This window comes from Corynebacterium haematomassiliense, from assembly GCF_013978595.1.
In the GTDB taxonomy this organism is placed as follows: Bacteria; Actinomycetota; Actinomycetes; order Mycobacteriales; family Mycobacteriaceae; genus Corynebacterium; species Corynebacterium lehmanniae.
On sequence record NZ_JACDTZ010000001.1, the window covers coordinates 1 to 54,419 of the forward strand.

Here is a 54,419-nt window from a genome sequence, read left to right on the forward strand (position 1 = left end):
GCGCGGCGACCTGCCCACGTCGCGTTGTTAGGGGGTTGCCATGAATAACCAAGGCTCCAGCCAATGGAATCCGGACCAGACGTACTCCACGGATCCGGATATCGGACAAACCCAGCAGTTCGGTGCGGTGCCGCAGCAGCAGTACGGTCGGCCCGACGAGTACCCAACCAGCTACCAGCCTGAACAGCCGGAAAAGCGGGGCGGTCCGAGCCCGTGGCTCTACGTTCTGGGTGCGCTGCTGCTCGCCGCAGTTGTCGGTGTGTTGGCGTTCATGGGCGGCTCGGGTGCGTTTAACCGCTCTAGCGAGCCGGTGACCAGCACGGTGGTTGAGACTCGCACGCTGCCGAGGTCGGAGGCGCCCGAACAGCCCAGCAAGGAGCCGACGAAGCGCACGTACTCGCACTACGCCCCGGCTACGGACGTGACCACCGACGGGTTTGCCGCCAACGTCTTTGAGGCGTTCCAGCAGGCGTACGAGCGCACCGGCACGGCCGATATGACTGTGAACGCGTACAGCCCGGCCACCGGCATCACCTACCGCATGACCTGCTCTGGCGGGGAGACGGTGTACTGCACCGGCGGCAAGAACGCCCGGGTCAAGATTTGGTAGCTCGCCGGCGTCTCGGACTCGCCGCAGCCGGCGCACTGTTCTTGTCCGCCTGTTCCGGCGGCCAAGAAACCGTGGTCGTCACCTCAACCGTTACGGAGGCGCCACCGCCGGCCCCCGATGAGCAATTGCCTCTCGACGCCACCGTCGCCCACGTCGAATCCTCCTACGGCGGCCAGCTGGGCATAGCAACGATAGGGGAGCGAGGGCCGGAAACTGCCGGATTCACCGCCCCGAGCCCGGCCTGGTCCACCATCAAGGTGCCGATCGCCGTGGCGGCGATGCGCGCAAACCCCGGTCTCGAGGCAGATGCCCGAGCCGCAGTGAGCGCGTCTGACAACGCGGCGGCGCAGCGACTCTATGATGCCGTCGGGCCGGGCGCGGTCGATGCGGTGCTGGACGATGCCGGGTTGGCTGCGCACGTGAACACTGAACCGCTTCGCCCTGAGTTCTCTGCCTTCGGGCAGACGCAGCTCGGCGTGGCCGACGAGGCCGCTCTGGCGAACACCGTCGCCTGCGTGGAGGGCGCCGACCCGGTGCTGCAGTTCATGGGGCAAATCGACCCCTCGCAGGCGTACGGCCTGGGTGTAGCAGGGGCGCTGTTCAAGGGCGGTTGGGGCCCGGACCCCGCGGGCGCCTACCAGGTTCGGCAGTTCGGGCTTGTGCCGCGCGGCGACGGCACGTGGGCGCCGGTGGCGCTCACCGCGCTGCCCGCGGACGGAACATACGAGACGGGGCAGGAGATGCTCACCGCCGCTGCGGAAACGCTCGCCGCCGATCCGGCGCAGCTCCCAGCGGCTGCCTGCCAGCCCTAGTCCTGCTCGTCCTTGCGGGAGACCAGGTCCACCAGCTCGAGCATGCGCTCGGTGCGGCGTTCCGGCAGATCCGTGTGGAGCACGTCCAGTACGGCGTCGGCGATGGTGACGGCGGGGGCGGGCAGGGCATCGTCGACAAGCGGGTAGGGCGCGGTGCCTGTGTTGTCGCGCATCTCGATGGCCGCGAGCGTCATGTGGAACGGCAGGTCGATGCGCGGGTCATCCTCGCCGACGATCTGCCCCGACAGCTTGCGGAAGATCCCCTCCAGCTCCTGGCGCGCCTCGTGGTACTCCGCGAACTCCTCGGACAAAAGCACAGGCAGTTGGTAGAGCCTGCCGATGTTCCAATTCGAGGACAACAGGATGCGCGACTCGGCGGCCACGAGAGCCCAAAGCTTCACCGCCGCCGACTCGTCGGTCTTGGCCAGATCCGACGCGAGCGCCAGCGCTGGCTGGATCGTGCCCATCAGGAGCGTGAGAAAGATGTCGCGCTTGGAGGGGAAGTGGTAGTACAGCGAGGCCTGGCGCATGCCCACCGCGTCCGCGATGTCGTGGGTGGAGGTGGTGGCGAAACCTTTGCGGGTGAACAGCTCGGAGGCGGCGTCGAGGATCTCCTCGCGCGCGGTGGCGCCTCTGCGGCGGGGGCTTTGCTTGCGTGGCCGTCCGACCGGTTTCGCCATGCCTTCCGTCCTTCCGTCATAGCTCGCTATTTACGGTTGCGCGGGATAACTATAGACGAAAAGCACCCGCTCTCGACCCTCCGGGGAGGGGAGTGCGGGTGCTTGAAAGAGCCGAAGACTCTACGCTGTCATCGTCAACCGGCTAATTAGCGGGTGGTGAACGGCAGAAGAGCCATCTCGCGCGCGTTCTTCACAGCGGTAGCGACCTGGCGCTGCTGCTGCGGGGTCAGACCCGTGACGCGGCGGGAACGGATCTTGTGGCGGTCGGAGATGAACAGACGCAGGGTCTCAACGTCCTTGTAGTCGACCGACTCGATGCCCTTCGCCTTCAGCGGGTTCTTCTTCGGGCGGCGGGACTGCTCAATGCGCGGCTTACGCGAATTGTTGCGCTTCATAATGTGAGTCCTCCTTACCACGAAGACTTACGGACGCCAGGCAGCTCACCGCGGTGAGCCATCTCGCGCATACGGACACGGGAAACACCGAACTTGCGGAGGTAGCCACGGGGGCGACCGTCACGCGAGTCACGGTTGCGCACGCGGGCCGGGGAGGCGTCGCGCGGCTGACGGTTGAGCTCGAACTGTGCCTCAAGACGGTCCTCGTCAGAGGTCTCCGGGTTCTTGATGATGGCCTTGAGCTCCTGACGACGCTCCGCGTAGCGGGCGACGATCTCTTTACGCTGCTCGTTCTTAGCGATCTTGGACTTCTTCGCCATGGATTATCGCTCCTCGCGGAATTCGACGTGCTTGCGAACAACCGGGTCGTACTTCTTCAGCGTGATGCGATCCGGGTTGTTGCGCTTGTTCTTGCGGGTCACATAGGTGAAACCGGTGCCCGCAGTGGACTTGAGCTTGATGATCGGGCGGATATCGTTACGTGCCATTAGATCTTCTCACCTCGTGCGCGGATCTGGGCGACGACGGACTCGATGCCGTCGCGGTCGATGATCTTCAGACCCTTGGTGGAGACGTTCAGGGTGATGGTACGGCCCTCGGAGGGCAGGTAGAACCGGCGCTTCTGCACGTTGGGGTTCCAACGGCGCGAGTGGCGGCGGTGCGAGTGCGAGACGGTCTTGCCGAACGACGGCTTACGTCCCGTGACCTGGCAATGTGCCGACATGGGTTAGCTTCCTTACTCTTCTTGCCGCCCACGACACGATCGCTATGTGAGGTAAAGCGCCAGGTGAGAAGCGGAGTGAGGGTCCGCGACCAGCGCAAGTGCAATCGGTTGACGCAGGCGTAAACGTGTACTTCGACAACAGCGAGAGACAACCATACCGTCTTAGGCCTCTATCTCATAATCGCGTCTGGCTGGCTTTTCTCTAGCCTGCCGCCAGCAATGCAGCGGTGGCGGCAGTGACGGCTACCGGGGCGAGCACTAGGCCCCACAGGATGAAGTGGCGCCAGGGCACCGCGGCCCCTGCCCGCTTCAGCTGGTCCGCCCAGAGCAAGGTGGCTAGCGACGCCCAAGGTGTCACCAGCGGGCCGGCATTGACGCCGATAAGAAGAGCCATCACGCCGTCTTGGCCGCCGGCCGCGGGCTCAAGCGCGAGAAATGCCGGCAGGTTGTTGATGCCGTTGGCCGCAAGAGCGCCCGCCGCTGCGATGGCGCCGGGGTGCGCGCCGTCGAGAAGGCCCACCGCAGCGGCAACGGCATCGACGTGGAGGGCCAACACCGCTGCGGCTGAGAGTGTGGCCGCGAGGAGCAGCGCGTGCCACGGGATCAGCGAAGCGGCACCTGCCTTGCGGCCGGCCGGCCCAACCGCGAACCACATCGCGACAGCGGCGACGACGCCGGTGAGCCAATAGGGAACCGGGCTCAGCAGCGCGGCGACGGTTGCGCCGAGGACAATCAGCGCCGGCGTCGGTCGCGCAACCGCCGTCGGCGCATGGTTGGGCGCGGGGGTGGCGGCACGGTAAATAAGGCGGGCGCTGTACGCGGCGGCGACGGCAACCGCGATCGCCGCGGCGGCGGGCGCGGCGGCCGTCCGGATGTACTCGTGGTTGGTGTTGAACGCCGCGCCGCCGAGCGCCAGCAGGTTGGTCAGGTTCGACACCGGCAGCGGCATGGAGGCGAGGTTGGCGATCCAGACCACCGACAACGCCACCGCGGGCTGTGGAAGCCGGAAGTGGGACGCCAGCTGCACGGCGAGCGGGGTGAGCATGATGGCCGTGGTGTCGAGGGAGAAGAACACCGTAGAGGCCACCGCGAGTGCCAGAAATCCAGCGAACACCGCCTCGCGGCTGCTCGTGCCGCGCTCGAGCGCTGACACGAGCCACTCGAAGATGCGGACGCGCGAGGCCAGGTTCACCACGGCAGACATGCCGGCGGCGAACGTCAGTACAGGTATCAGTCGTGCAGCGAGTGCGACAGCGTCGGCTGGGCTGGCGGCAGTGAGGCCGGCAAACGCCGCAATCGCGGCGGCGGGTAAAAGGAATCGTTGGTGTGGCATGGGGAGGTGGACCGGAGGGGCGTCGATAGGCAAAGTGCGCAATTAGGTAAACGCGCACGTGAACTGTAAGATACTGCGGGTTATCCGGCGACCGTCGGATGAAAAGACCATTTCGCACCCAACTCGGGCACGATCCGCGGGACTTCGCGGAACCGACCCGTAGTTCAATCCTGAGGGAGACGAATCTAATGAAGAAGGATATTCACCCGGATTACCACCCGGTGATTTTCCAGGACGCAAACACGGGCCACAAGTTCCTGACGCGCTCCACCCTGACCTCCGCACGCACTGAGCAGTGGGAAGACGGCAACGAGTACCCGCTCGTGGTCGTGGACGTCACCGCCGAGTCCCACCCGTTCTGGACCGGCGCGCAGCGTCTCATGGACACCGCCGGCCGCGTGGAGAAGTTCAACCAGCGTTTCGGCGGCATGGCCCGCCGCAAGAAGAAGGCCAACTAGAGGGGATAAAGGAGACTCGTCATGGCAACACCGAAGTTCAAGAAGTCCCGCGCGAACACGCGCATGCGTCGTTCCCAGTGGAAGGCCGACAACGCCGACCTGCAGACCGTCAAGGTCGACGGCCAGGAGGTGCGCATCCCGCGCCGCCTGATCAAGGCCGCTCAGGCTGGTCTGATCGACGTCGAGCAGTTCTAAGCTTTTAAGGGTCGAATTGGACCCGTTGAACTAACCGGGATCCCCAGGTGGGACCCGGTTTTTTCAGCTCAATTCAACTCTGAGTAGAAAATAAGTCATAATAATCCTATGAAGATTCTCGTAGCCGACGACGAGCAGGCTGTCCGCGAGTCGCTCCGACGCTCGCTCCGCTTCAACGGATACGACGTGGTGCTCGCCGTAGACGGCGAAGACGCGCTCGACCAGATCCGCATTGAGCAGCCAGACCTGACCATCCTCGACCTCATGATGCCCAAGCTCGACGGCCTGGGTGTCTGCCGTACCCTGCGCTCCTCCGGGTACGACGGGCCGATCCTCATGCTCACGGCTCGCGACGGTGTGTCCGACCGCGTGGCCGGCCTGGATGCGGGCGCGGACGACTACCTGCCCAAGCCCTTCGCCCTGGAGGAGCTGCTGGCGCGCGTGGGGTCGCTGCTGCGCCGCACCCGCTCCGAAGCACGCAAGGCGGCGGAGAAGGACCAGACTCGCCTGCAGTTCGAGGACCTGGTCATGGACACCTCCACCCGCGACGTCACCCGTGCAGGCCGCGCCATCTCGCTGACCCGCACCGAGTTTGCGCTGCTGCACCTGCTGCTGCAGAACCCGCGCCATGTGCTTGCCCGCCAGACCATCCTGGAAGAAGTGTGGGGCTATGACTTTCCGACGTCTGGCAACGCGCTCGAGGTCTACATCGGCTACCTGCGCCGCAAGACTGAAGCAGGCGGCGAATCGCGCCTGATCCACACCGTCCGCGGCGTCGGCTACGTCCTGCGGGAGACCGCTCCGTGATCTTGCGGCGCTTCACAGGCGAAGCTGAGCCGCAGGGGCAGGCTGGCACAGGCCGGTCCCTGCGCAACAGCTTGGCCGTACTCGCCGGCGGCATCGTCGCCGTGGTCATTCTGCTGACCGCGCTGTTTACCTACCGGCTTTCAGAAACGACTCGTCTGACCGTCATGGACGACGACCTGCGCACCCGCAGCTACGGCGTGTCGCTGCAGCTGAAGGACCTGGATTCGGACGACCGGGAGGGCTTTGAAAAGGCCCTCGCCGAGTTTCGCCGCGCAACCCCGTGGGCGAAAGTCTCGGCCGCGCCCGCTGGTTCCAACGTGTTCTACGGCGACCCAGTGCCGGTGGCGGGGCCGTACGCGGCGACGTCGTCAGGCGACATGCTCTCCCAGCACACCGTGGCAGGGGAGCGCGTGGTGGTGCGCCGCAGCACCTCCGGTGTCACCGTGGCCATGTCGCAGCCGCTGGACGTGTTCAGCATTGTCTCCGGCAGCTGGGGTGCAGCCGCGCTGGTGATTGCGGGTACCGGGGGTTTGCTCGCCTGGATCGCGGGCACGGCGATTTCCGCCGTCGGCCTCCGCCCCGTGCGCAGACTGCACAGGGCTATCGACGCCGCGAACGAGTCCGACCAGCTCACCGAGCTCCCCGTCGACGGCAACGACGAGTTCGCTGAAATCACCACCTCCGTGAACAAGATGATCTCCACGCTGGAGGACTCCAAGACGCGCCAGGCGCAGCTTGTGGCGGACGCGGGCCACGAGCTGAAAACCCCGCTGACCTCGATGCGCACCAACATCGAGCTGTTGATGATGCTGTACAACTCCGGCCGGCAGGACCAGATCTCCGAGCAGGACCGCAAGGACCTAGAGCGCGACGTGATGGCGCAGATGGAGGAAATGTCTATCCTGATCGGCGACCTGGTCAACCTGGCGCGCGACGAAGCACAGCAAGGTGCCGAGCCTGAGGACTTCCGCCTGGACGAAGTGCTGGAGGAAGCCCTCGACCGTGTGCGCCGCCGCCGCCCGGACCTGGCGTTCCAATTCGAGGCGGACCCGTGGGTCATTACCGGCGACCGTTTCGCCATGGGCCGCGCACCTATCAACCTCATCGACAACGCCGCGAAGTGGTCGCCGCAGGGCGGCACCGTGCGTGTGTCGCTGAAGGCGGCGAAGCGCAACGCGGTGCTCATCGTGGACGATTCCGGCCCCGGCATTCCGGCGGACCAGCGCGAGAAGGTGTTCGAGCGCTTCTACCGCGCGCCCGAGTCCCGGTCGATGCCGGGCTCCGGCCTGGGCCTGGCCATTGTGAAGCAGGTCTTCGACCGCCACAACGCGACCATCGTGGCGGAAGAATCCGATGACGGCGGCGCGCGCTTCCGCGTGGTGTTTCCGGGACGCCCGCCCGAGGTGGACGGCGCGGATGTGCAGGAGGCTCCCGCGGAGACCACCGCGCGCGTGATCCCGCGCAAAAGCTACAGCTAGACTCGCAGGCCAGCGCACACAGCAATCGTCCAGCAAACATTGCGAATTACAGTGCATGCCCTCAAGATCTGCCACAGGACGGCGGTGCATAATAACCCCTCATGAGTGAACTGAACTATCCGGGAGACACCGCAAGTTTCCCGGCAAACAACGGTGTCTACCAGGTGCAACCGCAGCCCCAGGGGCAGCAGGAGCGTCGCGGTAAAGGCATCGGCGCGGCGTTCGCCGTCGCGCTGACAACTGCGCTGGTCGCCGGCGGTGGCGCCGGGTACCTCGCCGGGTCGTCACAGTCCGACAACGCGGCGGAAACTGCGGCGTCGAATTCGCCGTCCAGCAGCGTGTCGTCCGAAAGCGATTCGCAGGGCGAACTGCGCAACCCGACCGTCGCGGACCCGGCCGAGGCCCCCGAGGGCTCCGTGGAGCAAGTGGCGGCCGCGGTGCTGCCTGCGGTGGTCTCCATTGAGGTGGACACGCCCCGCGGCAGTGCGGAAGGCTCCGGCTCCATCATCTCCGCGGATGGCTATGTGCTGACCAACCACCACGTCATCGCTGGCGCGGAAACGCCAGGTTCGGAGGTGCAGGTCACGCTTAACGACGGCTCACGCCACAGCGCACAGTTTGTCGCCTCCGACGTCAACACCGATGTCGGCGTGCTGAAGATCGACGACGTGCACGACCTGCCAGTCATGCAGTTCGGCAACTCCGACGAGCTGCGCGTGGGCCAGGAGGTCGTCGCGGTGGGCTCCCCGCTGGGCCTGTCCGCGACGGTGACAAGCGGCATCGTCTCCGCGCTGAACCGGCCGGTGCGCGCTTCCCAGGGCGGCGGCGAAAGCTCGCTCATGGACGGAATCCAGACCGACGCGGCGATCAACCCCGGCAACTCCGGCGGGCCCCTGGTGGACCGCAACGGCAAACTCATCGGCATGAACTCCGCTATCGCTTCGCTGTCCTCGGGCGGCATGAGCCAAGGTGGCCAGGGCGGCTCCATCGGCCTCGGCTTCGCCATCCCGTCGAACTTTGCCAAGCGCGTCGCTGACCAGCTCATTGAAAAGGGCGAGGCCACGCAGCCGATGCTTGGCGTGCGCGTGAGCGTCATGCAGAGCCTCAGCGGCGGTGCCGTGGTGGCGGGGGTGGAGCCGGACAGCCCCGGCGAGAAGGCCGGCCTGAAGCCGGGCGATGTGATCACCCGCCTCAACGACCGGCCCATCGACTCTGCTGACGCCCTCATCGCCGCGACGCGCTCCAAAGCGTTTGGAGAGACGGTGACGCTGCAGGTGCAGCGGGAGGGGGAGTCTGAGTCGGTTCCGGTAGAGGTGACCTTGAGTTCCGAGTAACTTCTTATCTGTCCAATTCGCCCCGTTTTGTGCCAAGGGAGTCTGACCACGATGCCGGAACTGTTTGACGCGCTCGACATCACCGAGCCGGACGATGCGACGCTGCGCGCCTCAGAGCTGGAGAGCGACTCTCCGACGTCGCCGTGCGCGATCGTCGTGCTGGTGGGCGACCGCCGCTACGACGCGCCGGGCGACAACACCGACGAGATGGTGGTGGAGCTGCTCCGCGAGGTTGGCTACCAGGTCGACGGCGTGGTGCGCGTGAAGTCGAAGAAGTCCGAGATCCGCAAGGCCATTGAGACGGGCGTTGTCGGCGGCGTGGACCTCGTGCTCACCCTCGGCGGCACCGGCGTGGGCCCGCGCGACAAGACGCCGGAGGCGACGCGCGCGGTCATCGACAAGGTGGTGCCGGGTGTCAGCCAGGCCCTCCGCGCGTCCGGCCAGGCGTGCGGTGCCGTGGACGCGTGCACCTCGCGCGGCATCTGCGGCGTGTCCGGCTCCACTGTCGTGGTGAACCTCGCGTCGTCGCGCCAGGCGATTCGCGATGGCGTATCGACGGCAGCTCCGCTCGTGCGCCACCTCATCGACGAGCTGAACCAGCACTCGGTCTAGGCCAGGGCAGAGGGTTTCATGGAGCGCAAGCGCAGGCGCGCTGTACGCAAGGCGGACGTGGACTACGACCGCTCCGCGGACGCCGCGCCGAATACGCAGGCAAACGAAAACCCGGCTCTGGACGCTGAGCGCGAGGTGCTGCTCGGCGACGAAGAGCCGGGTTTGACGGGCCGCGATTTTTATGAGGCGGAGCGGCCGCCGCACTACGGGGACTAGCTTTCAGCCAGCCCCGCTCAAGGACGAACTAGTTCAGCGGCTTCTGCACATTGTTCGGGTTCTGGCCTGCGAGCAGGTCGCGGATTTCCGCGAGCAGCTCGGTGTCGGTCGGCTCCGGCTCGTCCGGGTCGATGCCCTTGCGGCGCTTCTGCGCCTCGTCGAGCTTGTTCATCGGAGCAACGAGCAGGAAGTAGATCACTGCCGCGATGAGCAGGAAGTTGATGATGGCGGTCAGGACAGCGCCGAAGTCGACGAAGGTCGCCTCGTTGCCCTCGCGGACGAAGAAGCCCAGGCCGGAGTAGTCCACGCCACCCAGGGCAGCGAGGAGCGGGTTGATGATCGCGTCAGAGAACGCGGTGACAACTGCGGTGAATGCCGCACCAATGACAACGCCGACGGCAAGCTCGATGACGTTGCCGCGCATGATGAAATCTTTAAATCCTTGAAGCATGGTTGGGGATATTAAACTGACGTTGACGGTTGCTCAACACGAGAGTCAGCGGCTCAGACAGGGACGCAGCCGCAACGGCAGCTGCCTCACCCTGCCTGAGCAGCACCAACACTGCGTCGCCTTCCCCAGATGTGACGACAATCCCATTTTCAGCAACCACACGAGGCCCTTGGCCCACAACGTCAACAACAGTCCCGTGGTGGAGCATAGGCAAGATGTCCGGTTCCGCCAGGGGGACCGGCACCATGGAGAACTCCTCGCCGTCCGGCATGTCCTGGGTGAGCAGCCCCGCCAGATCCGGCCCGACCAGGCGCGTGGCCGTGACCACCTCGCCGCGGGAGGCGGCCGCCGCGAGCAGTTGCCCCTCGGCAAGCGCCGCATCGTCCAACGCGTTGTCGGGCACCGACTCCGCTGGCAGGCGGCGCAGCTCCACATCGTCCGAGGTGAGCACGGTGCCGGGGGCGACATCGCGGGCGAAGGTCAGGGCGGGCGGGTCGGACCGTGAGGCGTCGATAAGCACATGCAACACAGCGGCGACCACGAGGAACACGGCGACCACCCTGCGGATGATCACGGAGCGGCGGTAGCCGGGGGAGCGGAGGGTATTCAGGCGCGCGGAGAGTTCCATAGGGATAAGACGGTGAAACCCCCGCTCCGGTTCCCTAGATGCGGAAGAAACCTTCCGGCGTGATCACCGCGTCCACCGCTTGGTCGTGCGCGTCATGGGGCACCGCATCCACGACCTCCCAGCCGTAAACCACAGCCGCGACGGGGACATCCAGGCCCGCAAGCGCGCGGTCGTAGTAGCCGGCACCTTTGCCCAGGCGCATGCCTTGCCTATCGACGGCTAACGCCGGCGCCACCACCAGCCCGCAGGAGCGCAGCACGTTTGAGGTGTAGCGCGGGCCGTCCGGCTCAGAGATCCCCAGCGCGCCAGCCGCATCCGCGCCCCCGAACTGCGCCCAGGCGAGCACCCCGTCCGGCTGGGAAATCGGCAGAAACAGTGTGCGTGCCGCGGCGGCGAGCCGTGCTGCGAAATCCGCCGGCCCCGGCTCGGAGCTAAGCGGGTTGTAGGCGGCGATGTTCGTGCCCCGTGCGCCGAAGTCGTCGACGCATGCGAGGGTTGCCGCAACGATCGCCTGGTCGAGCTCGCGCTTGCGCTCGGTGCCGCGCAGGTCGCGCCTGGAAGCCACGTGCGCGGCGCGCATTGCAGCCTTCGGGGGAGGGGTGGTTGTGTTCGTGTGCATACTCCTCGCTTCTTACGGGTCGCAGCCCGGTTGTGAGGGTTGGGGGCTGTAGGCTTTGCGTTTATGCAGAATTCTACTGACCGACCCGTTGATGCTGCGCGCGCTTCGGTGAAGACTGTTGTGGTGCCGGCTGCGGGTATGGGGACGCGTTTTTTGCCGGCGACGAAGACGGTGCCGAAGGAGCTTCTGCCGGTGGTGGATACTCCGGGCATTGAGCTGATTGCCGAGGAGGCTGCTGCCTGCGGTGCGCAGCGCCTGGCTGTGGTGGTCGCGCCGAATAAGGAAGAGATCATGCGCCACTTCGGCGAGTTTTCGGACTTGCAGGAGCTGATGGTCTCCCGTGGCAAGCAGGCCCAGGCGGACAAGGTCGCGCGCGCCAACGGTCTGATTGAGGCGGTGGCGGTGACCCAGGATGAGCCGCTCGGGCTTGGCCATGCTGTCGGTTGCGCTGAGGAGGCGTTGGACGACGACGAGGACGCGGTTGCTGTGATGTTGCCGGATGATCTGGTGTTGCCTGCGGGTGTGATGGACAAGATGGTCGCGGTGCGCAATGAGCTCGGGGGTTCGGTGTTGTGCGCGTTTAACGTTTCGCGCGAGGAGGTGTTCAACTACGGCGTGTTCGACGTTGAGGATGCCCAGGCTGAGATTGACGGCGTTGAGGTGTTAAAGGTGCGCGGCATGGTGGAAAAGCCGGCTGTGGAGGATGCGCCGTCGACGCTGGTTGCTACCGGCCGCTACCTGCTTGACCGCGGCATTTTTGACGCGCTGCGCCGTATCACACCGGGTAAGGGCGGGGAGTTGCAGCTGACTGATGCGATTGAGTTGATGATCTCTGAGGGCCACCCGGTGCATGTGGTGGTGCACGAGGGCAAGCGCCACGACCTTGGCAACCCGGGCGGGTACATACCGGCGAACGTGGACTTCGGTCTGCGGGACGAGAAGTACGGCCCGGCGCTGTACACCGCGGTGAAGAAGATCATCGCCGACTTCGAGGCAGAACACCCCGAGGTTGCAGCAAAGGCGCAGGACAACGCGTAAACGAAAGGGGCACGGGCCATGCGCAGCGTAGAGGACCAGCTTGCGGCCGTAGTGGACGCCGCAGTCGCCCCCGAGCCGATCCGGGTGGCGCTGACGGACGCGCTCGGCCTGATGTGCGCCGAAGAGGTCACCTCAACCAAGCAAGTCCCCGGCTTCCCCCAGGCCGCGGTGGACGGTTTCGCCGTGCGCGCTGTCGACGTGGGCGGCTCCGCCGGCCTGCGCAGGCCCGAGCGCCGCGAAGAACACGACGATAACGGCGAGGAAGCCCCCGCCGACCCGCCGCAGCCGAACCGCGAGCGCGCCCTTCCCGTGGTGGGGGAGGTGCCCGCTGGCTCGCAGAAGCCGCTGCGACTGCAGCCGCGCCAGGCGGTGCGCGTCGCCACCGGCGCCCCGCTGCCCACGCTCGCGGACGCGGTGCTGCCGCTGGAGTGGACGGACTGCGGGCGAAAACGCGTCACCCCGCAGCGCCCGGTGCGCACCGGTGACTTCGTGCGCAAGCCTGGCGACGACATCCAGCCCGGCGACATCGCCGTGCGCCAGGGTGCAGTGCTCGGCCCCGCCCAGATCGGCCTCGCCGCCGCGGCGGGCCGCGACAAGCTGCTGGTGTACCCGCGCCCACGCGTGACAGTGATGAGCTACGGCCTGGAACTGGTGGACCTGGACCGCAGCCCGGGTCTGGGCCAGGTCTTCGACATCGCCTCCTACGTCGTGTCCGCCGCCGCAAAGGAGGCGGGCGCGGACGTCCACCGCGCCGGCATCATCAACGCCGAGCCGCGGCGCATGCGCGAGATCATGGCCGGGCATATCGCCAAGAGCGAGTTCGTCGTCATCACCGGCGCCGTCGGCGGATCCGGTGCGGCGCCTATCCAGGAGATCCTGCGCGAGATCGGGCAGGTCGACACCACGCGCGTGGCCATGCACCCCGGCTCCGTGCAGGGCTTCGGCCTGATGGGTGAGGAGCGCGTCCCGGCGTTTCTCCTGCCGTCCAACCCGGTGAGCGCGCTGGTGATCGCGGAGACGTTCATCCGCCCCGCCATCCGCAGCTCCCTGGGCAAGACCGCGGTGACGCGCCGCACCGTCAAGGCCCGCTCCTTGCGCGAGCTCAGCTCCATTCCTGGCCGCCGCGGCTACATCCGCGCCCGCCTCATGCGCGACGCGGACACCGGCGACTACCTGGTCGAACCGCTGTCCGCACTGGAAGCCGGCCCCGCCCACCTGCTGGCCGGCTTCGCTGAGGCCAACGCCATGATCCACCTGCCGGAAGACGCCGTGGACGTGCGCCCCGGCGACATCGTGGACGTCGAGTTCCTCCGCCAGCGCAGCTAGGCTCAGCCATGTTCGCGATGTTCCGCCAGCCCACCCCGGGCTGGCCAGAGTCCACGCCGACCGCGACGCTTCCCGACGGCACATCCGTCCGCCTCCGACCCCTCACTTCCCGCGATGGAAAGGACTGGTCGGGCACGAGAAACGTCGATAAGCAATGGCTCCAACCGGTCGAACCCACGGTGGAGGGCAGCTGGGAGGACGCGCACTCACACGCGGCGTGGCGCAACACCTGGCTGAACCTGAAGCGGCTGGCCAACCAGGGCACCGTGGTGCCGCTGGTCATCGAGGTCGACGGCGGCTTCGCAGGGCAGGTCACCCTGGGCAACATCCAGCACGGCATCGTCTCCGAATGCTGGGTGGGCTACTGGGTGCACTCGCCGTTCATGGGCCGCGGGGTGGCCACCGCCGCGTGCGCGTTGGGTGTGGACCACGCGTTTTCCCGCGTCGGACTGCACCGCGTGACCGCCACCTACCTGCCACACAACCCCGCCTCCGGGCAGGTGCTCAAGCTCAACGGCTTTCGCGAGGAGGGCTACCTGCGGCGCAACCTGCACATCGACGGCCAGTGGCGCGACCACCACTTCGTGGCCTTAAACGCCGACGATTTCCCCACCACAGCCGTGCAGCGCCTGCGCGAGACCGGCCGGGTGCGCTAAAGGGCGAAAAACAGCTGCGCCCACCGGCGCGCCGACCCGTTCGCCTGCGCAAGTGCCGATACCGTGGACTCCTGACTTTAAGGGTGCAACTGACGCGGAAAGGTGGCATCGCCCATGGGCAGCCCGAGCTTAATGATCATCTTGATCCTGGTGGTGTGGATCATCGTCCTCGCACCGTTGATGATCGGCAACAACAAGCCGATCCGCCGCTCCGGCGACGGCTACGACGAAACGCGCGTGCTGCACGAGGGCGGCACCGCGCCGATGGCTGAGCGCCGCCGCCCGAAGCTCACCGCCGCCGACATCCACCGCCACAGCGAGGACACCGACTACGAGGTTGTGGAGGCGACGGATGCCGAGGAGCAAGTGCTTATCGACGACGCTCCCGCCCTGCGCACCCTCTTCCGCCGCCCCGGCGCCGAAGACGATGCCGCCGCGGCCGGCCACATCGACGGCGAAGTGATCGAGCACGTCGATGACGAGGCTGAGCCGGCCGAAGCTGAGGCCGAGCCTGAGCTGGACAACGCCGAGGGCGGCTCCACCAAGGTCGTCGCCAGCGAGTCCGCCGGTTCCACCTCTGTGAAAGTCCTCGCCGCGGAGGATGATGCAGAGGACGCTGACGCCGACCCAGATGCCGACTCCGATGAGGATGAGGCTGAGGCTGAGGCCGACCGCTACGAGCTGGACGAGTCCTACACCGCACCCGAGGACTTTGGCTATGCGGGGGAGACCGGAGGCGCTGAGAAGCAAAGCGCTCCGAAAGCGGACGTTGAGGAAGCGCCGGAAGACATTGACGACGAGGACGACGAGGTCGACACCGCGGAGGCGGCCGAAGCGGGCGACGAGGACCTCGCTTTCGCCGCTGCGCGCCGCGGCCGCGGCGGATTCGACCCGGAGCGCGAAAAGAAGAACACCGCCACCCGCTTTCAGCGTCGCCAGCGCACCCTGCTGGCGCTGATCGCCGCGTGCGTGGTCACCTTCGTCATCGCGTTTGTCGCGGGCGGCTGGACCTGGGTGCTGCCCGCCGTGGCAGTGGGGATGACCGCATGGTTCATGGTCGCGCTGCGCCGCGTCGTGCTGCAGGAGCGCGCGCTGCACGCCCGCCGCCTGCGCCAGCTGCGCCGCGCACGCATGGGTGTGGCGATGAGCAACCACACCGAGCACCCGCGTGACGCTCGCCTGCGCGCCGGCTCCGTCGTGCTGGACCTGGACGACGACAGCCCCGACTTCGACACCCTGCCGTCCACCCGCTACGTGCCGGAAAACGACCCCGGCTACGACGACTACGAAGACCTCGGCGGCTACGGCACCCGCGCCTCCTAAAAACCGTGAAAAACCCCACTGCGCTGGCGATTTAACCGGCGCGTGGGGGAGGAGTAACGTAACGAGCGTGCCCCAGGGGCTATAGCTCAGTTGGTAGAGCGTCGCGTTCGCAATGCGAAGGTCAGGGGTTCGATTCCCCTTAGCTCCACAGGATTGCGGGACCCGGTCGAATACGGCCGGGTCCCGTTACGTTTTGCGCATCGGCTAAGCTGCCTTCCCGTTGTATAAGACGCTGAAAAGAGCAGCTGAAGTGGCAGAGTCGTTGGGTGAGCAGAAGATCCGTCGCGCGGTGCTGATTGTGGCGCTGCTGAACTTGGCCTACTTCTTCGTGGAGTTCGCCGGTGCGGTGGCCATCGGCTCGGCGTCCCTGTTCGCGGACTCCGCCGACTTCCTCGAGGACACCGCAATTAACCTGCTGGTGTTCTTCGCCGTGGCGTGGCCGGCCGCGCGCCGCCGCACCGCCGGCAGCGTGCTTGCCGCGCTGATTCTCATCCCGGCGGTCGCCGCGGTTGTCACCGTGATCACCAAGATCATGAACCCTGTCGCGCCGTCGCCGGAGGGCCTGACCGGCATCGCGGTTGGAGCCCTGGTGGTGAACGTGATCTGCGCGATCCTGCTGATGCAGCTGCGCGGCGAAGGCTCGTCGCTCGCCACCGGCGCCTGGCTGGCTGCGCGCAACGACGCGCTGGCCAATCTGCTCATCATCGCCGCTGGCCTGCTCACGTTCGTGTGGGAGACCGCCTGGTTCGACATCGTTGTCGGCGCGATCATCGCCGCCATCAACCTCTCCGCCGCCAAGGAAGTTTGGGAGGCCTCCCGCGAGGAGCACGACTCCGTCGAGGACGCCTTCGCGGACATGGACGACGATTAAACGCCGCCTAGGCGCCGATTACACCCATACCCCGGACGCCCCGCGGCGCCACGTGCCCACCAAGTTGGTGTCGATGATGCCGGTGGATTCCATCAGCGCGTACATCGTCACCGGCCCCACAAAGGTGAAGCCGCGCTTCTTCAGGTCTTTCGCCAGCTGCTCGGACTCCGCCGAGCGCGTCGGCACTTCCGCCATCGTGCGCGGCACCGGCGTGTTCGCCGGCTGGTAGGACCACACGAACTCGCCGAGGTGCGTGCCCTCCTCCCGCAGCGCCAGCGTCGCCTCGGCGTTTTTCACTGCTGCTTCGAGTTTGCGCCGGTTGCGGATCAAGGAAGCGTCGTTAAGCAAATGCTCGATGCTCATACCCGCGACTTTGTCCGGGTCGAAGCCGTGGAAGGCCGCGCGCAGGGCCTCGCGCTTCTGCAGGATCAGCCGCCACGACAGCCCCACCTGGAAGCCCTCGAGGCAGACGCGTTCAAACATGCCCTGCTCGTCGGTGACGGGCATGCCCCATTCGGTGTCGTAGTAGTCGCGCAGCAGTGGGTCGGTGGCGGCCCACGGCGGACGCGCCAGCCCGTCGTCGCCGATGACGGGCCAGCCGGATTCGGGATTGGTTTCTGGTGTGGTGTGAAGATCAGTCATATGTATTGGACTCAGTTCTACCCCGTTCGGTTCCACGGGTACGCTAATCGGCATGAATAGGCCCGCCGTCCGCGACTTCGCGCTGCTTGTGCTCCGGCTCGTGCTGGGCGCGGTGTTTGTGGCGCACGGCTACAACCACTGGTTTGAGATGGGCATGGCCGAAACTGGCCGCCAGTTCGCCGCCCTCGGGGTGCCGCAGCCGCAGCTTTCCGCCTACCTCACCGGCACCGTCGAGCTCATCGGCGGCGCGTTTTTAGCAGTGGGGCTCTTGACGACGATCACCGCGTCGCTCCTCGCCCTCCTCGTTTTAGCCGCCGGGTACTTCGTGCACCTGGACAACGGCTTTTTCATCGAGGCCGGGGGAGTGGAGTACACGCTCGTGCTCGCCGCCGCGCTGTTTATCATCACCGTCTTCGGCACCGGCCGCGTAAGCCTGGACGGGGTGCTCACGCGTGGTTAGCCACGAGGAGGTTCAAGCGGCGCTGTCTGCGCGCATCGACGGCGAGAAGGCTGAACTCGACGACGCCATCGTCGACGCCCACGTGTCCGGCTGCGCGGTGTGCCGCGCGTTTTTGGACCGTTCGCTGGCGCTGTCGGAGTCGCTCGGTGTTGACTCGGACGACGCGATGGCCCCGCCGCAGGACCTGTCCGCCGCGATTCTGGCAGGCGTGGACAACGAGTGGCGCCGCTTCGCCCGCCGCCGTGAGATCGGCATGGCCGTGGGGCGCCTGATGCTCGGCGCGATGGCCGTGGTGTGGGTGCTGTGGGCCGTGCGCCTGATCCTGTCCGGCGGGGAGGAGCCGGTGGTGGCGTCCGCGGCGTCCGTGCGCTTCGGAGTGGCGCTCGCGTTGGGCTTTACCGCCTGGCGGCCGCAGCAGATCCCGGGGGTGCTGCTCATCGTGGGCACGATGTTCACCTTCACCGTCGGCTTCGCCGTGCGCGACTTCGTGCTGGGGATGGGCCAGTTCGAGGCGGCGTCCGTACTTGTTCCGCTGCTGAGCTTGGTTGCGCTCGTGTGGACGTGGGTGGCCGACCGCGGCGGTGCCGTGCGTCGGGCGTGGCAGCTCTTAGATGCCCGTCCGTACTAGGGCAGGTGTGGAGCTGGGGTAGCAGTCGAAAGCGATGGCTCTGACATATTCCGCAGGCGCTTCGAGCTGACCTGGGGCGGAGCGCGTCGCCTGACAGATTCCGCCAGAAAGTGTCAGGCGCGGGCCCCGGGGGAACGACGCCGGTGCCGAAAACTGGGCCAGGTTTCCAACTAGCCGGGCTACTTCCAGCTGGGTAGCCACATGATGGACTCGTACCAGGTGTCCGGGATCTTGAAGCCGTAGAAGATGGGCGACCAGTAGATGAAGCTGGCCACCACCAGCGCGATGTAGACCACGGCGGCGAGCTGGCCCCAGCGCAGCTCGAAGCCCGCGACCTTGTTCACCCAGGACCACGTCACAGCCCCGCCCTTCTTGGCCAGGTTGCCTAACGCCAAGGCCAGCAGCACCGCGGTGAACGGCACCAGGGCGGTGGCGTAGAAGAAGTACATCTGGCGGTCGAAAGCAGCCAGCCACGGCAGGAAGCCAGCGGCAAACGCGATCACCGGCACGATGACGCGGAAGTCCTTGCGGGTCAGCCACACCCAGCACGCCCACAGCAGCACCGGCACGGTCAGCCACCAGATGGCGGGGGTGCCGAACATGTAGATCATCTCGCGGCACTTGCCGTCGCCGGATGCGATGGAGCATTCAAGGTCGGTGGCGGAGTAGTACAGGATCGGACGTGCCGAGACCAACCAGGCCCATGGCTTGGAGTCCCAGGGGTGGGAGTGGCCGGAGGACGACGTCAGCGAGGCGTGGAAGTTCAGCACCGAGAAGTGGTAGTAGAACCAGCCGGCGATCGGCTCGGGCAGGTTAGCCAGCCAGGGCCAGTCGGAGCCGGCGATGGTGCCGTCGGAAAGCGAGTGACGGTACACGGAGGTCTCGGAGGCGAACCAGGCGCGCCAGGACCACAGGTACAGCACGGCGGGGATGAGCACGATGGAGGCGAGCGCCGACGGGACGTCGCGAAGCAGGGTGCCCGAAATCGGCTTCTCCACGCCGTAGCGGCGGCGCAGGAACAGGTCCCAGAACGACGACAGTAGGCCGAAGAACATGATGTAGTACAGGCCGTTCCACTTCACGGACAGCGTCAGGCCGAGCAGCACGCCGGTGGCGAAGCGCCACCAACGGAACCCCATGCGCGGGCCGAAGGGGCCGGTGCCCTCGAGCTTGCCGGCCAGCCACGCGTCGTGCCAGCGGTGGTGCACCTGGCGCATGTCGCCGGCCAGCGTCCACGCCGCCATCACCACGAACAGCACCTGGAAGACGTCGAGCATGCCGAATTTGGCGGAGACGAGCAGGACGCCGTCGAAAAGCGCGATGATGCCCGCGAGGATCGCGATGTTGGTGGACTGGCTCACGCGCCGCGCGAGCAGGAACACGAACACGATCACGGCGGTACCGAACAGGCCGGTCATCAGACGCCAGCCCAGCGGGGAGTAGCCAAAGATGATCTCGCCGAGCGCGAGTAGCTGCTTGCCCAGCGGCGGGTGAACGACCAGGCCGTAGCCGGGGTTGGACTCGATGCCGCCTAAGACCGGGTTGAACCAGCTTTCCACCATGTCCCAGGCTTGCGGGACGTAGTGCTTCTCGTCGAAGACGGGGGTGCCGGAGCTGGTCGGCTGCACCAGGCCGATGAACCTGGTGAGCAGCGCCAGCACACCGATGACGGAGGCGGCGATGGTGTCGCGGCGCGTCCACGGCACCGTCACGGGTGCCTCGGGCGCAGGCTGGGCGGGCCGCAGGGAACGCGTCGTCTCTGGCGCCGTTGCGTCGGCGCTAGGTGGCGGTCCGGCGGGGTTCGGGGTGCTCGCGATAGTGGTCACGACGGAAGATATTAGCGCCTTACGCGTATGCTCCCGAGGTATGTCCGCCGAGCAAGACAACCTGACTCAGAACCTCCCGGCCGGAGTTGTACTCGCGGCCACCCCGCTCGGCAACGTCGCGGACGCCTCGCCCCGGCTTGCGCAGGCGCTCGCCACGGCGGATGTGATCGCAGCGGAGGACACCCGGCGCACGCGCGCCCTTGCCGCAGCGCTCGGCGTGGAAATCACCGGCCGCGTGGTGTCCAACTTCGACCACAACGAGGAATCCCGGGCGCGGGAGCTTCTCGACGCCGCACGCGCCGGCACCGTACTCGTCGTCACCGACGCCGGCATGCCGCTGGTGTCCGACCCCGGCCACTCCATCGTCGCCGCCGCCCACGACGCCGGCATCCCGGTCACCTGCATCCCGGGCCCGTCCGCGGTGACCACGGCGCTGGCGCTGTCCGGGCTCAACGTGGGCCACTTCATCTTTGACGGTTTCGCGCCCCGCAAGGCCGGCGCGCGCCGGGCGTGGCTGGAAACACTCGTGCATGAGCGCCGCGCGGTGTGCTGCTTCGAGTCGCCGCACCGCATCGAGCAGTTGCTTGCCGACGCCGCGGACGTCCTCGGCGCCGAACGCCGTGCTGCCGTGTGCCGCGAGCTGACCAAAACCTACGAGGAGGTCAAGCGCGGCACGCTGGGGGAGCTCGCCGAGTGGGCGGCCGGCGGCGTGCGAGGGGAGATCACGCTGGTGATCGAAGGCGGCACCGGGCAGCAGGCCGAACCCGAGGACTTAGTCGGTCTGGTGCTGGAGCTGGTCGACGGCGGCCAGCGCATGAAAGACGCCGCGAAACAGGTGGCGAAGCAGCACGGAGTGAAGGTCGGAGACCTCTACGATGCCGCGTTGGATGCGCGAAGCTGACGTCGATAAGCAAAAGTTCCCCGCGCGGGCTAGCACAATGGTGTGATCTGCGCTAGCCTGCTTGGGTTCTAGTAAAACCCTGAAAATTTGCGAGGAGAACTCTATGTCTCAGCGTGATCTCCAAAGGGATCCCCACGATCCCGACGTGGAGCCGCGGAGTACGGATCCCATTAAGACTGAAGACACTTCCGCAGTCGGCGAAATCGCCGCGCTGCTGCGCGCCGACCGCGACGGCGTGCAACCCAACTACACCGACCCTGAGGAACGCGTCGAGAGCCAAGCCGACGCAGAAGACGCCCCGATCAACTGGGGCATCGTCATTCCTCTCGCGGTGGTTGTCGCGGCAATTGTCGGCTGGGGCCTGGCTGCCCCCGACAACTTCTCTAACTTTGCGGACGCCGCGTTCGGCTGGGTCATCGACAACCTCGGCTGGGCCTTCGTCCTCGGCGGCACCATCTTCGTCGCCTTCGTCATCGTGATCGCCTTGTCGAACTTCGGCACCATCCGCCTCGGCACCGCCGACGAGCGCCCCGAGTTCAAAACAACCTCGTGGATCGCCATGATGTTCGCCGCCGGCATGGGCATCGGCCTGATGTTCTACGGCGCGGCTGAGCCGCTGGCGATGTACCTCGACGGCGTGCCGGGCCACGACGAGCACGAGGTCGGCACCGCGATGGCGCAGACCATGTTCCACTGGACGCTGCACCCGTGGGCCGTCTACGCCATCATCGGCCTGGCTATCGCGTACTCGACGTTCCGCCTCGGCCGCAAGCAGCTGCTGTCCAGCGCGTTCATCCCGCTAATTGGTGAGAAAGCTGCCAACGGCTGGCCGGGCAAGCTCATCGACGCCTTCGCCGTGTTCGCCACCATCTTCGGCACCGCCTGCTCCCTGGGCCTGGGCGCGCTGCAGATCAGCTCCGGCCTGGAGGCCTCCGGCTTCGTGGACAACCCGTCCACCAAGCTGATCATCGGCATCGTGGCTGTGCTCACCCTGGCATTCCTGCTGTCGGCGATGTCGGGCGTGTCCAAGGGCATCCAGTGGCTGTCCAACGCGAACATGGTCGTCGCCGCGATCCTGGCGATCTTCGTGTTCGTCTTCGGCCCGACCGTCGCGCAGCTGAACATGCTGCCGACCGCCGTGGGCAGCTACCTGCAGAACTTCTTCGAAATGGCCGCCCGCACCGCCGAGAGCTCCGACGGCCAGGCCGGCGAGTTCCTCTCCGGCTGGACCATCTTCTACTGGGCATGGTGGATCTCCTGGTCCCCGTTCGTGGGCACCTTCCTGGCGCGCATTTCCCGCGGCCGCACCGTGCGCGAGTTCTGCCTCGGCGTGATGCTGGTTCCGGCTGGCCTGTCCACCGTGTGGTTCGCCATCTTCGGCGGCACGGCCATCAAGATGGAGCAGGCTGGCGAGTCCATCGTCGGCGACGGCTCCAACGAGGAGCAGCTGTTCAACCTGCTGCACGCCCTGCCGGGCGGCTACGTCATGGGCGTGTTCGCCCTGATCCTTCTGGGCACCTTCTTCATCACCTCCGCGGACTCCGCGTCGACGGTGATGGCGTCCATGACCCAGTCCGGCAAGACCGAGGCGAAGCCGTGGCTCGCCGCAATGTGGGGCCTGGCCACCGCGTTCGTCGGCCTGACGCTGCTGATCTCCGGCGGCTCGGACGCGCTGAACTCGCTGCAGTCCGTGACCATCGTGGCCGCCACGCCGTTCCTGTTCATCCTGATCGCTCTGATGTTCGCGATTGTCAAGGACATGTCCAACGACACGATCTACCTGGACAAGAAGGAACAGGAGCGCTTCGCCCGCCAGCTGGCCATCGAGCGTCGCATGCACCGCGACCAGCAGCAGCTGGAAGCCCGCAAGGCGCAGGTCAAGGGGATGCTCAAACCGCGTTCCCACTAGGGGCGTTTGCTTGACGACGCACCTTCGGTTGTGCCCCGCTCGAGCAGTGCAGTGCTTAGGCGGGGCATAACTTATGCTGAGAGCCATGACTTCTTCCGAGACCAACAACAACGTTCTTGTGTGCGTTGCGTGGCCGTACGCCAACGGCCCGCGCCATATCGGCCACGTCGCAGGCTTCGGCGTGCCCTCCGACGTCTTCGCCCGCTACCAGCGAATGTCCGGCAAGAACGTGCTCATGGTCTCCGGCACCGACGAGCACGGCACCCCGCTGCTCGTGCAGGCCGACAAAGAAGGCGTGACCGTCAAGGAGCTGGCGGACCGCTACAACAAGCAGATCGTCGAAGACCTGGCGGGCCTGGGCCTGTCCTACGACCTGTTCACCCGCACCACCACCCGCAACCACTACACCGTGGTGCAGGAGCTGTTCCGCGGGCTGAACGAGAACGGGTACATGATCCGCGAGACCACCCAGGGCGCGATCTCCCCGTCGACGGGCCGCACGCTGCCGGACCGCTACATCGAGGGCACCTGCCCGATCTGCGGCGCCACCGACGCCCGCGGCGACCAGTGCGACACCTGCGGCAACCAGCTCGACCCGGCGGACCTGATCAACCCGGTGTCCAAGATCAACGGCGAGACGCCGAAGTTCATCGAGACCGAGCACTTCATGCTCGACCTGCCCGCGCTGCACGACGCGCTGGAGCAGTGGCTTTCCACCCGCCAAGAGTGGCGCCCGAACGTGCTGAAATTCTCCCTGAACCTGCTCGAAGACATGCGCCCGCGTGCGATGACCCGCGACATCGACTGGGGCATCCCGATCCCGGTGGAGGACTGGCAGGACAACCCGTCGAAGAAGCTCTACGTCTGGTTCGACGCGGTGGTGGGCTACCTGTCCGCGTCCATTGAGTGGGCTCACCGCTCCGGCAACCCGGAGGCCTGGAAGGGCTTCTGGCAGGACCCGGCCACCGAGGGCTACTACTTCATGGGCAAGGACAACATCACCTTCCACTCCCAGATCTGGCCGGCGGAGCTCCTCGGCTACGCGGGCAAGGGCGCCAAGGGCGGCGCTGCCGGCGAGCTCGGCGAGCTGAACCTGCCCACCGAGGTCGTCTCGTCCGAGTTCCTGACCATGTCCGGCTCCAAGTTCTCCTCGTCCAAGGGCGTGGTCATCTACGTCAAGGACTTCCTTTCGGAGTTCGGCCCGGACCCGCTGCGCTACTTCATCGCCGTCGCCGGCCCGGAGAACAACGACACGGACTTCACCTGGGACGAGTTCGTGCGCCGCGTGAACAACGAGCTGGCCAACGGCTGGGGCAACCTGGTCAACCGCACCGTGTCCATGGCGCACAAGAACTTCGGCCAGGTCCCGGCACCCGGCCCGCTCGAAGCGTCCGACGAGCGCATCCTGAACCTCGCGGCCGAAACCTTCACCACCGCCGGCGAGGAGCTGGGCAAGGCCCACTTCAAGTCCGCGATCACGAAGATCATGCACGTCGTCGGCGAGGCCAACGCCTACATCGCGGAGCAGGAGCCGTGGAAGCTGGCCAAGGACGACACCCAGCGTGAGCGCCTGGCCACCGTGCTGTGGACCGCGCTGCAGGTCGTCTCCGACTGCAACGCCATGCTCACCCCGTTTTTGCCGCACACCGCGCAGAAGGTCCACGAGACGCTGGGCCGCACCGGCATCTGGGCCGCCGAGCCACGCGTCGAGGAGTTCGTGGACGACGAGGAGTTCAACCTCGTCGGCGTCGGCCTGCCGGAAAAGGGCCAGACCTACCTGACCATCACCGGCGACTACTCGCAGCAGCAGGCCGTGTGGCAGCGCGTGGACGTCACCCCGGGCACGGAGCTGTCCAAGCCGCAGCCGCTGATTGCCAAGCTGGACCCGGAGCTCGGCGAGACCGGCCCGGAGTGGGCGCCGGTGCAGTAGGCCGCGGCTACAGCTGCTCGCCGAGCCACGCCCTGGCCGAAGCGAGCATGGCCTTGACCACCGGCACGTCGAACGCCCACAGCTCGATCGCGTGCGGCGCGCCCTCGACGATCTCGAGCTGGGCGGGCACGCCGGCGTCGCGAAGCCTCCGGGTGTAGGCGCAGATCTCCTCGTAGAACAGCTCGATGTCGCCGGTGGACAGCCACGCAGGGGGAAGGCCCGACAGGTCGGCGCGCCGGGCGGGGACGGCGTACTCGGGCACCGTCTCCAACCCGGGCGCCTGGCCCAGGTAGGACGCCCAGGCGTAGCGGGTCTGCGCGTTGTTGGCCACGGGCCGGTCCCGAGGCAGGTCGCGCCTCCGGTCGGCGGTGGGGCGGTCGTCCAGCATGGGGCAGAACAGCCACTGGGCGCGCGGCAGCGGTCCGTGCTCGTCGTAAAGCCGCTGGCACGCCGCGGCGGCCAACCCGCCGCCGGCGCTTTCGCCGCCGATGGCGAACGGTTCGCCGAACTCGTCCGCGCGGGTGTGCATCCACGCCCACGTCTCCAGCGCGGCATCCAGGCCGGCGGGGAAGGGGTGCGCAGGCGAGAGCGGGTAGCGCGGGGCCACCACGGTCACGCCCACCTCGGCGGCGGTGTTCGCGCACAGCGGCCCGTCCTGGGCGGGGTGGCCGATGATGTGGCCGCCGCCGTGCAGCCACAACAGCGCGCCCTTCGGGTTGCGCGGCCGGAAGACGAGGGTGCGCCCGTGCCGGATCAGCTCCACACCCTCGCGCCGGGGAATGGGAAAGAGCGTCTGGCCGTGGCTGGTGAGCCAGCGCGTCGCTCTCAGCTGCACCGGCGGGTGGGGGATCAGCCGCGCGCGTCTGCGCAACTCCGGCCGCACGAGCGGCATGATCGATTCCGGCATACGAGCAGTCATAGGAACTGCCCGAGGAACTTGGTCAGCGTGCCGGGTTCCTCGTCCTCGAAGCGCTGGTCCACCACAACTAGCGGGGCGGTGTATTTTTCGCTGGCGCTGCCGACGTCTTTGGCGACGACGAGGTCGGTGCCGTAGTCGTCGATAAGCAATTGCCACTTGTACCCCTCGCGCACGAGCGCCTGGCCGAGCGCGGTGCCGAAAAGGCGCGCGGTGTCGCCGCGGGGGAAGCTGCGGCGCACGTCCGCGGGAAGGGCGAGGTAGTCCGCGAGTTCGGCCTCGAAAGACTCCGCGATGTCGGCGGGCGAGCCGTTGATGCCGCGGCCGGCGGCTTCGGCCAGGTCGGCCTCGATTTGGGTCTGGGTGGCTGAGTCGATGTCTTCAAATGCCATAGGGTGCATCGTATGAGCAAAAAGAAGCCACGTCCCACGCCCGTGCCCGCCGAGCCGATTGCCGGGCTGATTGACGCGCACACGCACCTCGCGTCGTGCGGCGCGCGCAGTGCCGTAGAGGTCGACGCGTTTGTCGAGCGCGCCCTGGCCGCCGGGGTGGAGCGCATCTGCACCGTCGGCGACGGGCTCGAGGAGGCCGAGCTCGCGCTTCAGGCCGCCCACTTCAACAAGCGCGTGTTCGCTGCGTGCGCCATCCACCCGACGAGGGCGCATGAGCTTGACGACGGTGCCCGCGCCCGCCTGACGGAGATGGCCGCAGACGAGCGTTGCGTGGCGGTGGGCGAGACCGGCATCGACACGTACTGGCTGAAGCACGACGCGGAGGGCACCGCGCCGCTGGAGGTGCAGGAGGATGCGTTTCGCTGGCACATCGACCTAGCGTGCGAGTCGGGCAAGGCGCTGATGATCCACAACCGCGAGGGAGATGCGGAGATGCTGCGCATTCTTGATAGCGCCCCACGGCCCGAGCACGTGATCCTGCACTGCTTCTCCTCGCCGCTGGACGTGGCGCGCGAGGCGATCGAGCGCGGCTACGTGCTCAGTTTCGCTGGCAACGTGACGTTCAAGCGCAACGAGGAGTTGCGCGAGGCGGCGGCGCTGGCACCAGCGGGTCAGCTGCTGGTGGAAACGGACGCACCGTACATGACGCCGGAGCCCTTCCGCGGGGCGAAAAACGAGCCGTCGCTGATCGGTCACACGGCGAAGGTTGTGGCCGAAGCGCGCGGCATGGAAGTGGCCGATGTGGCGCGTGAGATTGCAGAGACGTTCTCGCGGGTCTACGGGGTGTGAGCTGGCACGTCGGGTCTTGAAACCCTGCGAGCGTTACCGTATCGTTACCCGGGTTATTGGCTGAACACCTTCAGCTGAGCCGACCCGTGAGGAAACACATGTCCCGTCAGATCAAGCGGATCAACCCGAAGAGCACCGCCACCAAGCGCGCTGTCGCCGGCACCGTCGCCGGCGCCGTCCTGGTTGGCGGCGCGGGCACGGCACTTGCCACCCAGAAGCAGGTCACCGTCGACGTCAACGGCGAGGAGACCAACGTGCGCACCTACGCCGCGGACGTCGCGGGCGCGCTCAGCTCCGCCGGCGTCGAGGTCGCGCCGGAGGACCTGGTCTACCCGGCGCCGGGCGAGAAGCTCTCCAGTGGCGACACCGTCACCGTGCGCACCGCGAAGCCGGTCGCCGTGGTCATCGACGGTGTTGCGCAGGAGATCACGTCGACCGCCGGCACCGTCGGTGAGCTGATCGACCAGGCTGGCGTCGCCGGCCACTCCGCGGTGGACGTGGACCGCGACCAGCCGGTCACCCACGGCATGAACCTGGACGTGACCACCCCGAAGATCGTCGCGCTGCGCGACGGCGGGGATCTGACCTACGTCTCGGCAGCGGCGAAAACCGTCGGCGACCTGCTCTCCGCGCGCGGCGTCACATTCGACACCGACGACCGCCTCAACGTCGCGCTCACCGACGCCATCGTGCCCGGCATGGAGATCGTTCTCGACCGTGTCAGCACCGTGGACCGCCCAGAAACCGTCGTGGTTGAGGCCCCGGCGGAGTACGTCGACGACGACTCGCTCGACGAGGGCGAAGAGGAGGTCCGGGAGAAGGGCGAGCAGGGCGAGACCAAGGTCATCCACCGCACCGTCACCGTCAACGGCCAAGTCGAGTCCGAGGGCGTGGCCGAGGAGAAGGAAGTGAAGAAGGCCAAGCCGGCGCTTATCGCCCGCGGCACGAAGCAGGCCGGCAACACTGGCGCGGCCGCGCCCGCAGTGGCCTCCGGCAGCGTGTGGGATTCGCTGGCACAGTGCGAATCCGGCGGCAACTGGGCCATCAACACCGGCAACGGCTTCTCCGGCGGCCTGCAGTTCACCCCGTCCACCTGGGCGGGCCACGGCGGCACCGCGTATGCGCCGAGCGCGCACCTGGCCACCCGCGAGCAGCAGATAGCCATCGCCGAGCGCGTCCAGGCCTCCCAGGGCTGGGGCGCCTGGCCGGCCTGCACCGCCAGCCTGGGTATCCGCTAGATGGCGGAAGCGCAACTTCTAGGGCCCGCCGAGATTCGCGAGCTCGCCGCCGAGCTGGACGTCACCCCGACGAAGAAGCTGGGGCAGAACTTCCTGCACGACCCCAACACCGTGCGCCGCATCGTCGCGGCCGCGGAACTCAGCGAAGACGACCACGTGGTGGAGGTCGGACCGGGCCTCGGCTCGCTCACCCTGGGGCTCATCGACACCGCCGCGAGTGTGACCGCGCTCGAGATCGACCCGCGCCTGGCGGGGCGCCTGCCGAACACCGTCGGCGAGCTCGCCCCGGATTACGCCGATCGCCTCACCGTGATCAACACCGACGCGCTGAAGGCCTCCCGCGCCGACTTCGACGCCGCGCCGACCGCGCTGGTGGCGAACCTGCCCTACAACGTCTCGGTTCCGGTGCTGCTGCATTTGCTGGCGGAGCTGCCGTCGATACGCAGGGTGCTCGTGATGGTGCAAAAAGAAGTCGCCGACCGCCTTGCCGCGCAGCCGGGATCGAAGATCTACGGCGTGCCCAGCGTCAAGGCCGCGTTCTACGGCGACGTTTCGCGCGCCGGCACGATAGGCAAGCACGTGTTCTGGCCGGCGCCGAACATCGAGTCGGGGCTCGTGCGCATCGACGTCGCTGCCGACGCCCCGCGCGAGCTTCGCGACACCATCTTCCCGCTGGTGGATGCCGCGTTCGCCCAGCGCCGCAAGACGCTGCGCTCCACGCTGTCGGGCATCTACGGCTCGGCCGCGGCCGCCGAGGACGCGCTGCGCGCCGCCGGCATCGACCCGGGGCTGCGCGGCGAGAAGCTCACCGTCGCAGACTTCATCCGCCTGGGGGAGGCCCGCCATGACGCGTGAGATCGTCGCCTCCGCGCCGGGCAAGGTGAACCTCCACCTCGGCGTCGGCGAGGCGCGCACGGACGGCTACCACGACCTGGTCAGCGTCTTTCATGCGGTGGACCGGCGCGAGGTGGTGCGCTTGCTTTACGACGGCACCCCCGTGGCCGGCCCAGCAGTCGAGTCCATGCGTACCACGTTCTTCGTGGATGAGCCCGACGAGGACATCGACGGGCCGAACAACCTGGCGTGGCGCGCCGTCGAGGCCGTGGTGGCGCGCGCGGGCGTGGCGGTGCCGCGCGTGCGCATTGAGGTGGACAAGCACGTCTTCGTCGCCGGCGGCATGGCGGGCGGCTCCGCCGACGCCGCCGCCGCGCTGGTGGCGTCCAACGCGCTAGTGGCCGAGTTCGGCGAGGCCTTGCCGGAGGAGGAACTGCTCGAGATCGCGGCGTCGCTTGGCGCGGACGTGCCCTTTTCGCTGATGGGTGGCACGGCGCTCGGCACGGGCCGCGGCGACAAGCTGGTCGAGATGCTCTCGCGCGGCCGGCTGCACTGGGTGTTCATCAACCCCAAAATCGGCATCAACACCGGGGGAGCGTTTGCGCTTCTCGACGACCTGCGCCACGGCAACCCCGCCCTTCTGCCGCACATGGACGCCACCGAGCTGTCCCAGGCGCTGACCTCCGGCGACGTGGCGCGCGTGGCGGCGGCGTTGCACAACGATTTGGAGGCGCCGGCGCTGTCGATGCGCCCGGTGCTCAAGCGCGTGCTTGGCGTTGCCGGGGAGGCGGGCCGACGCGCGATCGTCTCCGGCTCCGGGCCCACCGTGGCCGTGCTGTGCGACGACGCCGACGACGCGCGCTTTGCCGCCGAGCACCTGGCGGAACGCTTCGACGGCTACGAGGTCTTCGTCGCCGAAGGCCCGGACCACGGCGCCCAAGTCGAACGCGTGATCTAACGCGGGCCGGTGGTGTCGGGGAGGGCCGTAGTGTGCGGCGCATGCCCTTAATCGACGCCACACGTAACTACCTCGACGGCAACACCTCCACGGTGGAGGCGCGCCTGAGCGGGTTGACCGACGCCGCCCCGCCCGCGGTGAAAGGTCGGCCGATTTGGGAGCACCTGCCAAAGGTGGCCAAGCTGAAGCGCGCAGGGCAGCCGCGGGCGGCGCTTGCGCTGGCCGAGGAGCTCATGTTCGCCATGCAGGACGCCGCGCGCGAGGATCATGCGTGGGCGCTGGACATCTACGTCGCGCAAGTGGCCGCGCTGCACGACGGACCCGGGCAGCACGCCGAGGCGGCGGGCGTTATCCGCGCCTGGCTCGCCGCCGGCCCGCCCGCCCAGCACCCGGACGCGCGGGCGAACCTGGAGAAGCGGCTGGCCAGAGCCGAAGCGCACCTCGCCCGCCGCGAGGGGCGGGATCCGGCGCCGTTCAAGGCGGCCTGGCAGGCCAAGGTTGCCGAGGAAAAGCGCCTGCCCGCCACCCCGCGCGCCGAGCTCACCGGCAAAGCTCGGGCGCCGAGGAAGGTTGCGGCGGCGAAGTGGATACCGCGAATAGGCGAGCTGCTCCAAGACGAGTTCGTCGCCGTCGACTTCGAAACCGCCAACCGCATCTCCGGCGCATCGGCGTGCCAGGTCGCGCTGGTCAAGGTCGCCGGCGGGGAAGTGGTGGACCAGCTGTGCACCTACCTGCGCCCGCCGGAGGAATACATCCTGTTCGAGTTCAGCCACATCCACGGCATCGAGCGCGGCGACATCGAGGACGCGCCGAGCTGGTTCGACATCGCCGACCGGCTCGTGGAGTTCGTCGGCGAAGCGCCGGTGTGGGCGCACAACGCCACCTTCGACGCCGCGGTGTGGCGCGCGCTCGACCGCTACTACTTCACCGGCACGTACCCTAAGCGCTTCTACTGCACCTGCCGCCTGAGCCGGCGCCTGCTGCCGCATCTTGCGGACCACACGCTGCCCACCGTCGCTGAGTACTGCGCGCCCGGGTTCACGCTCAACCACCACCGGGCGGATTCGGACGCGCTGGCGTGCGCCCACATCGTCGCCCAGCTGCAGCGCAGCCGAGGGCTGCACGCGTGGCTGCCTGCGTAAGATGGCTAGCCGATATGGCTAACCTGATCAACCTGGAAAACGTCTCCAAAACGTGGGGGCTGAAAACGCTTCTCGACGGCGTCTCGCTCGGCGTGCAGACCGGCGAGCGCATCGGCATCGTCGGCGTCAACGGCGGCGGCAAAACCACCCTGCTGGAGGTGCTCACCGGCATCGAGCCGCCGGACGCGGGGCGCGTCTCGCACACCTCCGACTTGCGCATGGCGGTGGTCACGCAGCGCTTTTTGCTTGACGACGCTCTGACGGTCGGCCAAGCCGTCGTCGAGCCGCTGGGCCTGCAGACCTTCGAATGGGCCTCCAACGCGCGGGTGCGCGAGGTGCTGCAGGGCACCGGCGTGGCGGAGCTTGGCCTGGACACCCCGGTGGGGCAGCTCTCCGGCGGCGAGCGCAGACGCGTCAACCTCGCCGCCGCGCTCGTGCAGGATTTGGACCTGGTGGTGCTGGACGAGCCGACCAACCACCTCGACGTCGAAGGTGTGCAGTGGCTCGCCGACCACCTGCTGGCCCGCAAAGTCGCCGTCGTGGTGGTCACCCACGACCGCTGGTTCCTCGACACCGTGGCCACCCTGACCTGGGAGGTCCACGACGGCACCGTCGACGTCTACGAGGGCGGCTACAACGACTGGACCTTCGCCCGCGCCGAGCGCGCTCGCCAGGCCGATGCGATTGAGCAACGCCGCCAGAACCTCGCCCGCAAGGAGCTGGCGTGGCTGCGCCGCGGCGCGCCGGCGCGCACCTCCAAGCCGCGCTACCGCATCGAGGCCGCCGAAGCCCTGATCAAGGACGTCCCACCCCCGCGCGACACCGTCGAACTCATGGCGTTTTCGAAGCAGCGCCAAGGCCGCGTGGTCATCGAACTCGAAGACGCGCGCATCGACGCCCCGGACGGCCGCACGCTCGTCGACCACCTCACCTGGCGCCTCGCACCCGGCGAGCGCATCGGCCTCGTCGGCGTGAACGGCTCCGGCAAAACGACGCTGCTGCGCACGCTCGCCGGCGAATACCCGCTCGCAGCCGGCAAGCGCATCGAGGGGCAGACCACCCGCATTGGCTGGCTGCGCCAAGAACTCGACGATCTCGACCCGGAGCGCCGCGTCATCGACGCCGTCGAAGACGTCGCCACCTACATCAGCTTCGGCAAAAAGGAACTATCCGCCTCCCAGCTCGCCGAGCGCCTCGGCTTCTCCCCGAAGCGCCAGCGCACCCCCGTTCGCGACCTCTCCGGCGGCGAGCGCCGCCGCCTGCAACTGACCCGCGTGCTCATGGCCGAGCCGAACGTTTTGCTTCTCGACGAGCCCACCAACGACCTCGACATCGACACCCTCCAGGAGCTGGAAAACCTCCTCGACTCCTGGCCCGGCACCCTGGTGGTTATCTCCCACGACCGCTACCTGATCGAGCGCATCGCCGACAACACTTACGCGCTGTTCGGCGACGGGAAGCTCACCAACCTGCCCGGCGGCATCCAGCAGTACCTGGACCAACGCGCCGACGAGGCCCGCACTGCTGGCGTGCTGGATCTGGGGGAGGGGCAACCGGAGGCCGTCGAGAAGCAAATGAGCTCCCAGGAGGAGCGCGAGCTGCAGAAGAAGATGAAGGCGCTCGAGCGCAAGATCGCCAAGGAAAACGAGCAGGCCGAAGCCCTCGAGGCGGAGATCGCCGCGCTTTCCGAGGCCGGCGACTTCGACGCCATCGGCGCCAAAACCAAAGAGCTCAACGCCGTGAAGGACACCCGCGAGGAGCTCGAGATGGAATGGCTCGAACTTGGCGAACAGCTCGAAGGCTAGGGTGGGGCGCATGATTTTGATCAACGTACGATTCAAGCCCCTGCCCGAACACGTCGACAACTTCCGCGAACTGGTCAAGGACTTCACCGACGCCTCCCGCGCCGAAGAAGGCAACATCTTCTTCGACTGGTACCGCAACGAAGACAACCCCGACGAATACCTGCTCATCGAAGCATTCCAGGACGACGCCGCCGAAGCCCACGTCAACTCCGAGCACTTCAAGGCCGCCCAGGAATTCTTCCCCACGATCCTCAAAGAGACCCCCACCATCATCAACACCCTCATCGAGGGCAAGACCGAGTGGGACGAAATGGCGGAGTTCAGGGTCTCCTAAGGGGTAGTGCGCACGTAGCGCAAGCTACCCCCGAGGTGTGACCCGCGGGGCACCCATAGCTTACGATGTTGCGCGTCACATAAGTTTCCCGCAATCGAAAGGGGTGTCCCCGTGACCGCACCTCAACCCGCCAACGGCGGATCCACCGCGGCCGACGTGCCCGAAAAGGCTCCCGCCGCGGCACGTGGCATCGGCCCCATGGTCGGCGCAATCTTCCTCATGGCGACCTCCGCCATCGGCCCCGGCTTCCTCACCCAAACCTCCGTCTTCACCGTGCAGATGGGCGCGGCGTTCGCGTTCGCGATCTTGCTGTCCATCCTGGTAGACATCGTGATCCAGCTCAACGTCTGGCGCATCCTCGGCGTGTCCGGGCTGCGCGCCAGCGAACTGGCCAACTCTGTGTTGCCCGGCCTCGGCTGGTTCTTGGCCATCCTCGTGGGCATCGGCGGCCTCGTGTTCAACATCGGCAACATCGCCGGCACCGGGCTCGGCGTGCAGGCGCTCAGCGGCGGGGCGATTGACCCGAAGATCGGCGGTGCCATCTCCGCTGTGATCGCGATTGTCGTGTTCCTGTGGAAGCGTGCGGGGGCCGCACTGGACGTCATCGTCGGCATCCTTGGCGCGCTGATGATCCTGCTCATGCTCTACGTCGCCATCTCGTCCAACCCGCCGGTGGCTGAGGCTGTGAAACAGTCGGTTGCGCCGGACGAGGTCGACTTCAAGGTCATCACCACACTCATCGGCGGCTCCATCGGCGGCTACATCGTCTTCGCCGGCGTGCACAGGCTCATCGACGCCGGCCACACCGGCCCCGACAACATGGACTACATCTCCCGCTCCGCCGTGACCGGCATTATCGTCACCGGCATCATGCGCGTGCTGCTGTTCCTCGCGGTGCTCGGTGTCGTGGCCACCGGTGTGGCACTGTCCAAGGACAACACCGCGGCCGACGTGTTCTACCAGGCCGCAGGTGAAACTGGCCGGCGCATGTTCGGGCTGGTGCTGTGGGCGGCGGGCCTATCGTCGGTGATCGGCGCGTCGTTCACTTCCATCTCGTTTTTGACCAAGCAGGGGTTCGACCCGAAGAAGCGCGGCTGGCTCACCGTCGGCTTCATCGTGATCTCGACGGTGATCTTCCTCTTCGTCGGTTCTGCCCCGCAGAAGCTTTTGATCTTTGCCGGCGCGTTCAACGGCCTGATCCTGCCGGTTGGTTTCGCGGTCGTGCTCTATGCTGGCTTCTTCCGCCGCGATCTGCTTCGCGGGTACAAGCCGCCGATGTGGATGCTCGTGCTCGGCGCCATCACGCTTATCGGGTGTGCGTGGATGGGGTGGAGCTCCATCAGCACGCTGCCGAAGCTGTGGGCGTAGTCTTGGGGCATGTACGCCTCCTACACCCCAGCGCAAGCCCGCGCGTTGTTTCGCACTACTGATGTGGCGACAACGGCGGGCTTTTCCGCTGGTTATGTCCAGGCCAATCTGATCGCGCTGGATAAAAAGTACGCGTTTGATTTCTTGTTGTTCGCGCAGCGCAACCCGAAGCCGTGCCCGCTGCTCGGGGTGCTGGAGCCGGGCGAGGTGTCGTCGCCGTTGCTCGCGGGCGGCGACATCCGCACCGACATTCCGTCCTACCGGGTGTTTTCGCACGGCTCGCTTATCGACGAACCAACGGATGCCACCGCCTACTGGACCGAGGACACTGTCGCGTTTGTAATTGGCTGCTCGTTTACGTTCGAGCAGGCTTTGGTGGACAACGGCGTGCCGGTGGCCCACATCGAGCAGGGCGTGAACGTGCCGATGTACCTGACCAACATCGACTGCGAACCGGCCGGGGTGTTCAGCGGGAAGATGGTTGTCTCCATGCGGCCCATCCCAGCGGGGCTGGTGGCGGACGCAGTGAGGATCACGTCGCGTTACCCGGCAGTGCATGGTGCCCCGGTGCATGTGGGGGAGCCGGGCTTGATCGGCATCGACGATCTGGGCGCGCCCGATTTCGGTGACGCGGTGGACATTCCCGCGGGCTGGGTGCCGGTGTTCTGGGCGTGCGGAGTGACGCCGCAGTCGATCGTGATGCACTCGAAGCCGGAGCTGGCGATCTGCCATTCGCCAGGCAAGATGCTCATCACCGACGTGCGGGATGTGGCCTACCAGGTTCCCTAAAGGGTGCCACTGTGAATAACTTTGGGGCTTCTGTGGCGAGTTATCCACAGATTTCGGTTCGGGGGGTTGTGTGGGGTTGCGCTTGTTTTAGTGTTCGTGGCATGAACCCGTTCGACGCGTTTATCGAGGCGATGGCCGCAGCATCCATGGAGACCCTGCGGCACTTCGACCTGTCTATTGCCCTGGGTGCCGGCATGGCGCCGGATCGGGCACGCGCGTGGGACGGGATGCAGAAGGTGTACTACGGGCCGACCAAATTCACCCGCAAACAGGCTTTGGCAGTACAGAAGGCCCGCGGGTTCTCCCTGGACGAGCTGGCGTTGATTGAACGCCGCGTCGGTGGTGTCAAGGACACCAGCGAGCGGTGGCGGCTGCGCTTGGAGTTGCTGGATGTGACCGGCGGGTACCGCGCGATCGAGCGCGCCGCACGAGAGTTGGTGCCCCGCGAGGACACGGCGCCGAAAAAGAAACAGGTCGCCTTCTCCGCGCCGAACAACGGCCGGGCGCGCATCACCATCTACACCACCGACCGCAAAGCCGCAGACTTAGAGCATCGCCTGCGGCAAGGCATCGACGCCACACTTCCGGCGGCGCCCCAGATGGAGGAGGCGTTCTGGCGCATCGTCGAAGGCGAAACCGGCGGAGTGGTTGCTGCGGCACCACGCCCGATTGTGATGGTGCCGATTTCTGAACACGCACGCATCCTGGCGGGCGATGGCGACGACGTCATCCTCACGCTGACCGACGGCACCACCATGACTGGCGCCGAATACCTCCAGCAAGAGTTCGGCGAGACGTTGGAGGTCGCAGCGTTCCACCCGGAGCAAGGCGCGGTGAATCTGTACGACACCGAGCGCTTCGCCAACCAGAAACAGCGCGATATGGCCTGCATGGTCTCACCCGTGTGCGCGTTCCCAGGCTGTAGGCACGGGGCGTATGGCTCGGAGATTCACCACGTGGAGGCGTGGAAACACGGCGGCTACACCAACATGAACAACCTGGTGCCGCTATGCCGCTATCACAACCGGGTCAACGACGACGACCCCTGGCGCAAGTCCCGCGGCCACATCGCGATGATCAGGGGCGCACCGTGGTGGGTCTCACCGCGGGGGTATCACCTGAAAAACACCGACCGCGGAGCACTCGACCAACTCTTCGGCTAGACGTTGTCGATGATGACCTTCATCGCCTGGTGCTCGTCGGCATGCGAGAACGTCTCCCATGCCTCGCCGAGCTGGTCCCACGTGAAGTGGTGGGTAGCCAGAGACTTGATGGGCAGGTCCGAGTTCTGGACTGCCTTAAGCAGCATGCCTGTGGTGTTTGCGTTGACGAGACCGGTGGTCACGGTGAGATTTTTGATCCACATCTCCTGGAGCGGAAACTCCACCGGTTTCCCGTGCACGCCGACGACAGCAATGTTTCCGCCTTCCTTGACGTTGTCGGCGCATGTTTTCCATGTTGCAGGCAGACCGACTGCCTCGATGGCGGTGTCCACGCCCCGCCCTTCGGTGATGTCGCCGACACGGGCGTTGACATCATCGCTTGCGGGGTTGAGGGTGTGGGTTGCGCCCATTTCGCGGGCTTTGGCGAGGCGGTTATCGTCCATGTCCACGACTGTGATGGTGGCGGGGGAGTAGAACTGGGATGTGAGCAGCACGCCCATGCCGACTGGGCCTGCGCCGACGATCATGACGTCGCTGCCCGGGGTGACGCTGCCGTATTGGACTCCGATTTCGTGTCCGGTGGGCAAGGCGTCGGAAAGGAACACTGCGACTTCTTTGTCCAGTGTGTCCGGCAGGTGGTAGAGGGAGGTGTCGGCAAACGGGGTGCGCACGTACTCGGCGAGAGTGCCGTCGATCATGTAGCCGAGAATCCAGGATCCACCGTTCTGGCAGTGGCTGTAAAGCTGCTTTTGGCAGTTCTCGCACGCGCCGCATCGGGAAACGCACGAGACAAGTACTTTGTCGCCGGGTTGGAAGTTTTGCACTGCCTCGCCGACGGCTTCGACGGTGCCGATGCCTTCGTGGCCGAGGATGCGTCCGTTCCATTCGCCTGTGCGCTCGCGTTCGCGTTCCTCAATTTCGGGGTTTTTGCCATGGAAGATGCCGAGGTCGGTGCCGCAGATGGTGGTGGTGTCGATGCGGATGATCGCATCGGTGGGCTCCAAGATGGTCGGCACAGGGCGCGTGTCGACGCGCACGTCGCCCTCGCCGAAGTAGGTGAGTGCCTGCATTGTCTCAGCCATGATAGGGGTCCTTTCGCTGGTGTGGCTTCAGACACCCTCATCGTATGTCAGTGACCGCGCTCATATCTAGGAAATCGTCGCGATGGTGGCGTTCGCCTTCACGCGCTCGCCCTGCTGTGCGGCAAGCGAGATCTGCCCGTCGCGAGGCGCTTTGAGCTGCGATTCCATCTTCATCGCCTCGACGGTCGCAATGGCATCGCCCTTGGCAACGACGTCGCCGTCGGCGACCAGCCATTCCACGATGGTGGCCTCGTACTTCGACGTCACCGCGCCAGCCTCGTCGCCGGAGGGGGCGGCAGCGTCAGCCGCAGCTGGGGCAGCGCCGCCGCCGAGCAGCGCGACGGGGAAGCCGATGGTGTGCAGGCGCCCGTCGATCTCGATAACGACGTCGCGGCGCTCGTCGTAGATGTGCTCGATGTCCACGTCACTGTGTTTTTGCGACGGCGAGTAGTTGTGGTCCACCCAGTCGGTGTAGACGTCGAGGCTGTCGCCGGTGATCTCGGGCGCGTCGACCATGTCGCGGTGGAACGGCAGCACGGTGCGCACGCCTTCGATGACGAACTCGCTGAGCGCCTGCTGCGCCCGCTTCAACGCGGTGTCGCGGTCCGGCCCCCAGACGACGAGCTTGCCCATGAGCGAGTCGTAGTAGGGCGGGATTTGGCCACCGGTGCGCACGCCGGTGTCGATGCGCACACCGGGGCCGGTGGGCACGTCGAAACGCGTCACGGTGCCGGGTGACGGTGCGAATCCGTTGGTGACGTCTTCGGCGTTGATGCGGAACTCGAACGCGTGACCATGGATTTGCGGGTCGGCGTCGCCGAAGGACAGCGGAAGCCCGTCTGCGATGCGGAACTGTTCGGCGATGATGTCCACGCCAGTGATGGCTTCGGTGACGGGGTGCTCGACCTGGACGCGTGTGTTGACCTCCAAAAACGACACGGTGCCGTCTTCCGAGACGATGTATTCGACGGTGCCGGCAGACTGGTAGTTCGCCGTGCGGATGATTTCGCGGGCGCCTTCTTCGATGGCGGTGCGTTGCTCGTCGGTCAAAAACGGCGCGGGGGCTTCCTCGATGAGTTTTTGGAAGCGGCGCTGTGTGGAGCAGTCGCGGGTGCCGAGGACGGCGACGTTGCCGTGCGCGTCGGCAAGCACTTGCGCCTCGACGTGGCGTGGGTGGGTGAGGAACTTCTCCACGTAGCACTCGCCGCGGCCGAACGCTTCCTTCGCCTCGCGGCCAGCGGACGCGAAGCCTTCCTCGATGTCGGCTTCGTCGAAGACGACCTTCAGGCCGCGGCCGCCGCCGCCGAACGCCGCCTTAATCGCGATCGGCATGCCGTGTGCGTCGGCGAAGTCGCGGGCTTCCTCCCAGGTGGACAGCGGCTCGCCGGTGCCGGGGGCGAGCGGGGCGTCGACTTCGACGGCAAGGGCGCGGGCGGAGAGTTTGTCGCCGAGCAGCTCGATGGCCTCGGGCGAGGGGCCGATCCATTTCAGGCCGGCCTGCTCGACGGTGCGGGCGAAGTCGGCGTTTTCGGACAAGAACCCGTAGCCGGGGTGGAGGCAGTCGGCGCCGGCGCGGTGGGCGACCTCGATGAGTGCCGGGATGTTCATGTACGTCTCGGCGGAGGTTTTGCCCGGCAGGAGGTAGGCCTCGTCGGCGACTTGGGTGTGAAGCGCCCCTGTGTCGGGCTCGGAGTAGACGGCGATGGAACGGATGCCAAGGTCGCGGGCGGTGCGGGCGATGCGCACGGCGATCTCGCCGCGGTTGGCGATCAGTACGGCAGAAAGAGTCATTGCTTAACCTTCCAGGGTGTAGCGCTCGAAGCGGAGTTTTCCGCCGGGCGGGAGTTGTGCGGCGATGTCGACGTCTTCATTGATCACGGTCGCGATGACAGGGTATCCGCCGGTCACGGCGTGGTCGCGAAGGAAGAGCACGGGCTGGCCGGACGGGGGGATCTGCACGGAGCCTGCGACCATGCCTTCGCTGGGCAGCTCGCCGTCGCGCGAGCGGGTCAGGGGCGCGTCGGATTCCAGGCGCAGGCCCACGCGGTTGGAGTCGCCGGTGACGGTGAAGGTGGTGTTAAAGAACCGCTCCACGGCGTCCGCGTCGAACCAGTCGTCGCGGGGGCCGAGGACGCAGCGAACCACGCCGACGACGTCCGCGCCGTCGCGCTCGACGCGCAGCGGGTTGGACAGCAGCGAGTTCGCGGATTGCGGCGGGGTCAGCGACATGGCGATGGTGTCGCCGGTGGCTAGTGGCTTCGGGCCGAGCCCGGAGAGCATGTCGGTGGCCGCCGAATCCAGTTCGGTGTCGGCGATGAGCCCGCCGCGCACGGCGACGTAGGTGCGAAAACCCAGGCGCGCCGGCTTGACGGCGACTTCCGCGCCGGCCGGCACGATCGTCGGGGTGGCTAGCGGCGCGGGCCGGCCGCCGACGGTGACCTCGGCGTCGGCGCCGGTGACACAGATGACGGTCTCCGCCAGGGCGGTCATGGTCAGCCCACCGACGTTTTCCAACAGCGTGGCGTTGCGTTTGTTGCCCACTGCGGCGTTGGCGGTGCGGGCGGAGGCACGGTCGGTGGAGCCGGAGGTGGTCACGCCCAGGTTGCCGTTGCCTTGGCGGCCGAGGTCCTGGTAGAGCGTCTGCAGGCCGGCGTCGTCGAGCGTGAACACGGGGCGGCGCGGCGGGGTGGCCAGGTGTTTGCGCGCGGTCTGCGTGTCGGCCGGCAGGGTGTCCACTGCGCGGTAGCGCACCCGGTCGCCGGGGGCGACGAGTGCGGGCGGGGTGGCGGTGGAGTCCCACATCGGGGTGGCGGTGGTGCCGATGAGCTGCCAGCCGCCGGGGGAGGTGCGCGGGTAGACGGCGGAGAATTCGCCGGCCAGGGCGACGGCGCCTGCGGGCACGGCGGTGCGAGGCGAGTCGCGGCGCGGGATTTCCAGGGCGCGCGAGGCGTCTTCGGGCACGCAGTAGGTGAAGCCGGGGGCGAATCCGCCGAAGGCGGCGACCCAGGTGGTGGAGGTGTGCCACTCGATCAGTTCGGCTGTGCTCATGCCGAGCGACGACGCCAGCGCGCCCACGTCCTCCCCGTCGTAGCGCACGTCAATGTTGATGTCGCGCGGCGTGCCCATGTCGGCGGCGGCGGGCGTGTACGCGGCCAGCACGTCGACGGCTTTGGTGGTGGCGGTGGGCGAGTCGAAGGTCACCAGCACGGTGCGCGCGGCGGCGATGACGTCGGTTTGGTGCTCCAGTGGCGTGGCGGACAGCGCGGCGTAGAAGTTCATGACGGTGCCCAAGTCGGGTAGGTCGACGATGAGCGCGCGGGTGCCTACTCGTTTGACGGTGTATGTCATAGGACGGCCTCGATGCGGATGCCTTCGTCGGCAAGCTTGTGCACCACACTCCGGGTCAGCTCGACGGAGCCTGGGGAGTCGCCGTGGACGCAGACCGATTCGGCCTGGACTTTGACCTCGGTGCCGTCGATGGCGGTGACGGATCCGGTGGAGGCGACTTGGAGCACTCGCTTAGCGACGTCCTGCGGGTCGTGCAAGACCGCACCCGGCTCACGGCGCGACACGAGCGTGCCGTCGGGGTTGTAGCCGCGGTCCGCGAACGCCTCGCGGATCACGCGCAGGCCGGCCTTTTCGGCGATGTCGACGGCGACGCCGCCGGGCAGCAGCATCACGGCAAGCTCGGGGCTGAACGCCTTGATGCCGTCGATGACTGCCTTGGCGTGCGCCTCGTGGTGGACGATCGTGTTGTAGAGCGCGCCGTGCGGCTTGACGTAGCGCACTTGCATGCCGTGGACGCGGGCCAGCGCGTCGAGGGCGCCGATTTGGTAGAGCGTCTCGTCCGCGAGTTCGGCGGGGGCGTAGTCGATGAAGCGGCGGCCGAAGCCTGCCGGGTCGTTGTAGGCCACGTGGGCGCCGAGAGTCACGCCGTGGGCGGCGGCGTTTTTCAAGGTGCCGGCGATGGAATGGGGGTCTCCTGCGTGGAAGCCGGTGGCGACGTTGGCGCTAGAGACCATCTCCAGCATGGCTGCGTCATCAGCGACCGGGTTGCCCGCGGTGGTCTCCCCGAGGTCGGCATTGAGGTCGATATGCATGGCCCTAGTTATACAACCTGGCGCATGTGATCTTGCACTCAGGTTGGGCCGGGGGTGGTTTAGACGGCGCCGTTGTTGATCTTCTCGATCATCTCGATGATCGCCTCGGCCTGCTCCATCAGCTGCACCTGCAGGTAGTCGGAGGCGGCTTGGCGGTCGCCGGACTGGACCAGTTCGACGATGTGCTCGTTGACCTCGATGAAGCGGCGGTTGAACGCCGGGTCGCGCTCCAGGATGGGCAGGGTGGCCAGGCGGAGGAAGGCGTCGAGCTGGTCCATAGTGTCGCCGAGCGTTTTCGAGCCCATCGCGGCGAGCACGACGTGGTGGAAGGCTTGGTTGACGGCGATGAGTAGGTCGTCGTCTTCTTCCTCGATGGCGACGCGGGCTTCCTTGTTCAGCTCGTCGAGGCGGTCGACGTCCAGGTCCGGGCCCCACAACAGCGCGGCCGGCTCAATGGCGGCGCGGGCGCGGAAGGTGTCGGTGACGAACTCCGGCGTCGGGGTGGCCAGGAACACGCCGCGGTTGGGGATGCGTTCGCAGAGACCTTCAGCGGTCAGCATGGCGAATGCTTCACGCAACGTGTTGCGGGAAACGCCGAAGCGCTCGGCGAGGGCGACCTCGTTGAGCTTTTGCCCGGGAGCGAATTCGCCGCGTGAGATCGCGCGGCGGACCTCGGCGGAAACGTTGTGTGCAAGCATGGCATCCGTATTGAAATCAGTTGTCGCCTACTGCGTTTGCGCAGGTGGGTGACCGTATTGGTTAGAACTAGAGAGAGTATATCGCATTTATTGTTCAACAATGCACCCGTAATCCCATATTGCACTTTCTTCTCAGGTTCACGTGCGTTTTTAGTGCTCACGGCGCCTGCGGGTACGGTTACACCCATGAGCCACGACAAGAAACCGCCGAAACTGTCCAAGAAGGCCTACGAGAAGGAACTGCTGCGCCTGCAGGCCGAGCTGGTAGCGATGCAGCAGTGGGTGGTGGAAAACGGCGAGCGTGTGGTCATCGTCATGGAGGGCCGCGACGCGGCGGGCAAGGGTTCCGCGATTAAGCGCATCACCCAGTACATGAACCCGCGCACCTGCCGGATCGAGGCGCTGCCGAAGCCCACGGAGCGCGAGCAGGGCCAGTGGTACTTCCAGCGCTACGTGGAGAAGCTGCCGACGGCCGGCGAGATCGTCATCTTCGACCGTTCCTGGTACAACCGCGCCGGCGTGGAGCGCGTGATGGGCTTCGCGTCCTCGCAGGAGTACCGCCGCTTCTTGCACCAGGCGCCGATCTTCGAGCGTCTGCTGGTTGAAGACGGCATCATGCTGCGCAAGTACTGGTTCTCCGTTTCCGACGAGGAGCAGTACAAGCGTTTCCAGTCCCGCCGCAACGATCCGCTGCGCCAGTGGAAGCTTTCGCCGATGGACTTAGAGTCCATCACGAAGTGGGAGGAGTACTCCCGCGCCAAGGACGAGATGTTTGTCCACACCGACATCCCGTCGGCGCCGTGGTACACGGTGGAAAGCGAGGATAAGAAACGCTCGCGCATCAACGTCATCTCGCACCTGTTGTCCACCATCCCGTACGAACACATTAAGCCGGACCTGCCGGAGATCCCGGAGCGCCCGGAGACCACGGACTATGAGCGTCCGCCTCGCGACGAGTTCCGCTACGTCCCCGACGTCGCCGCCGAGTTGGAGAAGCGCAAAGTGGGCAAGGGCAGCAAGAAGAAAAAGAGAAAGTAGTTACCGGGGCAGCCACTGCGCAAGGAGCGCCCGGACCGGGGTAAGGGTTGATGCGTAGGCGAGACTGCCAAGTACGGCGAGCACGCCCACGGCGATGCCCGCGATCGCCCCAGGGCTGAGAGCAGTCGCCCCGAATGTCACGTTGAGATCCACTTCAGAGTCTTTTAGCAACGTGCCCTTCGGGTAGTGCCTGAGGGACTTCTCCATGCCGGTATCCGACACCGTTGTCCGGTTGTGCTCTGTCACTCGTTTCGGCGGGGTGATCTCGCTGCCGAGTGTGAAGGTGACCAGCGGCTCGTCGTCCCCCTTGGCACCGACTGGCTTGTACGTCTTGTTCGCGACCCCGGCGAGGAGGTAGTCGCCGTACAAAGTGGCGTTTTTTCCCTCCACCTTCAGCTTGAGGTCCGAGTACTTTACATCTACGGCCCAGCCGTCGTAGCCACCCGCATTCTTGTATCCCTGTACCTGCGCTGAGCCGTCGAGCGCGAATGTCCACGTCTTTCCGGTCCGCGTCGCGGAGGTGACCGGGAAGGAGAATTCAAGCGCTTCCTGGTTCCACGTCGCGCCCCCGCCTGTGAGCACGCGACCTTGACCTTTAATGACGGCCTGATTCAGAAAACCGGTGGAAATGGGCCACACAAATTCGCCGCCAACCTCGGCGGGCTCAGCGGAGGAGCTTTCGGCGGCGGCAGGAATTGCCAGCGCAGTGGCGAATATAAGCGCGGAGAACCCCGCCGCAGCGGCGTTTCGGGAGATGAGCATTGAGGCGAATCCTGTTCGAATCAAATGAGGGCCTCGCCGGACGACGGGGCTCTTGGGACAGTGTTTAACGCACCAGTTGGGGCAGTTGTGGAGGCTTGATGCCGAGGATTGACGCGGCCCCCTGTATGAGGGCGCCGAGCGCGAACCCTAAACCGGTGAAAGCCATCGCCAGTGCGATTGCCCGCGTGGCTTGCGTAGCCGGCGAGCCGTCGTCTGTCGAGGAAATCTCCGTGAAAGTGTCTTCCTCCGCAGTTTGGCCTTCAGTGACGGCGGGGGAGCAAAGCAATAGCACCACCGCCACCGCGGTGGACAATCGCGCCTTGCACATGGACGCTACTTGCCCATGAACTGGTTAATCAGCTTCTGGACCGAAGGCTGAGTCGCCGCAAAGCCCAGGCCGCCCAGCACTGCGATAACCGCCATGACAATGCCGACGATTGCGCCGGTGCTCGAGCCGTCCTCACCGGTCGGCTTCGGGTCAGTCGGCTTCGGGTCAGTCGGCTTCGGGTCGGTCGGCTTCGGGTCGGTCGGCTTCGGCTCCTTCTTCGGGGCCTTGAATGCGAGGTTGACGGCGACTTTCGAGTCATCCAATGGCTTGCCGACTTCGTAGCTCGAGCCGAAGATGTCGACGCCGAACTCGGTCAGCTTGGTCGGGGTGAACGTCGCAGACAACTTGTTGTCCTTGCCGGGCTTCAGCGCATCTGTGACCTCGAACTCTGCGATCGGCTTGTCGTCTCCGGTGGCGGTGGTGGGCTCAGAGCCCGGCATTGCGCCCTTGCGCACGTAATCCGCCTGCAGGACGCCCTTCGTGCCGTTGACCACAATCTTGAAGTCGGACATCTTGATGTCCATAGCGCCGTGGTGGCCCTCGATCGAAATGGCGCCGTTGAGGTCAATGGTGCCGTTGCCGTTGGCATCGAGGGCGGAGTCGGCGGCATTGACCGGAAGTGCGAAGTCAGCAAGCTTGCCGTCGCGAAGCACCTTCTCCGCGCCTTCTGTGGTTGTGATGGTGCTGGCGACGAACGGGGATTGCACGTAGCGCAGGAACGATTCCTTGATGTTCCAGTGCGCATTTCCCGACTCGATGGTTGGCGCATCCGCGAAGGCAGCGGGGGTGGCGAATGCAGTCGAGATCATGGCCGTGGCGGTGATGGCCGCGAGGGTGGTGGTGCGGGACATTGATGAAGCCTTTCGGTGAGTTGGTGTGGTGGATGTAACATCGCACCGATTGGATAGGGTAGGCTAACCTTAGCAAGGTATCCCTAACTTTTTCAAGGGGTGGGGGGGAGCTGGGGCTGGACACCAGAGTCCGGAGACGGGTTCACCCGCCTCGTCGGGGGCCACTAGGATCCGCCCACTGCTTCGCAACACGGTGATGGGCCAGTCGTAGACGGAGCTGAGAATCGCGTCGTTGTACACTTCGTCAACGGTGCCTGCCGCTGTAATCTCGCCCGCCTTAAGGCACACGACGCGGTCGCAATATCGCGCCGCGAGCTGTAGGTCGTGCAACACGACGATGACTGTCACACCGCGACGCGCAAGCGCGCGAACGGCTCCCATCGTTTGTTCTTGGAAGTGAACGTCCATGGCTGCCGTTGGTTCGTCGAGAAGCACGACCTGCGTTTGCTGCGTGAGCACCCGCGCGAAGGCTGCGCGGGCTCGCTCTCCGCCGGACAGCGTCGCAATCTCGCGGTCCTGTAGGTGGGTGATCCCCGTCGCGTCGAGCGCCGCATCCACGATCGCCGCATCGTCCGGCCCACGGCCCCAGGGGTGGCGGCCCATTTCGACGACATCGCGCACGAGGAAGGAAAACGCCACGCTGACGTCTTGGAGCATGACAGCGCGCGTGCGCGCGAGTTCGGAGGCTGTGCTTTCCGACGCATCCTTGCCCGCCACCTCGACCACTCCGTGCGCGAGCTGAATGTCACCCGCCAAGGCCGACAGCAGGGTCGACTTTCCGGCTCCGTTGGGGCCGATAAGCCCGGTGACCTGGCCGGCGGTTGCGTGCAGGTCGACTTGGTTAAGAATCGTGCGGTTTTGCTTCTGCACAGTGACGCCACGTGCGGTAACAGTCATATCTGGTGGTTCTTTCGTATCATTTGCCGCAGCAGCAAGAAGAATGTTGGCCCACCGATCAGCGCGGTAAATATGCCAATCGGTAGGTCTGCAAAGGGGATGATTGTGCGGGCGAGAATGTCGCCGGCACCGATCAAAAGTGCCCCACCGAGAGCTGAAGCGGGGAGCAGCACCTTATTGGAAGGGCCTACCGCAGTGCGCACGATGTGCGGCACCACAAGACCCACAAACCCGATCAGTCCCGCAAACGAGACAGCGGCAGCGGTGAGCAGCGTCGACAGCACGATCGCCGCCATTCGCAGGCGTGTGACATTGAGCCCGACGTGGTAGGCGGCCTGGTCGCCGAGTGCGAGAAGGTCGAACTTGCTGCCTAACAGCATCGCCAGCGTCAGTGACACGATGACCACGCCTGTCACTGCGCCCGTTTGCGCCCAGTTCGCGCCCGAGAGAGTGCCCATCTGCCAAAAGATGATTTGCTCTCGCGCGGTCGTGGGGGCCATAAAAGTGAGCACTGAAATAATGGCACCGCAGATAGCGTTGGCCGCGATACCCACCAAGATCAGGTTGAGCACGCGAACCTTGCCGCCGACTCGCGAGAGGAAGTACACCACCGCGGTTGCAAGGGTCCCAGATATAAAGGCAAGGACGGGCACCGTCATCGTGCCGAAAGTGGTGAGCCCGAAGACGAGCGCGACGGCGGCCCCGACGCCCGCGCCGGTGCTCACGCCGATCACGCTCGGCTCCGCGAGCGGGTTGGCGAAGACTGCCTGCATGAGCGCCCCGCTGACGCCCAGCGCGGCACCGACGAACAGACCGAGCACCAGGCGGGGGAGTCGGATCTGCCAGATCACGGACGCTTCCAGAGAGGTTGCGGACAGCGGACCGGCCTGGAGAATCGGCCACAGCTCACGGACCGAAAGCTCGAACTGTCCAACCATGATCGAGCCGATGGCTGTCGCCACCAGTAGCACACTGACGGTCGTGAACAGCGCCACACGGCCGCGGCGGCGGGCGTGAAACACCTCGGCGGAAGATGTCACTGCCCCTCCCCGTACAGGGCGTGGGCTGCGCGCAGCAGAAGTTCCCCGGTTTGGGGGCCGAACGCAAGCGAGTCGCCGTCGGGAAGTGAAAGCACGCGCTTGTGCTGGCCGGCGGTCGTCTGTGCGACACCGGGTCGTTGAAGCAGGCCCTCGATATCGCCGGTGGATTGCAGCCCGCCGTTCATCATGACGAACACCTCCGGATTGACCTGGGTGAGCGCTTCGGGGCTGGCGGGGGAAGCGTTGCCGATGCCGTTTTCAGTGTTCACGTCAACGCCGCCGAGCGCCTCGATGAGGTCCTTGGTGCCGTCTTCGCCGCCGAGCAGGTAGAACACGCCGCCGGTCCCGCGCGCGTACAGGAATGACATGCGCAGCGGCTGTTTCGGGACGACCTGTTTGATCGCTTCGAGAGCTTGCTGCACCTCTTTTTCACTTCGTTCCGCGAGGAGTTTGCCCGCTTCTGGCTCCCCGACGACGGAGGCCACGTTCATGATGTCCTCTCCCATTGATGCCATGGTCCGTTTCGGCTCCATGACGACGGTGGTCACGCCCGCCGCGCGGATTTGGTCGATGGCCTCGCTCGGACCGACGGAGTGATCCACGATGACCAACGTCGGGCGCAAGTTCAGTATTGCCTCCACGTTTAGTGAGTGACCGTTTTCGGTGACCACGGGAAGGTCAGAAAGCGAGGGTTCCGCGGAGCTGACCGTGCGACCGACAATGTTGTCCGCCAACCCGATACCGCGGAGCGTCTTTGTGTAGGTGCCGTAGAGGTCGAGCGCGAGGATGCGGGAGGTGTCGGTGACCGTGACGTCGTGGCCGTCGGCGTCAGTGAGTTCGACGGGCAGCGCAGTTTCGCGCTCCGCTTCGACGGGTTCTACCTCGGAAATCTCCGATACCATCGCGACGCCCTCAGCCTGGTGCGGGTCGGCTCCGGTTGCGAGCGACTGCGAAAGCGCCTTTTGTTCGGTTTGCACGGGGTTGTCCCAGCTGGCGCAACCTCCAAGCGACAGACCCACGGCCGCCGCGACCGCGCAGACGAGGGGTGTTTTCCAAAGCTTCATTGAGAGTTTCCTTTTCTATCCGGTTTTATCCGGTCGCAATAAACCTGGTCAGCGCGCCACCGGCGCCGAGCAGCGAGGCCACCAGAAGCAGGAGTTTGGCCACCGTTGAGTCGTCCCAGCCTCCGCTGCCGGCGCCGTCGCCTGCCGCGGAGTTTTTGATCTGGAACTTTCCGCCTTCGGGCTGTTTGGCGGATTCCACGGCATCTGTACCTTCTACCTCGTCGAACACGCTGCCTTTTGCGTTTTCGGGGGTCGTCCCTGAGTTCAGCTTCGCTTGGGCTCCTGCCGTGCCGCCGCGCTTCAGCGCCGCAGCGTCACCTGCGGTTCCGCCTTTGCCTGTCGACGACTCCGAGGAGGCTCCACCCTGCCCCTCGCGGCAGTTCGCCGTGTTGCCGAGGCGAGCGCTGAAACTCACTGGGTCGAGTGGGGCCCCAGCGGGGTAGAACTGGCCGAACGCCTCCGCGCCGACTTGGGTGAGCGTCGCCTGCGCGGAGCCGGACACCGCGGAATCGGAGACGCTCAGCTCGCTGAAGGATAAGTTGGCGATCGCGATGCGGCCGAAATCATTCGCCTTGCCATCAGTGCTATTCGACGAAACATTGATGACGATTTGGCCCGAATCGCCACTGAACTGGATCTCCATATTGGAAAAGCGGGTGTCTAACACCCCTTCGTGGCCGGTGAAGTGGATGGTGCCGGGGTAGAGGATGGAACCGGAGCGTGCGGCAGTGTCCACCGCGCCGGAATTGCCGGAGAACGTGAACGCGTTGCCGTCGTCGCCGACGCCTTTGAGTTCCCAGCGTCCTTTCGCGATGTTGCCGCGGATGTACGTGCGGAAAGATTGGCGAATGCCCCACTGGGCCTCGGAACTGACAATCCCACGAGACGCGCTCGAGTCACAGATCCCGCTGTCGCTGGCGCCACCCGCAGGTGCCGCACCAGTGGGTTTTGCTGCATTACCGGTGTTCGTGCCGCCACTCACCTTCGGCGCGCCGGCTGGTGTCGCGGGGACGGAGCCAGGGTTGACGTTCGCTGGACTGTTCGTTGCGTTGGAGGTTCCTCCCGTTCGGGAGGCATTGGACGTGGGGGCGCCGCTGTTGGCCGCTGGTGCAGGGCTCGTGCCTTCCTGCATCGGAAGTACCCGGCGATGCAGTGACTCACCGCTGCGCAGCAGTGTCTCAGTGTTGGCGAACATCGCGTTGAGTTCTTCCAGGGTGTCGTTGATCTCGCCGAGGAGGCGGGCCGGGCCGGAGGTGGCGCCCGATCTCTTTGCGCCGGAGGTGCCGCCGCCCTCTTTGGGCTGTGGGGCGGGGCCGGAGGCGTCGTTAAGCGATAGCTCAATTGTGACCGGGTCGAGTGGAGCGCCCACCTCGTAGAAGCCACCGAAGATCTCCGCACCGGTTGTGGTGAGGGAGGTGGGGCCTGCGATGGTCGTTGTTTGTGCGGAGAAATCCGGGGCGGCGTTGAGCGCGATGGTGGCGAGCAGCTCTTGGGTGCCTTCGCGCACCGGGCCGGTCGAGTTCATGCCCTCGTACTTCCGCGAAGCGTAATCCACCCGCAGTTCGGCTTGAGTGCCATTGACCACCACTGTGGGGTTGCGCAGCGTCATATCAAGCGCGCCGTTGTGTCCGGTGAAATGGACCTCACCCTGGAAGCTGATTTCGCCGGCCGAGGCTGAAGTCAGTGCCGAGGATTTGGCGTCGAACGTGAAACCGTCGCCTGAGCGCTGTGCGCCGCCACCGACCGAAATGCTGCCGTGGGCTATGGGACCTTCGATGTATTTTCTGAACGATTCGCGCACCCCCCATTGCATGGTTCCCGCTGAGACACTGCGGTGTGTGCTGGCAGGCTCTTCGGCCGCCGCGAGAGGAAGAAGCGCAGGCGCGGCGCCGAACATGGTGGCGGTAAAGCCGATCAGGCTCGCGCAAGCGACTGCGCCGAGGTGGGTGCGAACATTCATGGTTGCCTCGAGGTGCGAAATAGCGAAAAGTAGGTAGGCTAACCTTACCTAAGTAAGGTTAGGTTTGCATAATGTTGAAAGGGGTTGTCGTGATGGCGCAACAGACGGGACCTGCTACCAAACTCATTCGACCTGTCGGTGTGCGATTGCCGCGCACATATGAAGGCGGCGCTGTGCACTTCGTCACCTGGGAGCGCGCCCTGATCGCCTTGATCACAGGTGTGATCGCGTTTGGGGCGGGTACCGGAAACATCTGGGTGGCGTTCCCTGCGAGCGTGGCGTTGGTGGCTGCGGTTCTCGGGCTTTCGTCACTGCCCTCGCATAAGGGCCGCGATGCCAGTGCTCGACTGGGCAAACGCGCGGGGATCGTCCTCGCGGTGGCTTGGGGGTTGATTGTTTGCTTGGCAGTGCTAGTGCTGTTTCTGGTGCCTGCGCAGTTCACGCTCACCGGCGGAGTGCTCACCGCGTTCGTGGCGGCTGGGGCGATCTGGGGTGCGATCGCTTACGTTGACAGGCGTTAGTGAGCCCCGGCCTAGCCGGCGTGGGTCGAAAGGTCCTGGAACACTGCCTGGTTCAGGGCGAAAACGTGCTGGGCGGTGGAGATGATTCGTGCGCGCTCTTCGTCGTTAAGCTGTATCGCGTCGAGCGCTTCCTTGTAGTGCGCGCGGTAGTGTGGGATCTTGCCTACCGCGGAGAAGTTGTAGAAGTGCAATGCCTCGTCGGGCAGTGCGTACGCGTTCTGGAACACGCGTGCGAGCACCTGTCCGCCGGCAATGTCGCCGAGGTAGCGCACGTAGTGGTGGGCGATGACTTCCGGGCCGGAGTCCGGGGTGAGCGCCTCGAGTTCGGCAACGTAGCGCCTCGTGGCATCGAGTGGGGCGGTGGTTTCCTTCCAGCCGGCACCGAGCATGGCGGTGAGATCGGCTTCGAGGGCGGGCACGCGCTCGAGGCGCTCGTCGGCGATCTGCGCCACCGCGGGGTGGGAAGCGGCGCGGCGTACCGCAGCTTCGAGTGCCGAATAGATGTGGAAGTACTGCACTGTCAGCTCTGCTACGGCTGCCCGGTCCAGCTCGCCTTTTCCAAGGCTCGACATGAAGGGGGAATTCTCGGCGCTGGAGTGCGCAGTGGCAGTCTGGTCTTTGAGTGCGGCCGACAGTCGCTGGTCAGTGGGGGCGGCCATGGTCATCTGCTTCTCCAATCTAGGAATGAAGGGTAGGTTACCCTTAGTTGCAGATTGAGAATATAGGTAAGCCTAACCTTTAATCAATCACCCAAAAGGTTGATCCGCTTCGGGCGCCCGCGTGGTGTGGATACGGTTTTGTCGCCGGGGATCCAGAACCGCCACGGGGCGTCTTTGTTTTTGGAGATCCCGATGCGCGGTCCTGCGACCCATTCGGGTTCGGTGTCGCGTGGGGTGAGGTGAACGGGGGTGCCGTTGTCGCCTAACCCCAGTCCGAGCGCTTGGCCGAGGTTGCCTGGCCCGCGTGCGAGGTTTTCAAACGGGATTATGGCACGGTCGGGGCGTTGTCGCCGCTTGCGGGCGAGTGCTTCGCCGGCGATGATTTCGCCGCCGCGCATGAGGCAGCCTTGGCCGACGCCTTCGGGTGCGCAGACGATGTTGCTGTTGTGGTGGATGCCGTAGGAGAGGTAGACGTAGAGCCTGCCGGGTGGGCCGAACATGGCGGCGTTGCGGGCGGTTTTGCCGTTGTGGGTGTGGGCGGCGGGGTCGTCGTCGCCGAGGTATGCCTCGACTTCGGTCAGGCGCACGGTTACCCCGTTGTGGGTGATGAGGCACCCCAGCAACTGCGGTGCGACGACGTCGGCGGGTTGGGTGAAGTCGATCATTTCAGCCATTGCGCAAGCTTATCGACGACCGCCTCGTCCCCGTTTGACCCAATCACCTCGTCCGCGATCGCTTTGAGGTCGGGGTGTGCGTTTTCCATGGCGACGGCGTAGCCGGCGGCGCGAAGCATGCCGTAGTCGTTGAGGAAGTCGCCGAATGCTGAGGTCTGTGCAAGGGGGATACCCAGCGTGTCGGCGAGCGCTTCGAGTGCGTGTCCTTTGTCGGCGTCTGGGTGCATGATGTCTAGCCAGTGTTTGCCGCTGACTACAGCGCGCAGCTCGGGGGCGTGTTCGCGGACCCAGGGCAGGGCGTCGCGTTCGGCGTCGGTTTCGACGTAGAGGGCGATTTTGATCACGGGGGTGGGGTGGTCGCCGAGTGCTGCCAGTGTTGTGCGGGAGGCGTAGTACTTGTCTACCTCGGCGTCGATGGCCGGTGGCAGCGGGAGGGTGGCGGCCACTTCTGGTGCACAGATGACGGTGTGGGCGGGAAATGGTGCGTCGGGAAGCGCTGCGATGAGGTTGCGGGCAGCATCCAGGGGTAGGGCGGTGGTGGAGACCACCTCGCCGCCGTGCACCACCACCGCGCCGTTTTCCGCGATGAAGGTGTCGCACTCCGGGAACATCCGCTGCAGGGAGGCCAGCTGCCGCCCGGACGCCGGCGCGAGGGTCACCCCGCGGGAGCGCGCGCTCTCCAGCAGCGGCCAAAACGCGTCCGGCACGCGCCCGTCGCCGTCGAGGAGCGTGCCGTCCATGTCCAACGCAATCAACCGAGGTGTCCGCATTGCCCCCACACTACCGGTGTGATGTGGAACACTGGGGAAGCATGACCGATCTGATCAAGACTGAAGTACGCGACACCACCGGTGTGATCACCCTCGACCGCCCGAAGGCACTGAACTCGTTGAGCCCCGAGATGGCCCGCGCCATCGACGCGACGTTGAAGCAGTGGCGCGACGACGACGCCATCGAGCAGGTGGTCGTCCAATCCTCCGGCAAGCACTTCTGCTCCGGCGGCGACGTGCGCGCCGCCCGCGACGGCATCCTCGAGGGCCGCGGCGACGAGGTCGACGCGTTTTTCGCCGACGAGTACGCGATGAACCTGGACATTGCGAACTACCCCAAGCCGTACATCGCGCTGTGCAATGGGGTGATCATGGGCGGCGGCATGGGCATCTCCGCCCACGGCTCGCACATGGTGGTCACGGAAGATGCCTTCGCATCCATGCCGGAGATGAACATCGGCTTCGTCACCGACGTCGGGATGTCCTGGCTGCTGCAGAATCTGCCGAAGCACCCGTCGCTGGCGCTGGGGAAGTTCCTCGCGCTGACGGGTTACCGGCTCACCCCCGACGACATGCTGGCCACCGGCCTGGCCACGCACAAGGTGGCCACGCTGGACGGGGTGCTCGACGGCATCGTCGCCGAGGGGCCCGGCTACCTCGACTCGGTCGCGGTTGAGCCGGGGGAGTCGCAGCTGCTTTCGCTTCTCGACGACATCGAGCCCACGTTCCAGGGCTCATGGGCTGAGATTCAGGGCAAGTTGGACGGGGAGTTGGCGGAGCTCGTCGCAAAGCTGACGGCGAAAGCCTCCCCGTCGTCCCTGGTCGCCGCCGCCGAGCTGTTCGCCGCCAACGCCTCGCAGGACCTCGCCGGGGCGCTGGACAACGAGCGTCGCTTGGGTGCCATGATGACCCGCGAACCAGACTTCGCAGAGGGGGTACGCGCGGTGCTCGTGGACAAAGACCAGTCCCCGAACTTCGCGCCGCAGCCAGAACCCGGCAAGTACCGGGACATTTTGCGCTAAGCGCTGCGCAATCGCGGGGGTGCAGCACCCGCACGCGGCCCCCGGACGCTACAGTAAGGGGGCGATTACGGGCGAAGAAATTGCCCCCGATTCCCACATGCAAAAGGAGCGACGTTGACCGAAACGACCAACCCCCGCGACGACTGGAACCACAAGCTCACCCTCGCGCAGGAGATGCTGCCGCTGATCAGCCGCCTGCACCGCGAGCACAACGCGGCGACCTCGGTCTACGGCCGCCTGCTGGTGGGTGTCACCGACATCGACATCATTAAGGCGCACCGCTACGCGCGCCGCATCGACGAA

The 54,419-nt window shown here is 66.2% G+C and carries 60 protein-coding genes and 1 tRNA gene (1 of these 61 running past the window's edge); 34 read left to right on the forward strand and 27 right to left on the reverse strand.

Annotation, left to right across the window (positions count from 1 at the left end):
* Window positions 1-40: 40 nt before the first annotated feature.
* Window positions 41-610, forward strand: a complete 570-nt coding sequence (locus tag H0193_RS00005; RefSeq protein ID WP_181888008.1) for a hypothetical protein — start codon at window positions 41-43, stop codon at window positions 608-610.
* A gap of 71 nt (window positions 611-681) precedes the next feature.
* Window positions 682-1,422 carry a serine hydrolase gene (locus H0193_RS00010; protein WP_181888009.1) on the forward strand — a complete coding sequence of 247 codons (741 nt, stop codon included), beginning with the start codon at window positions 682-684 and terminating at the stop codon, window positions 1,420-1,422.
* On the opposite strand, the gene H0193_RS00015 is transcribed toward H0193_RS00010, so the two are convergent.
* From H0193_RS00015 to H0193_RS00040, 6 genes are all read right to left on the reverse strand, one after another.
* Window positions 1,419-2,102: a TetR/AcrR family transcriptional regulator gene (locus tag H0193_RS00015; RefSeq protein WP_181888010.1), complete on the reverse strand. Its 684-nt coding sequence runs from the start codon at window positions 2,100-2,102 to the stop codon at window positions 1,419-1,421. The genes H0193_RS00010 and H0193_RS00015 overlap by 4 nt on opposite strands.
* Window positions 2,103-2,248: 146 nt before the next feature.
* Window positions 2,249-2,500: a 30S ribosomal protein S18 gene (rpsR, locus tag H0193_RS00020; RefSeq protein WP_172796731.1), complete on the reverse strand. Its 252-nt coding sequence runs from the start codon at window positions 2,498-2,500 to the stop codon at window positions 2,249-2,251.
* Between the two features lie 11 nt (window positions 2,501-2,511).
* Window positions 2,512-2,817, reverse strand: a complete 306-nt coding sequence (gene rpsN / locus H0193_RS00025) for a 30S ribosomal protein S14 (RefSeq protein ID WP_070472882.1) — start codon at window positions 2,815-2,817, stop codon at window positions 2,512-2,514.
* A 3-nt stretch (window positions 2,818-2,820) separates the two neighbouring features.
* Window positions 2,821-2,985, reverse strand: a complete 165-nt coding sequence (gene rpmG / locus H0193_RS00030; protein ID WP_006841072.1) for a 50S ribosomal protein L33 — start codon at window positions 2,983-2,985, stop codon at window positions 2,821-2,823.
* The gene (gene rpmB / locus H0193_RS00035; protein WP_181888011.1) at window positions 2,985-3,221 is read right to left on the reverse strand and encodes a 50S ribosomal protein L28; all 237 of its coding nucleotides are present in this window, start codon (window positions 3,219-3,221) and stop codon (window positions 2,985-2,987) included. Before rpmB ends, rpmG begins: the two co-directional genes overlap by 1 nt.
* A 202-nt stretch (window positions 3,222-3,423) precedes the next feature.
* Entirely contained in the window at window positions 3,424-4,554 is a 1,131-nt protein-coding gene (locus H0193_RS00040; protein ID WP_202032071.1) for an SLC13 family permease, read from the reverse strand.
* Window positions 4,555-4,742: 188 nt separating this feature from the next.
* Here H0193_RS00040 and H0193_RS00045 point away from each other — a divergent pair, with 188 nt between their 5' ends.
* The 7 genes from H0193_RS00045 (at window position 4,743) to H0193_RS00075 (ending at window position 9,654) form a co-directional block, all read left to right on the forward strand.
* Complete coding sequence (locus tag H0193_RS00045) at window positions 4,743-5,012, forward strand: type B 50S ribosomal protein L31 (protein ID WP_181888012.1); 270 nt, start codon at window positions 4,743-4,745, stop codon at window positions 5,010-5,012.
* A 21-nt stretch (window positions 5,013-5,033) separates the two neighbouring features.
* The gene (gene rpmF / locus H0193_RS00050; protein ID WP_181888013.1) at window positions 5,034-5,207 is read left to right on the forward strand and encodes a 50S ribosomal protein L32; all 174 of its coding nucleotides are present in this window, start codon (window positions 5,034-5,036) and stop codon (window positions 5,205-5,207) included.
* A 108-nt stretch (window positions 5,208-5,315) separates the two neighbouring features.
* Window positions 5,316-6,014 carry a response regulator transcription factor gene (locus H0193_RS00055; RefSeq protein ID WP_181888014.1) on the forward strand — a complete coding sequence of 233 codons (699 nt, stop codon included), beginning with the start codon at window positions 5,316-5,318 and terminating at the stop codon, window positions 6,012-6,014.
* Window positions 6,011-7,492 (forward strand): ATP-binding protein, encoded by a 1,482-nt coding sequence (locus H0193_RS00060; RefSeq protein ID WP_181888015.1) that lies wholly within the window; start codon window positions 6,011-6,013, stop codon window positions 7,490-7,492. The genes H0193_RS00055 and H0193_RS00060 overlap by 4 nt, the downstream gene beginning before the upstream one ends.
* Before the next feature lie 101 nt (window positions 7,493-7,593).
* Entirely contained in the window at window positions 7,594-8,826 is a 1,233-nt protein-coding gene (locus tag H0193_RS00065; protein WP_181888016.1) for a S1C family serine protease, read from the forward strand.
* Window positions 8,827-8,877: 51 nt separating this feature from the next.
* Window positions 8,878-9,438, forward strand: coding sequence for a MogA/MoaB family molybdenum cofactor biosynthesis protein (locus tag H0193_RS00070; RefSeq protein ID WP_181888017.1), 561 nt, complete (start codon window positions 8,878-8,880; stop codon window positions 9,436-9,438).
* Between the two features lie 18 nt (window positions 9,439-9,456).
* Entirely contained in the window at window positions 9,457-9,654 is a 198-nt protein-coding gene (locus H0193_RS00075; RefSeq protein ID WP_181888018.1) for a hypothetical protein, read from the forward strand.
* Window positions 9,655-9,682: 28 nt separating this feature from the next.
* On the opposite strand, the gene mscL is transcribed toward H0193_RS00075, so the two are convergent.
* The 3 genes from mscL to H0193_RS00090 are packed head-to-tail and all read right to left on the reverse strand — an operon-like array spanning window position 9,683 to window position 11,352.
* On the reverse strand, window positions 9,683-10,105 hold the full coding sequence (mscL, locus tag H0193_RS00080) for a large conductance mechanosensitive channel protein MscL (RefSeq protein WP_181888019.1): 423 nt from the start codon (window positions 10,103-10,105) through the stop codon (window positions 9,683-9,685).
* Complete coding sequence (locus H0193_RS00085; protein ID WP_181888020.1) at window positions 10,089-10,733, reverse strand: SAF domain-containing protein; 645 nt, start codon at window positions 10,731-10,733, stop codon at window positions 10,089-10,091. Before H0193_RS00085 ends, mscL begins: the two co-directional genes overlap by 17 nt.
* 34 nt (window positions 10,734-10,767) lie before the next feature.
* Window positions 10,768-11,352 (reverse strand): 5-formyltetrahydrofolate cyclo-ligase, encoded by a 585-nt coding sequence (locus H0193_RS00090; RefSeq protein ID WP_181888021.1) that lies wholly within the window; start codon window positions 11,350-11,352, stop codon window positions 10,768-10,770.
* Between the two features lie 63 nt (window positions 11,353-11,415).
* Here H0193_RS00090 and H0193_RS00095 point away from each other — a divergent pair, with 63 nt between their 5' ends.
* The 6 genes from H0193_RS00095 (at window position 11,416) to H0193_RS00120 (ending at window position 16,566) form a co-directional block, all read left to right on the forward strand.
* On the forward strand, window positions 11,416-12,390 hold the full coding sequence (locus H0193_RS00095) for a UTP--glucose-1-phosphate uridylyltransferase (RefSeq protein WP_181888022.1): 975 nt from the start codon (window positions 11,416-11,418) through the stop codon (window positions 12,388-12,390).
* An 18-nt stretch (window positions 12,391-12,408) separates the two neighbouring features.
* Window positions 12,409-13,716, forward strand: a complete 1,308-nt coding sequence (gene glp / locus H0193_RS00100) for a molybdotransferase-like divisome protein Glp (RefSeq protein WP_181888023.1) — start codon at window positions 12,409-12,411, stop codon at window positions 13,714-13,716.
* A gap of 8 nt (window positions 13,717-13,724) precedes the next feature.
* Window positions 13,725-14,372 carry a GNAT family N-acetyltransferase gene (locus tag H0193_RS00105; RefSeq protein ID WP_370642048.1) on the forward strand — a complete coding sequence of 216 codons (648 nt, stop codon included), beginning with the start codon at window positions 13,725-13,727 and terminating at the stop codon, window positions 14,370-14,372.
* Window positions 14,373-14,486: 114 nt separating this feature from the next.
* On the forward strand, window positions 14,487-15,695 hold the full coding sequence (sepX, locus tag H0193_RS00110; protein ID WP_181888024.1) for a divisome protein SepX/GlpR: 1,209 nt from the start codon (window positions 14,487-14,489) through the stop codon (window positions 15,693-15,695).
* Between the two features lie 75 nt (window positions 15,696-15,770).
* Window positions 15,771-15,843, forward strand: a tRNA-Ala gene (locus H0193_RS00115).
* 102 nt (window positions 15,844-15,945) lie between these two features.
* Window positions 15,946-16,566, forward strand: a complete 621-nt coding sequence (locus H0193_RS00120) for a cation efflux transmembrane domain-containing protein (RefSeq protein ID WP_338026553.1) — start codon at window positions 15,946-15,948, stop codon at window positions 16,564-16,566.
* An 18-nt stretch (window positions 16,567-16,584) separates the two neighbouring features.
* On the opposite strand, the gene H0193_RS00125 is transcribed toward H0193_RS00120, so the two are convergent.
* A complete protein-coding gene (locus H0193_RS00125) occupies window positions 16,585-17,208 on the reverse strand; it encodes a DNA-3-methyladenine glycosylase I (protein WP_181888025.1) in 624 nt (207 codons plus the stop codon).
* Window positions 17,209-17,260: 52 nt separating this feature from the next.
* Between H0193_RS00125 and H0193_RS00130 the strand changes: the two genes are divergently transcribed.
* Together H0193_RS00130 and H0193_RS00135 are read left to right on the forward strand one after the other, a co-directional pair.
* Entirely contained in the window at window positions 17,261-17,668 is a 408-nt protein-coding gene (locus H0193_RS00130) for a DoxX family protein (protein WP_181888026.1), read from the forward strand.
* Window positions 17,661-18,296 (forward strand): zf-HC2 domain-containing protein, encoded by a 636-nt coding sequence (locus tag H0193_RS00135; RefSeq protein ID WP_181888027.1) that lies wholly within the window; start codon window positions 17,661-17,663, stop codon window positions 18,294-18,296. The genes H0193_RS00130 and H0193_RS00135 overlap by 8 nt, the downstream gene beginning before the upstream one ends.
* 179 nt (window positions 18,297-18,475) lie before the next feature.
* Here the strand turns inward: H0193_RS00135 and H0193_RS00140 are convergent, their stop codons facing one another.
* On the reverse strand, window positions 18,476-20,113 hold the full coding sequence (locus H0193_RS00140; RefSeq protein ID WP_181889540.1) for a dolichyl-phosphate-mannose--protein mannosyltransferase: 1,638 nt from the start codon (window positions 20,111-20,113) through the stop codon (window positions 18,476-18,478).
* A gap of 49 nt (window positions 20,114-20,162) precedes the next feature.
* On the opposite strand from H0193_RS00140, the gene rsmI reads away from it, so the two are divergent.
* The 3 genes from rsmI (at window position 20,163) to metG (ending at window position 24,862) form a co-directional block, all read left to right on the forward strand.
* Complete coding sequence (gene rsmI, locus H0193_RS00145) at window positions 20,163-21,023, forward strand: 16S rRNA (cytidine(1402)-2'-O)-methyltransferase (RefSeq protein ID WP_181888028.1); 861 nt, start codon at window positions 20,163-20,165, stop codon at window positions 21,021-21,023.
* 103 nt (window positions 21,024-21,126) lie between these two features.
* Window positions 21,127-22,932 carry a BCCT family transporter gene (locus H0193_RS00150; RefSeq protein WP_181888029.1) on the forward strand — a complete coding sequence of 602 codons (1,806 nt, stop codon included), beginning with the start codon at window positions 21,127-21,129 and terminating at the stop codon, window positions 22,930-22,932.
* An 85-nt stretch (window positions 22,933-23,017) separates the two neighbouring features.
* Window positions 23,018-24,862 carry a methionine--tRNA ligase gene (gene metG, locus H0193_RS00155; RefSeq protein ID WP_236883382.1) on the forward strand — a complete coding sequence of 615 codons (1,845 nt, stop codon included), beginning with the start codon at window positions 23,018-23,020 and terminating at the stop codon, window positions 24,860-24,862.
* A 7-nt stretch (window positions 24,863-24,869) separates the two neighbouring features.
* On the opposite strand, the gene H0193_RS00160 is transcribed toward metG, so the two are convergent.
* On the reverse strand, window positions 24,870-25,781 hold the full coding sequence (locus H0193_RS00160) for an alpha/beta hydrolase fold domain-containing protein (RefSeq protein ID WP_202032073.1): 912 nt from the start codon (window positions 25,779-25,781) through the stop codon (window positions 24,870-24,872).
* Window positions 25,778-26,170, reverse strand: a complete 393-nt coding sequence (locus tag H0193_RS00165; RefSeq protein ID WP_181888031.1) for a DUF3806 domain-containing protein — start codon at window positions 26,168-26,170, stop codon at window positions 25,778-25,780. Before H0193_RS00165 ends, H0193_RS00160 begins: the two co-directional genes overlap by 4 nt.
* A 12-nt stretch (window positions 26,171-26,182) precedes the next feature.
* On the opposite strand from H0193_RS00165, the gene H0193_RS00170 reads away from it, so the two are divergent.
* The 10 genes from H0193_RS00170 (at window position 26,183) to H0193_RS00215 (ending at window position 36,650) form a co-directional block, all read left to right on the forward strand.
* A complete protein-coding gene (locus H0193_RS00170; protein ID WP_181888032.1) occupies window positions 26,183-27,019 on the forward strand; it encodes a TatD family hydrolase in 837 nt (278 codons plus the stop codon).
* A gap of 98 nt (window positions 27,020-27,117) precedes the next feature.
* Complete coding sequence (locus H0193_RS00175) at window positions 27,118-28,257, forward strand: resuscitation-promoting factor (protein ID WP_181888033.1); 1,140 nt, start codon at window positions 27,118-27,120, stop codon at window positions 28,255-28,257.
* Window positions 28,258-29,112 carry a 16S rRNA (adenine(1518)-N(6)/adenine(1519)-N(6))-dimethyltransferase RsmA gene (rsmA, locus tag H0193_RS00180; protein ID WP_181888034.1) on the forward strand — a complete coding sequence of 285 codons (855 nt, stop codon included), beginning with the start codon at window positions 28,258-28,260 and terminating at the stop codon, window positions 29,110-29,112.
* The gene (locus H0193_RS00185) at window positions 29,102-30,049 is read left to right on the forward strand and encodes a 4-(cytidine 5'-diphospho)-2-C-methyl-D-erythritol kinase (protein ID WP_181888035.1); all 948 of its coding nucleotides are present in this window, start codon (window positions 29,102-29,104) and stop codon (window positions 30,047-30,049) included. The genes rsmA and H0193_RS00185 overlap by 11 nt, the downstream gene beginning before the upstream one ends.
* A gap of 41 nt (window positions 30,050-30,090) precedes the next feature.
* Window positions 30,091-31,191, forward strand: coding sequence for an exonuclease domain-containing protein (locus H0193_RS00190; protein WP_181888036.1), 1,101 nt, complete (start codon window positions 30,091-30,093; stop codon window positions 31,189-31,191).
* A 14-nt stretch (window positions 31,192-31,205) separates the two neighbouring features.
* Window positions 31,206-32,996 carry an ABC-F family ATP-binding cassette domain-containing protein gene (locus H0193_RS00195; protein ID WP_181888037.1) on the forward strand — a complete coding sequence of 597 codons (1,791 nt, stop codon included), beginning with the start codon at window positions 31,206-31,208 and terminating at the stop codon, window positions 32,994-32,996.
* Between the two features lie 10 nt (window positions 32,997-33,006).
* Window positions 33,007-33,330, forward strand: coding sequence for a putative quinol monooxygenase (locus H0193_RS00200; protein ID WP_070473066.1), 324 nt, complete (start codon window positions 33,007-33,009; stop codon window positions 33,328-33,330).
* 198 nt (window positions 33,331-33,528) lie between these two features.
* A complete protein-coding gene (locus H0193_RS00205; protein ID WP_070473064.1) occupies window positions 33,529-34,698 on the forward strand; it encodes an NRAMP family divalent metal transporter in 1,170 nt (389 codons plus the stop codon).
* A 9-nt stretch (window positions 34,699-34,707) separates the two neighbouring features.
* Entirely contained in the window at window positions 34,708-35,487 is a 780-nt protein-coding gene (locus H0193_RS00210; RefSeq protein ID WP_070472785.1) for a putative hydro-lyase, read from the forward strand.
* 101 nt (window positions 35,488-35,588) lie between these two features.
* Window positions 35,589-36,650 carry an HNH endonuclease signature motif containing protein gene (locus tag H0193_RS00215; protein ID WP_181888038.1) on the forward strand — a complete coding sequence of 354 codons (1,062 nt, stop codon included), beginning with the start codon at window positions 35,589-35,591 and terminating at the stop codon, window positions 36,648-36,650.
* Here H0193_RS00215 and H0193_RS00220 read toward each other — a convergent pair.
* The 5 genes from H0193_RS00220 to H0193_RS00240 form a co-directional block, all read right to left on the reverse strand.
* Window positions 36,647-37,732, reverse strand: coding sequence for a zinc-dependent alcohol dehydrogenase family protein (locus H0193_RS00220; protein ID WP_070472783.1), 1,086 nt, complete (start codon window positions 37,730-37,732; stop codon window positions 36,647-36,649). The genes H0193_RS00215 and H0193_RS00220 overlap by 4 nt on opposite strands.
* A 66-nt stretch (window positions 37,733-37,798) precedes the next feature.
* On the reverse strand, window positions 37,799-39,523 hold the full coding sequence (locus tag H0193_RS00225; RefSeq protein ID WP_181888039.1) for an acetyl/propionyl/methylcrotonyl-CoA carboxylase subunit alpha: 1,725 nt from the start codon (window positions 39,521-39,523) through the stop codon (window positions 37,799-37,801).
* 3 nt (window positions 39,524-39,526) lie between these two features.
* Entirely contained in the window at window positions 39,527-41,080 is a 1,554-nt protein-coding gene (locus tag H0193_RS00230; protein ID WP_181888040.1) for a 5-oxoprolinase subunit B/C family protein, read from the reverse strand.
* The gene (locus H0193_RS00235) at window positions 41,077-41,832 is read right to left on the reverse strand and encodes a LamB/YcsF family protein (protein ID WP_181888041.1); all 756 of its coding nucleotides are present in this window, start codon (window positions 41,830-41,832) and stop codon (window positions 41,077-41,079) included. The genes H0193_RS00230 and H0193_RS00235 overlap by 4 nt, the downstream gene beginning before the upstream one ends.
* A gap of 59 nt (window positions 41,833-41,891) precedes the next feature.
* On the reverse strand, window positions 41,892-42,530 hold the full coding sequence (locus H0193_RS00240; protein WP_181888042.1) for a GntR family transcriptional regulator: 639 nt from the start codon (window positions 42,528-42,530) through the stop codon (window positions 41,892-41,894).
* Window positions 42,531-42,716: 186 nt separating this feature from the next.
* Here H0193_RS00240 and ppk2 point away from each other — a divergent pair, with 186 nt between their 5' ends.
* The gene (gene ppk2 / locus H0193_RS00245; protein WP_181888043.1) at window positions 42,717-43,568 is read left to right on the forward strand and encodes a polyphosphate kinase 2; all 852 of its coding nucleotides are present in this window, start codon (window positions 42,717-42,719) and stop codon (window positions 43,566-43,568) included.
* On the opposite strand, the gene H0193_RS00250 is transcribed toward ppk2, so the two are convergent.
* The 6 genes from H0193_RS00250 to H0193_RS00275 all read right to left on the reverse strand — a co-directional run bounded on the left by H0193_RS00250 (window position 43,569) and on the right by H0193_RS00275 (window position 50,470).
* Window positions 43,569-44,330, reverse strand: coding sequence for an HtaA domain-containing protein (locus H0193_RS00250; protein WP_070472765.1), 762 nt, complete (start codon window positions 44,328-44,330; stop codon window positions 43,569-43,571). It lies immediately after the preceding gene.
* 333 nt (window positions 44,331-44,663) lie between these two features.
* On the reverse strand, window positions 44,664-45,509 hold the full coding sequence (locus H0193_RS00255; RefSeq protein ID WP_181888044.1) for an HtaA domain-containing protein: 846 nt from the start codon (window positions 45,507-45,509) through the stop codon (window positions 44,664-44,666).
* A gap of 69 nt (window positions 45,510-45,578) precedes the next feature.
* The gene (locus H0193_RS00260) at window positions 45,579-46,406 is read right to left on the reverse strand and encodes a heme ABC transporter ATP-binding protein (RefSeq protein WP_181888045.1); all 828 of its coding nucleotides are present in this window, start codon (window positions 46,404-46,406) and stop codon (window positions 45,579-45,581) included.
* Complete coding sequence (locus tag H0193_RS00265; protein ID WP_070421265.1) at window positions 46,403-47,446, reverse strand: FecCD family ABC transporter permease; 1,044 nt, start codon at window positions 47,444-47,446, stop codon at window positions 46,403-46,405. Before H0193_RS00265 ends, H0193_RS00260 begins: the two co-directional genes overlap by 4 nt.
* Window positions 47,443-48,510 carry a heme/hemin ABC transporter substrate-binding protein gene (locus H0193_RS00270; RefSeq protein WP_181888046.1) on the reverse strand — a complete coding sequence of 356 codons (1,068 nt, stop codon included), beginning with the start codon at window positions 48,508-48,510 and terminating at the stop codon, window positions 47,443-47,445. The genes H0193_RS00265 and H0193_RS00270 overlap by 4 nt, the downstream gene beginning before the upstream one ends.
* 25 nt (window positions 48,511-48,535) lie before the next feature.
* Window positions 48,536-50,470 carry an HtaA domain-containing protein gene (locus tag H0193_RS00275; protein ID WP_083290123.1) on the reverse strand — a complete coding sequence of 645 codons (1,935 nt, stop codon included), beginning with the start codon at window positions 50,468-50,470 and terminating at the stop codon, window positions 48,536-48,538.
* 173 nt (window positions 50,471-50,643) lie between these two features.
* Between H0193_RS00275 and H0193_RS00280 the strand changes: the two genes are divergently transcribed.
* Window positions 50,644-50,991, forward strand: a complete 348-nt coding sequence (locus H0193_RS00280) for a hypothetical protein (RefSeq protein ID WP_141741270.1) — start codon at window positions 50,644-50,646, stop codon at window positions 50,989-50,991.
* 11 nt (window positions 50,992-51,002) lie between these two features.
* On the opposite strand, the gene H0193_RS00285 is transcribed toward H0193_RS00280, so the two are convergent.
* The 3 genes from H0193_RS00285 to H0193_RS00295 form a co-directional block, all read right to left on the reverse strand.
* Window positions 51,003-51,650 carry a biliverdin-producing heme oxygenase gene (locus H0193_RS00285; RefSeq protein WP_236883383.1) on the reverse strand — a complete coding sequence of 216 codons (648 nt, stop codon included), beginning with the start codon at window positions 51,648-51,650 and terminating at the stop codon, window positions 51,003-51,005.
* A gap of 83 nt (window positions 51,651-51,733) precedes the next feature.
* The gene (locus H0193_RS00290) at window positions 51,734-52,315 is read right to left on the reverse strand and encodes a DNA-3-methyladenine glycosylase (protein WP_070472746.1); all 582 of its coding nucleotides are present in this window, start codon (window positions 52,313-52,315) and stop codon (window positions 51,734-51,736) included.
* Complete coding sequence (locus H0193_RS00295; RefSeq protein ID WP_181888048.1) at window positions 52,312-53,094, reverse strand: HAD family hydrolase; 783 nt, start codon at window positions 53,092-53,094, stop codon at window positions 52,312-52,314. Before H0193_RS00295 ends, H0193_RS00290 begins: the two co-directional genes overlap by 4 nt.
* Window positions 53,095-53,135: 41 nt before the next feature.
* On the opposite strand from H0193_RS00295, the gene H0193_RS00300 reads away from it, so the two are divergent.
* Entirely contained in the window at window positions 53,136-54,116 is a 981-nt protein-coding gene (locus H0193_RS00300) for a 3-hydroxyisobutyryl-CoA hydrolase (RefSeq protein WP_181888049.1), read from the forward strand.
* A gap of 174 nt (window positions 54,117-54,290) precedes the next feature.
* Window positions 54,291-54,419, forward strand: partial view of a glyceraldehyde-3-phosphate dehydrogenase gene (locus H0193_RS00305; RefSeq protein WP_181889542.1) — the start only. The gene runs 1,263 nt beyond the window's last position; only the first 129 of its 1,392 coding nucleotides appear in the window; its start codon is at window positions 54,291-54,293; the stop codon falls past the right edge of the window.

Bases quoted from the DNA above. Each gene is read 5' to 3' on its own strand.
- H0193_RS00005 (WP_181888008.1), top strand. From the start codon at position 41: ATGAATAACCAAGGCTCCAGCCAATGGAATCCGGACCAGACGTACTCC.
- H0193_RS00015 (WP_181888010.1), bottom strand. From the start codon at position 2,102: ATGGCGAAACCGGTCGGACGGCCACGCAAGCAAAGCCCCCGCCGCAGA.
- rpsN (WP_070472882.1), bottom strand. From the start codon at position 2,817: ATGGCGAAGAAGTCCAAGATCGCTAAGAACGAGCAGCGTAAAGAGATC.
- rpmG (WP_006841072.1), bottom strand. From the start codon at position 2,985: ATGGCACGTAACGATATCCGCCCGATCATCAAGCTCAAGTCCACTGCG.
- rpmB (WP_181888011.1), bottom strand. From the start codon at position 3,221: ATGTCGGCACATTGCCAGGTCACGGGACGTAAGCCGTCGTTCGGCAAG.
- H0193_RS00040 (WP_202032071.1), bottom strand. From the start codon at position 4,554: ATGCCACACCAACGATTCCTTTTACCCGCCGCCGCGATTGCGGCGTTT.
- H0193_RS00045 (WP_181888012.1), top strand. From the start codon at position 4,743: ATGAAGAAGGATATTCACCCGGATTACCACCCGGTGATTTTCCAGGAC.
- rpmF (WP_181888013.1), top strand. From the start codon at position 5,034: ATGGCAACACCGAAGTTCAAGAAGTCCCGCGCGAACACGCGCATGCGT.
- H0193_RS00055 (WP_181888014.1), top strand. From the start codon at position 5,316: ATGAAGATTCTCGTAGCCGACGACGAGCAGGCTGTCCGCGAGTCGCTC.
- H0193_RS00065 (WP_181888016.1), top strand. From the start codon at position 7,594: ATGAGTGAACTGAACTATCCGGGAGACACCGCAAGTTTCCCGGCAAAC.
- H0193_RS00070 (WP_181888017.1), top strand. From the start codon at position 8,878: ATGCCGGAACTGTTTGACGCGCTCGACATCACCGAGCCGGACGATGCG.
- H0193_RS00075 (WP_181888018.1), top strand. From the start codon at position 9,457: ATGGAGCGCAAGCGCAGGCGCGCTGTACGCAAGGCGGACGTGGACTAC.
- mscL (WP_181888019.1), bottom strand. From the start codon at position 10,105: ATGCTTCAAGGATTTAAAGATTTCATCATGCGCGGCAACGTCATCGAG.
- H0193_RS00085 (WP_181888020.1), bottom strand. From the start codon at position 10,733: ATGGAACTCTCCGCGCGCCTGAATACCCTCCGCTCCCCCGGCTACCGC.
- H0193_RS00090 (WP_181888021.1), bottom strand. From the start codon at position 11,352: ATGCACACGAACACAACCACCCCTCCCCCGAAGGCTGCAATGCGCGCC.
- H0193_RS00095 (WP_181888022.1), top strand. From the start codon at position 11,416: ATGCAGAATTCTACTGACCGACCCGTTGATGCTGCGCGCGCTTCGGTG.
- glp (WP_181888023.1), top strand. From the start codon at position 12,409: ATGCGCAGCGTAGAGGACCAGCTTGCGGCCGTAGTGGACGCCGCAGTC.
- H0193_RS00105 (WP_370642048.1), top strand. From the start codon at position 13,725: ATGTTCGCGATGTTCCGCCAGCCCACCCCGGGCTGGCCAGAGTCCACG.
- sepX (WP_181888024.1), top strand. From the start codon at position 14,487: ATGGGCAGCCCGAGCTTAATGATCATCTTGATCCTGGTGGTGTGGATC.
- H0193_RS00125 (WP_181888025.1), bottom strand. From the start codon at position 17,208: ATGACTGATCTTCACACCACACCAGAAACCAATCCCGAATCCGGCTGG.
- H0193_RS00130 (WP_181888026.1), top strand. From the start codon at position 17,261: ATGAATAGGCCCGCCGTCCGCGACTTCGCGCTGCTTGTGCTCCGGCTC.
- rsmI (WP_181888028.1), top strand. From the start codon at position 20,163: ATGTCCGCCGAGCAAGACAACCTGACTCAGAACCTCCCGGCCGGAGTT.
- H0193_RS00150 (WP_181888029.1), top strand. From the start codon at position 21,127: ATGTCTCAGCGTGATCTCCAAAGGGATCCCCACGATCCCGACGTGGAG.
- metG (WP_236883382.1), top strand. From the start codon at position 23,018: ATGACTTCTTCCGAGACCAACAACAACGTTCTTGTGTGCGTTGCGTGG.
- H0193_RS00160 (WP_202032073.1), bottom strand. From the start codon at position 25,781: ATGACTGCTCGTATGCCGGAATCGATCATGCCGCTCGTGCGGCCGGAG.
- H0193_RS00165 (WP_181888031.1), bottom strand. From the start codon at position 26,170: ATGGCATTTGAAGACATCGACTCAGCCACCCAGACCCAAATCGAGGCC.
- H0193_RS00170 (WP_181888032.1), top strand. From the start codon at position 26,183: ATGAGCAAAAAGAAGCCACGTCCCACGCCCGTGCCCGCCGAGCCGATT.
- H0193_RS00175 (WP_181888033.1), top strand. From the start codon at position 27,118: ATGTCCCGTCAGATCAAGCGGATCAACCCGAAGAGCACCGCCACCAAG.
- rsmA (WP_181888034.1), top strand. From the start codon at position 28,258: ATGGCGGAAGCGCAACTTCTAGGGCCCGCCGAGATTCGCGAGCTCGCC.
- H0193_RS00185 (WP_181888035.1), top strand. From the start codon at position 29,102: ATGACGCGTGAGATCGTCGCCTCCGCGCCGGGCAAGGTGAACCTCCAC.
- H0193_RS00190 (WP_181888036.1), top strand. From the start codon at position 30,091: ATGCCCTTAATCGACGCCACACGTAACTACCTCGACGGCAACACCTCC.
- H0193_RS00195 (WP_181888037.1), top strand. From the start codon at position 31,206: ATGGCTAACCTGATCAACCTGGAAAACGTCTCCAAAACGTGGGGGCTG.
- H0193_RS00200 (WP_070473066.1), top strand. From the start codon at position 33,007: ATGATTTTGATCAACGTACGATTCAAGCCCCTGCCCGAACACGTCGAC.
- H0193_RS00205 (WP_070473064.1), top strand. From the start codon at position 33,529: ATGGTCGGCGCAATCTTCCTCATGGCGACCTCCGCCATCGGCCCCGGC.
- H0193_RS00210 (WP_070472785.1), top strand. From the start codon at position 34,708: ATGTACGCCTCCTACACCCCAGCGCAAGCCCGCGCGTTGTTTCGCACT.
- H0193_RS00215 (WP_181888038.1), top strand. From the start codon at position 35,589: ATGAACCCGTTCGACGCGTTTATCGAGGCGATGGCCGCAGCATCCATG.
- H0193_RS00220 (WP_070472783.1), bottom strand. From the start codon at position 37,732: ATGGCTGAGACAATGCAGGCACTCACCTACTTCGGCGAGGGCGACGTG.
- H0193_RS00225 (WP_181888039.1), bottom strand. From the start codon at position 39,523: ATGACTCTTTCTGCCGTACTGATCGCCAACCGCGGCGAGATCGCCGTG.
- H0193_RS00230 (WP_181888040.1), bottom strand. From the start codon at position 41,080: ATGACATACACCGTCAAACGAGTAGGCACCCGCGCGCTCATCGTCGAC.
- H0193_RS00235 (WP_181888041.1), bottom strand. From the start codon at position 41,832: ATGCATATCGACCTCAATGCCGACCTCGGGGAGACCACCGCGGGCAAC.
- H0193_RS00240 (WP_181888042.1), bottom strand. From the start codon at position 42,530: ATGCTTGCACACAACGTTTCCGCCGAGGTCCGCCGCGCGATCTCACGC.
- ppk2 (WP_181888043.1), top strand. From the start codon at position 42,717: ATGAGCCACGACAAGAAACCGCCGAAACTGTCCAAGAAGGCCTACGAG.
- H0193_RS00250 (WP_070472765.1), bottom strand. From the start codon at position 44,330: ATGCTCATCTCCCGAAACGCCGCTGCGGCGGGGTTCTCCGCGCTTATA.
- H0193_RS00255 (WP_181888044.1), bottom strand. From the start codon at position 45,509: ATGTCCCGCACCACCACCCTCGCGGCCATCACCGCCACGGCCATGATC.
- H0193_RS00260 (WP_181888045.1), bottom strand. From the start codon at position 46,406: ATGACTGTTACCGCACGTGGCGTCACTGTGCAGAAGCAAAACCGCACG.
- H0193_RS00270 (WP_181888046.1), bottom strand. From the start codon at position 48,510: ATGAAGCTTTGGAAAACACCCCTCGTCTGCGCGGTCGCGGCGGCCGTG.
- H0193_RS00275 (WP_083290123.1), bottom strand. From the start codon at position 50,470: ATGAATGTTCGCACCCACCTCGGCGCAGTCGCTTGCGCGAGCCTGATC.
- H0193_RS00285 (WP_236883383.1), bottom strand. From the start codon at position 51,650: ATGGCCGCCCCCACTGACCAGCGACTGTCGGCCGCACTCAAAGACCAG.
- H0193_RS00290 (WP_070472746.1), bottom strand. From the start codon at position 52,315: ATGATCGACTTCACCCAACCCGCCGACGTCGTCGCACCGCAGTTGCTG.
- H0193_RS00295 (WP_181888048.1), bottom strand. From the start codon at position 53,094: ATGCGGACACCTCGGTTGATTGCGTTGGACATGGACGGCACGCTCCTC.
- H0193_RS00300 (WP_181888049.1), top strand. From the start codon at position 53,136: ATGACCGATCTGATCAAGACTGAAGTACGCGACACCACCGGTGTGATC.